The organism is Dongia deserti (assembly GCF_003574735.1).
GTDB lineage: Bacteria > Pseudomonadota > Alphaproteobacteria > Dongiales > Dongiaceae > Dongia_A > Dongia_A deserti.
The window spans coordinates 115344-170882 of sequence record NZ_QORW01000002.1; the positions used below are offsets into that span (position 1 = coordinate 115344).

Consider the following 55539-nt stretch of genomic DNA (forward strand, 5'->3'; position numbering starts at 1 on the left):
GCAGGCCATCGCCGGGGTGGCCCTCACCTTCCAGGCCGACGTGCCGGCGCTGGCGGCCGGAACGGCGCGCGACGGCATGGTGGTGCCGGAATGGGTCAGCCAGCTGCGCCGCGCCGTTGGCTCACCGCATGGCGATCATGTCCATTTCGGCTCGACCAGCCAGGATGTACTGGACACCAGCCTGATCCTGCGTTTGCGGCCCTCTATCGAGATTCTGGCGGCGCGCCTCAAAGCGTTCGATAGCCGGCTGGCCGCCCTAGCGGCGGATCATGGCGCCATCGCAACGATGGCGCGGACCCGCATGCAGCGCGCCGTGCCGATCACCTGGGCGGACCGAATCGCCGCCTGGCGCGCGCCGCTGGCGCGGCACCAGAAGCGGCTGGAGGAACTGACGCCACGCCTGCTGGTGGTTCAGTTCGGCGGTCCGGTCGGCACTTTGGAGAAGTTCGGTGACAAGGCGCCCTCTGTCGCCGCCGCCCTCGCCAGGCGTCTCGACCTCGCGGTGCCTGCGACCGCCTGGCACAGCGCCCGCGACATGGTGGTGAACTTTGCGAATTGGCTGTCGGCGGTGACCGGCTCGCTTGGCAAGATCGGCCAGGACATCGCGCTGCTGGCACAGAACGAGATCGCCGATGTGACGGTGACTGCCGCCGGCCAGTCCTCCGCAATGCACCACAAGCGGAACCCGGTGCTGGCGGAGATCCTGGTGACGCTCGCCCGGTTCAACGCCACGCAGATTTCGGCGATGCACCATGCCTTGGTGCATGAGCAGGAGCGCTCCGGCACCGCCTGGACGCTCGAATGGATGGTGCTGCCCCAGATGGTCGTGGCGACCGGCGCGGCGCTGGCGCGCGGACAGACGTTACTGGATTCCCTGCAGATCCACGACAAGCACTGACCTAGGCCGACCGCAATCCGCCGAACGGCACGACCTTGTTCGCGGCATCGTGGCCGATGTCGGCCCGGCCGAGATAGGGAATGCCCGACTGGACACACCAATGCCGTACGACCTCGAGTTCCGTCTGGCCGAAATCGGGGTCGTTGTCGGGAATGGCGGTGCAGCGGCCGAGCCGGATGCCCGCCACGCGCCGGACGCCCGGACTGCTGGTGATGTGAAACAGCGACCGGTCGATGCGATACATGTATTCCGACACTTCCTCGAGCATCAGCACGTGGCCGGTGAGGTCCGGCTGGAGCGGCGTGCCGATCAGCTGGCTGAAGGTCATGATGTTGAACGCGGCGACCTTGCCGGCGGAAGTGACCGATGGCTCCAACGTGTCCGCCGCATTGGTAGACAGGTAGGACAGCGCCCGTACGACCGCCGCCTCTCCGCCATCACGTGAGACATCGGCCGGCATCGGCCCGTGCACGACAGCCGGGAACCCTTTGGAATAGAGCCCGGCCAGCAGAACACCGGCGTCGCTGTAGCCGAGATAAGTCTTGGCGCGCGCCGTCTCGGTCAGCTTCCCCAAAGCCGCCTCGGCGATCCGGCAAGAGCCGTAGCCGCCCCGCCCGAACCACACCACTTCGAATGCGGGATCGTTCGCGACTTCGACAAAGGCGGCGGCGCGCTCGGCGTCAGTCCCGGCAAAGTGCCCTGCCGAGCGGAAGCACTGGGGATGGAACACCAGCTCGACCGACGGGTAGCTTTCGGCAGCCAGCGCTTTCACCCGCGCCGCCATGGCGGGCTCCAGCCGTGACGATGGCGCGACGATGCCCACTCTGATTCTGCGCGTATTCATGAGCGAACCATTTACCCCTACCCCGGTTTATGCGATCAAAACGCATGATCTCAGGGCCGAATCAGGGGCGACCTTATTTCTTCTGCGGCATCGGCGGTAGCGGAATGTTGCCGCTGGCGTTGATCCTGCGCGCCAAGGGCTGCCAGGTGGAAGGGTCCGACCGGTCGCTGGACCAGGGCCGGCTGGCGCAGAAGTTCCAGTTCCTGCGCGACCACGGCATCGCCCTGCACCCGCAGGATGGCAGCGGCCTCACGCGCCCCGACCAGATCCTGGTAACTTCCGCCGCGGTCGAGGAGACGGTGCCGGACGTGCAGGCCGCACGGCGGCTGACATTGCCGGTGATGCGCCGGGCGGAGCTGCTGGCCCAGCTGTTCAATGCTGCGCCCCAGAGCATCGCCGTGGGCGGCACCAGCGGCAAGTCGACCACCACCGGCATGATCGGCTGGATCCTGCATCACGCCGGCCGCGACCCGACGATCATGAACGGCGCGATCATGAAGAACTTCATCACCCCGCAGATTCCCTTTGCCGGGGCGGTGGTGGGTGGCGGCGACGTCTTCATCAGCGAGGTGGACGAGAGCGATGGTTCGATCGCCTTGTTCAATCCGAAAATCGCGGTGCTCAACAACATCTCCCTCGATCACAAGACGATGGATGAGCTGCGGTCGCTGTTCCGCGATTTCGTGAGCAAGGCGCAGGTTGCGGTGCTCAATCTCGACAATGTGGAGTCTCTGGCGCTCGCGGCTGCGCTCTCGCCGCGCTCCGTCTCGACTTACAGTCTGGTCGACCCGAATGCGCATTTGTTCGCGCACGATCTCCGGCCGTCCCTCGAGGGCATCGACTTCGTAGTCACGGAGCGGGAAACCGGCGACGAAGCAAATGTGTACCTGCAGATGCCGGGCGTGCACAATGTCTCGAACGCGCTCGCGGCGCTATGCGCGGCGCGGGGTTGCGGAGTGTCCCTGCGCGAGGCGGCGGAAGCGCTCAGCGGATTTACCGGCATCAAGCGCCGGTTCGAGCGGGTCGGCAGCGCCAAGGGCGTGACGATCATCGACGATTTCGCGCACAATCCGGACAAGATCGCCGCGACCCTCGCGACTTTGCACGCCTTTCCAGGCCGGTTGCTGGTCCTGTTCCAGCCGCACGGCTTTCGGCCGCTGACCCACATGCGGAAAGAACTCGTCACCTGCTTCGCCGAGAACCTGAGCGAGGGCGACGTTCTGGTGATGCCGGAGCCGGTCTATTATGGCGGCACGACGGAACGGCTGACGACCAGCGCCGACATTGTGCGCGAGGTCAAGGCAGGAGGCCGCGACGCTTTCGCTTTTGCCGATCGCCCGGCCTGCGGCGACAAACTCGTCTCGCTCGCGCAGCCGGGCGACCGCATTGTCATCATGGGCGCGCGCGACGACACCCTGCCCGAATTCGCCGCCGATCTTCTGAAGCGGCTCGGTTAGCGCCCTACCAGCAGGTGAAGCCGCCGTCGGCCAGCACCGTCGCGCCGGTCATCAGGCTCGCGGCGTCGCTGGCCAGGAAATGCACCACCGAGGCGATCTCGTGCGGCTGCCCCAGCCGGCCCATCGGCGTGTCGCGCAGCCACTCCTTCATCATGGCTTGGACGCCGGGCACGCTGTGGACCATGGGCGTTTCGATGTAGGTGGGCGCGACGGCGTTCACGCGCACGCCGCGATCCGCCCATTCCGCCGCCAGCGATGCGGTCAGATGATGCACCGCCGCCTTGGAGGCGTTGTAGTAGGCCTGCTTCTGCGGGCGGTTCACGATGTAGCCGGACATCGAGCCGATATTGACGATCGCACCCTTGCGCGCCTTCAGCATGTGCTTGCCGAAGGCGCGGCAGCACCAGAATACGCCGTTGTAGTTGACGTCATTGACGTTGAGCCAGAGCTCGTCGCTCACTTCTTCCCCCGCCGTGCCGCTGCGCGCGATACCGGCATTATTGACTAGGATGTCGACGCGGCCATGCTTGGCCACCAGATCGTCGGCGACTTCGGTCACCTGCTTGGAATTGATGACGTCCATCTGCACCGTCTCGGCATCGAGGCCAAGCTTGCGTAACTCCGCCTGCCCGCTAGCCGCCACCGCCGGATCGACGTCCGCGATCAGCACTTTGGCGCCTGCTTCGGCAAGCGCGGTGGTGCAGGCAAGGCCGATCGCACGGCCGCCGCCGGTCACCACCGCGACCCTGCCATCCAGTTTCAGTTTTTCCAGATACATGAAAATTCACTCCCCTCTGCTTAGCTTGGCATCTCGATCTGGACCTTGACCGAGCCGGTTGGCGGCTTGGTGGCGAATTCGAAGGCGCGGATGCTGTCCTCGAACCCGAAGGTTCTGGTGATGAGCGGCGTCACGTCGATGTCGCCCGACGCCAGCATGGCGACGCAGCGCGGAAACACATGCGCATAGCGGAAGATGTGCTCCACCCGCGCCTCCTTGATCGCCGCGTGCGTGACGTCATAGGAGATCGGCGCCACCGGCATGCCGATGAAGACGACGCGCCCGCCCGGGCAGATCGCGTCGAACAGGGTCGGCGCGACCTTCTGGTTGCCCGAGCACTCGAACGCCACGTCCACGCCCCAGCCGTCGGTCTCGCGCTTCACGACATCAACCAGGTTTTGCACGCGGGCATCGACCGTGACCGCCGCGCCTAGCTGCTTGGCGAGTTCGAGCTTCGCCTCGTCCACGTCGCTGACGATCACGCGCGCGCAACCGGCGGCGCGGGCGGCGAGCAGCGTCACCAGGCCGATCGGACCGGCGCCGGTCACCACGGCGATATCGCCCGGCTTGATCCCAGCCTTGGTTGCGCCATGCACGCCTGTCGCCAGCGGCTCCACCATCGCCGCGGCCTTGAGCGAGACATTGTCCGGCAGCTTGAACGTGAAATCCGCTGGATGCACTACGGTCGGCCGCAGCACGCCATGCACGGGCGGCGTCGCCCAGAACCGCACGGCGGGATCGAGGTTGTAGATCCCGAGGCGGCTGGCCTTGCTGGTCGGGTCCGGAACTCCCGGTTCCATGCAAACGCGGTCGCCTTCCTTGAGGTCCGTCACGTCAGTGCCGACCTCCACGATGACACCGGAGGCCTCATGCCCCAGGATCATCGGCGCGCGCACCTCGAATGGCCCGATCTTGCCGTGCGTGTAGTAGTGCACGTCGCTGCCGCAGATGCCGACATTGCGCAAAGCAATGCGCACGTCGCGCCGGCCTAGCTTCTCCTCCACCGGAATATCGCGCAGGGACAGCTTGTCCTTTTGCTCGAGAACAACTGCTTTGACCATGATTCTCTCCTTCATCCACGCGCGACGATGACAGCCCCGATCAAGAGGGACAGCAAAGTCGCGACATATAACGGAATATGAGCCTCCAGAAACCGCATCCACAACAGATGCAGCGCCACAAATATCACCGTGCCGATGAACACCCGGTCGAACGCATTGGTATGGATCGGCAGGAACCCGGTTCGGCCCTTGTTGGCCTTGTCATTTCCGTTTTCGGTTTCTGCCATTGCCCTACTCCTTCACCGCGCCGAAGGTGAGGCCGGCGACGATATGGCGCTGCACGAGGCCCAGGAACAAGAGCGCCGGCAGCAGAGTCAAGGTGGCGGTCGCCGCCATCTGGCCCCAGTTGGTGCCGGTCACGGTCACGAACTCCGCCAGGCCCGTCGTGATGGTGCGGGCGTGCACGCTGGTGAGCGTCGCCGCGAACAGATACTCGTTCCACGCAAACACCCAGGTGAGGATGGCGGTGACGGCGAGACCCGGCCGCGCGAGGGGCAGGATGACCTTGGTCAGGATCTGCCAAGTATTCGCCCCGTCGATCATGGCGGCCTCATCCAGCTCCTTCGGGATGCCGTCGATCACGCTGCGTAGAGTCCAGATCGCGAATGGCAGGTTGAACACGCAGTAGAGCAGGATGAGTCCGGTACGCGTGTCATAGAGCTTCCAGTCGCCGATGGTGAAGGCCTGGGTGAACAGCAGGAACAGCGGCAGCAGGAATACCGCCGGCGGCGCCATTCGGTTCGTGATGGTCCAGAAAAAGATGTTCTCCTTTCCCACCAGCTTGTAGCGCGACAGGGCATAAGTCGCGAACAAGGCCAAGGTGGTCACCAGCAGCGCGTTGCAGCTCGCGACGATGATCGAGTTGATCAGGTATCTCTGGAAGCTCGGGTCGGCGAGCGTGTTGGTGTAGTTCTCAGTGAAAAAGCTGCGGATGATGAAGTTCGGCCGGCCGAACAGCTCCACGCGGCTCTTGGCCGAGACCACGAACATCCAATAGATCGGAAACAGCGTGACGAAGCTCGCCACGGTCCAGAAGACCAGGGACAGCCACGTGCCGCGTCGTTGCTTCTTCTTCGTCATCATTCCGCCTTCGGCAGCTCGCGGCGCGTCACCAAGGCCGCGTAGAGCAGCCAGCACATGACGATGGTGAGATATAGCGTGAGCAAGGACATCGCCGCGCCATATCCGTAATCCGTCTTCGGGAACACCACGCGCCAGATATGCAGGCCGACATAGCGCGTCGCGGCGCCGGGGCCGCCGCCGGTCAGCATCCATACCTCGTCTACGGTGCGCAGCGCATCCATCAGGCGGATGAAGACCGTAGCCAGGATGGTCGGCTTCAGCATCGGCAGGGTGATGTGCCAAAAGATCTGAAGCTTGTTGGCGCCGTCGATCTGCGCCTGCTCGAACGGCTCCTTGGGCATGGTGGCAAGACCGGCAAGCAGCGTCAGCGTCACCAAAGGCGTCCAATGCCAGACGTCCATGATGATGGTGGTGACGAACGCCTGGTCGGCATAGGTGCCGAGGCGGAATTCAATTCCGAACCAGCGTTCGAGGTAATAAGGCAGCGGCCCGAGGCCCGGCACGGTCAGCAACCGCCAAGTGGCGCCGACGGCGATTGGCGCCACCATCAGCGGCAAGGTGTGGATGGTGCGGAAGAAACCCTTGAACGGCACGTCCTTCATCAAGAGCTGAGCCAGGAAGTAGCCGAGCACCACTTCGCTCGCCACCGCGAAGAAACCGAACCCAAGTGTCTTCCACAGCGCGCTCAGGAATTGATCGTCGAATACCAGCCGGCGGTAGTTCTCGACGCCGGTGAAATGAGGGGTCGGATCGGCAGCGAAGGCGTTCCAATCGGCGAAGCCGACCACCAGCACATAGACGAACGGCACGACGCCGAACACCGTCAAGATCAGCAGCGTCGGCGCCAGCAGCAGCCAGCCGATGGTGTTGGACCGCATTCACCCACTCAGACGCGCAAAATGAACCGGGGCGGCAAGGCGCCGCCCCGGCAGGGACAGGACTACTTGCGATAACCCAGCTTCTTGAGTTCGGCCTCGGCCGCCGCCGCCATCTTATCGAGGGCTTCGGACGGGCTGAGCTCTCCGGTGATCGCCTCATAGAAGAACGGCGCCGTCGCCTCGCGCACCTGGGCGTGGAACGGATACGGCGGCGCGCCTGCAAACAGCTTGCCGTCGTTCTTCATCAGCGAGAAATAGCCGTCGGTCTTGGCATCCATATCCTTGACCTTTGGATCGTCGTAGGTCGCCTGGTGCGTGATGCGCGAACCTGCCACCGCCCAATCCGCCTGTACCGACGGCTGGCCGATATACTGCAGGAACAGCAGAGCCGCCTGCTGATTCTTGGACGAATACGGGATGCCAAAGGCGCCGCCGTCGTAATAGCCGATATAGCCCTTGCCGGACTCGGCCTCCTGCAGGACGCCCTCCTCCAGCGGTGGTAGCGCCACGCCCACCTTTCCGACCACGTTCGACTTGTCGGCATTGGTCGCGATCCAGGCGGCGTTCTCGCCATAGACCAGGCCCTGGGCGGCGCGGCCGGCGGCGAAGCTCGCCGCCACCTCGTCCCAGGTGCTGGAGGTGGATTCGGGCGGCGCAAACTTCAGAAGGCCGAGCCAGTATTCCAGCGCCGCCTTGGCCTTCGGGCCGTTCATGGAGCCGCCATTGGCGACGGTGGCACCCCAGCCATCCTGGTTGATGCCCCAGTTATAGACGCCGAAAGTCGGCCCCCAGCTCTCGAAGAACTCGTACCAGGAGGCTGGATGGCCAGTGTGGGCCTGGACCGTGGAGCCCCAGAGTTCCTGGTCATTGTCCTTGCCCCACTGGGTGAAGAACTCCGCGATGTCGCGGTACTGGGCGTGGGTCTTGGCTGGCGCCAGGTCGTAGCCGTATTTGGCCTTGAATGCCTGCTGGTTGGCGGGATCCTCGAACAGATCCTTGCGATAGAGGTAGACCTTGACGAAGGCTTCCATCGGAACGCCGAACACGTCGCCATCGGCGTTCTTGAAGTAGTTGATGAAGGTCGTGAAGTTGTCGACCTTGAAGTCGGGCGCGGCCAGCTTCGGATCGTCCTTCAACGCCTTGCTGATGTTCACCAGGAAGTCGCGGGCCAGGTACGAATAGATGATGTCCTGCTCGATATAGACGAAGTCATAGATGCCGGTCTTGGCCTCCATGTCCTTGATCGCCTTGTCGTACATCTGGTCCCAGGACGTTGCCTCGAACTCGACGTTGATGCCGGTCGCCTTGGTGAAGGCGGGGCCAAGCACCTCCTTGACGTAGTTCGAGGGCGGCGTGCTTTCGGAGACGCCACGGATCGTGACGCCTTTGTAGGGCGCGGCCGCGTCCGACCAGAAATCGGCATGGGCAGTGGAGATCGCCGCCAGCATCGAAGCTGCGGCGATCGCGGCTCTTGTTCCAGCTCTCGAGCGCATCGGATTCTCCCAGATTTGATTGTAGTTTTGATTGTTCGAAGGCGCCGGAACCGGTGGATCTCGAGATGATTCTTGTGCTGGCCGGCAACGGCGCGCTTCTCGTGCGGAATTATCTGCCGACTTCCCGTGTGTGCTACACGCTTTTGGCAGCCCGACTGTGCATTTTTTTCGCTGTTTAAGATTTTGCGGTGCAGCAACTCCGGTCAAGTTGATTGACACAATCCGCCGACTTCCTGAGCATGCTGAAACAAATGGGAGGATGGCTGGATGAAGCGATCGAGGATCGTGCCGGATTTCGAAGTCATCGTCGGCGGACCGCAGGAGTCCTTCCGCTGGAACGTGCACGGCTACCCCCACGACCTTGCCAAGTGGCACTACCACCCGGAATACGAGCTGCATCTGATCCAGCACACGTGCGGCAAGATGTTCATCGGCGATTATGTCGGAAGTTTCGCGCCCGGCTCGCTGGTGCTGACCGGCCCCAATCTGCCCCACAATTGGGTGAGTGACATCTTGCCCGGCGACTATGTGCGCAACCGCGACATGCTGGTTCAGTTCAAGGACAGCTTTGTGCGCGAAGCCATCGAGATGTGGCCGGAGTTCAAGGAGGTCGAGCCGCTGCTGAATGATGCGCGCTACGGCATTGAGTTCCACGGCGATGCGGCGATGGTCGGCGCCAACGTGTTACGCCAGATCGGCCAAGTCACGGCGATGCGCCGCCTGTTGCTGCTGTTCGAGTTGCTTTATGAACTGGCGATCTCCACGGAGCGCAGAGTCCTGTCCAGCCGCGACTACGCGGACGCGCCGGACAGCGCCGCTGCCGACACCATCAAGCAGGTGATCGACTTCCTGATGAAGAACATCGCGCGGGATGTGCATCTGTCGGACGCTGCGCGCTACTTCGGCATGTCGGAGCCGGTCTTTTCCCGTTTCTTCAAGCGCAACACCGGCCACGGCTTTGTGCACTACCTGAACCGGATGCGCGTCAACCGTGCTTGCGACCTGCTGACCGGCACGGATAAGCCGGTGACCGATGTGTGCTTCGAGACCGGCTTCAACAACCTGTCCAATTTCAACCGGCAATTCCGGAAATTGTGTGGTCTGCCGCCATCGGAGTATCGTCGGCAGGTCAAGCGCAATCTGCGCAAGTCGACAGACCTCTATCGGTTCGAAGAAGAACCGGTGAATGCGCCCTTGGCTCGCACGCAGACGATCCACGAGCTTCTGGGCGCAAGTGTGCGGAGCTAGGTTGTAGCGAAGAGCGTGATGCTCGGCCGCGCGATCATCAGCCACAGGATTCCGGCGACCGACGCGAAGGCGGGCAATCCGAAGGCGAACCAGGTCCAGAACAGCTTATGATAGGCGGGTGGCAGCGGTTTATTGTGCGCCGCCGCTGTCTCCGCGAGCGCGCGCATGCGCATCTGCATCCACACGACGGGTAGCCAGAAGGCACCAGTCACGAGATAGAGGATGATCGAAAGCACGATCCATCCTTCGGCCAGCGAATAACCGACGTTCCAGACCAAGGCCATGCCCGTTATAGGCTGCAGCACCACCGCCGTGGCGGTGAACAGGAGATCGGCAATCACGACGATGCGCGCGACACCGGCAATGACCGCGGCTTTGCCCGTGAAATGCGCCATCAGCATAAAGAACGCGATCCCGGCCCCAGTGCCGAACAGGATTGCCGCGCCGATCACATGGACGTACTTCAGCAGCAGGTAGAGCATCACCGGTCCCTGAGAATGGCGAGCGCTGTCAGGTTCAACATCAGGATGGGCCAGATCTTGGCCAGCGGCCCAAGCGGCTCCAGCCAAAGGCGCGGCAGCAGGATCGTGCCCGCGACGACGTAAAACAGTGAAATGGCCAGCGCGGCGTAGAGCGCCGGCCGTGCGAAACGACGGATCGCGATGCCCACGCCGATCAAGAAGTCGGCAAGCCCGCCCGCGACCACGGACGGCCCGCTCAACGGCCCTGCTCCGCCCTCCAGCATCAGCGCCACGCCGAGTTCGTAGCTGGGACCCACCGACAGGATTCCGGTGACGATCCAGAAGCCGGCAAAGATCACGAAGATGAGCGGCTTCAGGAGGTACATGGGTGCGAACCAGCGTTCCTGTACCGAGACCGGCTCCGCACTTAGTGCCGCGGAGAGGGTACATGGGACGATGCCGGTCATGTGCGACCACGGCTCCGGATCGCCCACGGCGCCCCGCGTGATCTCGCGGCGCGCCGTCGAACGCACCGGCGGGCGCCAACCAAGAAAGCCCGAGAGATCGCCGAAGAAATAGATCAGCCGTGCGATCCACTCCGGCAGATGGAGGATTCGCGGCGGCGCATCGCCGCGCCATCGGCGATAGCGCAGCACGACATCCGCGAAGGACAGCCGCTCCGGACCCGCGACATCCAGCGCGATGCGGCTCGGCGCATCCGGCTTGAGGAAGAACAGAACCGTCTCAACCACCTGTTCCAACTGCACCACTTGCAATGGCCCGGTGTTTGGCATGACAGGCAAGACCGGCAGGGCAGCGAGGGCGCGCATCAAGGCGCTGGCACCATAAGCGGCGCGGCCAAGCACGACAGATGGGCGCAGGATGACCCAGTCGAGATTGCGCACCATCAGGGCACGATCGCCCTCAAGCTTGGTGCGAGAGAATTCCGTCGGCGTTTCGCGATCCACGCCGATGGCGGAAAAGTGCACAATGCGGCGGACGCCAAGCATCTCGCAAGCCGCAAACAGAGCCGCAATGCCGACGGTATGCACGCCTTTGAGATTGTCCGACGGGCTGTCCTGCAGCGCGCCGGCGCAGTTCACCACGACTTCGACGTCGTGCAGATGCGGAATCCAGTGTTCCGGCGTGACTTGGCGGCCGATATCGAGCGCCAGCCATTTCGCCTCAGGCTGACGCCGTTTGGCCGCGCCAACGCTGCGCGATACGCCGACCACCTCGTGCCCAGCCTCTATGAGGCGAGCCACCACCGCAGATCCGATCAGGCCGGTTGCACCGGTGACGAGGACGCGCAATCAGGCCTCCGCCGGTTTGAGGCTTCTGAAGGTGATGGAATAACGCAAGCTGTCTGCCGAAGGAATACTGTGTTCCCACTCTTCCCGCACCAGACCGCGCAGCAGATAAGCCGAGCGTGGCTCGAGCAGAAGAGCCTCGCGCTGCCAGCCTTCCCCCTTTCTGCGCCGCAACCGAAACCGACATGACGACAGCAGTGAGATGCCGATCACATCCTGGAAGACCGGCCGGTCCCTATGCCACCCGATCCCGGCGCCCGGCTGATATTCCGTGACCAGCACATGCTTCAGCGCCGAGGCATCTAGCCGCGCGAACTCGGCCGCCTGCTGGCGCAGCGGTAGCAAGAACGGAGGAATCTCCGGCGCTGCGTGCACCGCGCTGTCAGTGAAGTCATAGCGAAAGCCGAACGAGACAACCCGGCGATTACCCAGGTAGCCGCGGAACTCGAAATTCTTAAAATCCAGCTCGGAGAAGCGCGCGACCAGCGCGCCCTCCTGTTCCCGCGATATGAGGTCCGGCTGATACTCGAATCCCTCGATGGCCCGCGGCTCGAACAGGCTGAGCTGTGTCGGGCGGAGATTGCCTATTGCGAAGCTGAGCGCTTCGCCTTCTTGGCGGTCTCTTCTAGGCATTCCGCATCGGTCGACGCGTTTTCCTCGGCGCAAGGATGCGCCTTCACTTCGATCCATCCCGGCGGATCGCTCGCCGGGAACGAATCGATGGAGGCGACCTCGACATGATCGTAACCCTCTACGACGACCTTGGGCTTGCGCCGTTGCATGGGAACTTGCGGCATCGTTCATGCCCTCATGGTGGTAGCATGTAAACTCTTGAGAGGTTGGGCAGGTTCCGCCCACCTACGAAACCGTCAGCGCCGCTGATATTTCAGGTCCAGCTCCCGGATCGCCTTCTCGCCGGCCTGCGGATTGAGCTGGCGCAGGATGGCGTCGATTTTGGCCTCCTTGCGGTCATCGCTTTCCTTGGATTGGGGGGACCCGACATAGAGAAACATCGCCAAGCCGCCGACCTGCCACAGCAGCTGCAGGAATTCGGACTGCCAGTTCTCGAACGTGTCCCTCCCCATCAGAATGAGATAGTCCGAGACCATGATGGGCACCTGATGCTGCTCTTGCTCGCTTACGTAAGAGAACCAGCCCAACAGCCAATGCCCGATCATCGAAAACGCCATGAACCCCAGAGTGATCCAGGCATACCCATGAGCTTTCCATCGCATGCCGACCTCCTCCGTTCTACGTGTGAAATGACAAATCGTGCGGGACGCAACAAAGTTCCCAGTCCGACTGACCGGCTCGCCAGGGACATTTTCTGACTGACGGCGATTTTACGAGGCGAGGCAGCGTTTGCCCGTCATCGATGTTTGTGGTGGGCAAATTCTTACCATGCCTTGGGAGTCTCACCGTGTCTTTCAATCCACTCGAAGAAAGCGGCCTGCCGCTAGAAAAGCAGTTTCGCAACTGGCGCGACCTCAACGTGACGCCCTACGACAAAGAGGCCGTCCATCCGTTCGGCCGATGCCGCGGCATCGTGGCCAATGGGATCGAAATCGAATCGATCATGTTTTCCCACATGTTGGCGCGCAATACCCTGGACCCGGAGGTGAAGCGGCAGCTCGCTCTCGTGCGCCGCATCGAGGCCCAGCAGCAGAAGGCCGTGAACTGGCTCATCCCGGGCGATGAGACCACGCTGGAGGTGACGCTGGGCTATGAGCAGGTGGCCGTCGACCTGACCGCCTGGGTCGCGCAGCACGAGCCCGATGCCTATCTGCGCCAGGTCTACGAATTCGGCTTGCTTGAGGACTTCGACCACCTGTACCGCTACGCCAATCTCTACGACCTGCTCGACAGTAAGAAAGCGGAGAAGATCGTCGGCGCGCTGACCGAGATTACGCCTGGTCGGCCGACCATCTTCGAGCATCGCGATCCGCGCGACGAGATTCGGCGACCCATGACGGCGCCGGCGGCGGATCCCCAATCCATACTCAACGCACTGACGGTCATGTCGGCCGAGCAGCAGACCATGAATTTCTACAACACGATTGGAAATCGCTTCGTCGAGCCGCTCGCCCGCGGTCTCTACCTGGAGATCGCTCAGATCGAGGAGCAGCATGTCAGTCACTATGAATCCATCCTCGACCCAGGCTGCACCATGCTCGAGAACCTGGTAATGCACGAATACAATGAGTGCTGGATCTACTATTCTTTCATGCAGGAAGAGACCGACGCGAAGGTCAAGGCGCTCTACGAGCAGCACTTGGCCATGGAGATCGAGCATCTGCGCATCGCGTGCGAGCTGATCAAGAAGATCGAACGGCGGGATCCGGCGGAGTTCCTGCCCAAATCGATCGAGCGACCGCTGCAGTTCAGGGAGAACAAGGCCTTTGTCCGCGAGGTTCTCGCGAAGCAGGCCGACCTGACGGCGAAGGAAACAGAGTTCGTTCCGGTCGCCAGCCTGCAGGAGGACGATCGCTACTTCGCGTACAACGGCACTGTGAATGCCGCCTGGGTGCCGACCGAGGACGTCATCGCGAAGACCATCGAGAATCGCGGCGACGAATATCGGCTTGAGACCGAAGGACCTCATCCGGTTCCGGGCCTCCGGCGGGCAGATCAGCGAAAGGCTGCCAGCACGGACTACGCCAAGCGGATCGCCGCAGAATGACGGAGGCGAAGATGGCGATGACGATCCAAGACGTAGCAACCATGAGCTTCAGTGCCCAGGACCCGGCGACTTTGAGAGAACTGTTGACTGCGGGCAAGAAGCTTCCGCCGGATTCCACCGCGCTGCTGATGCAGGACCACGCGGAAGTCAAGGCGATGTTCCGCCAGTTCGAGTCTGAGAAGCAGATGAAGCCGATCCTAGCCCGCAAGATCTGCATTGCTCTCACCGTGCATGCTGAGATCGAGGAGGAGATTTTTTACCCCCAAGCCGGCACAGCACTCGAGGACGACGAGCTCATCACCGAGGCGATCGAGGAACATGCCGAGATGAAAGAACTGATCGCCAAGATCATCGAGGATGTGGCAGCCGAGAAGGCGATCAACAGAAACATAAAGGCTCTGAAGGGCAGCGTCGAGCATCACGTCGCGGAAGAGGAATCCGAAATGTTCCCCGACATGAGGCAGACCGACACGGACTTCTACGAGATCGGCAAGGCGCTCGCTGCGCGAAGGGTGGAGATTTTGCTGGCCTTGAAGCGCCAGGAGAAAGGAATCGAAGCGCCGTCATAGCCGGCACGAGATGCAGCTTGACGTCCGAGGTGCTCCTCCGCCGCTGTTCTTCTTCTAGAGCAGTAGCGCCTTCTCTCGCTCGATCTTGGACGCAAGCTCTCTCGAGCTGGCATCGTCCAAGGCGGCACGCAGCTTCGGAAAGTCCACCTTTTCTTCCTGGCGGACGTGGCGTTCGATGAGCGTGCGCAGCTCAGTGGCATGAAGGTGCCATTGCTCGTCAGTTTTGGGCGTCTGCTCGAGCTTGTAGAGCAATACCTTCATCTCCGCATGTTCCTCATAGAGCTGGGTTGCATCCTCGGCGGTCTTCAAGTTATCGCGCAAGGCAGGATAGACGATATCCTCCTCAGCCATGGCGTGCGCGGCCAGGCGCCGCTTCAGGCGCAATAGGTGTTGCGCCCGGCTGAAGGCCTGAGCGTCGGCGGACTCAACCATGGCATCGAGGTGAGACATGATCGCGCGATGATCCGCGAGCAAGCTCGCAACCGGATCGCCGCCGGCCCTGGTTCTTGCCATGCCGCGCGCTTGGGCGACGACCGGCGGCAACAAGCGCGCCCCGATCAGCGCAATGAGAGCACCGCCTGCGAAAGAGGCGGCGGCCCGGATGGGGGATATACGGAAGGCTCTTGGCATGGCGGGACCTATGGCTGGCGTGGTGCCATTGAAAACAAGCCGATCCTCAGTCTGTTGCGTCGACTTCACCGTCGGAGCGTGCGCCTGCAGGCCGGCTAGGCGACGATGCGGCCGCCGTTCAACAGCGAGAAGGCCTTCGAAGCGAAGCGGGTCAGCACGAGGCCGAGTCCGATGCCGATCGTGACCGTGACGATGACGCTCGCGACGTAATGAGCGAGCATCCATGGCTGCGTCTCAGCCGGCAGGACATCCCAAAGGATCAACTTGACTCCGGCGATCAGCGGATAATGTGCCGCATGCAGGAAGAAAGCCAGGCCGCCGAAGCGCGCGACCAGGCCGCCCATGGGCGTGAGTGCCATACGCTGGAACAGGCCCCAGCAGGCCAGCACGCCCACTAGGCGCATGCCGCGGGTCACCACCTGCAGTTCGAAGGGATTGCCGTCACCCACCACGTAGGGCGCCAGCGTCCGCGCCGCGCACAGTGCAATATAGGCCAAGAGGAAGATCGTCGTTGCCCGCACGCCGATCTCGACCGGCACGCCGCGCAGCCTGATCCAGCCGCCGAGATAGAAGAAGAACACGACGTCGGCGCGGAAGAAGATCCACAGATCGTGCCCGATCAGCCAGGACGCCCCCAAAAACACGGCGCCAAACAGTGGCGCACGCGTCAGCAGAATCCACAGGAGCGGGCTGACCAGTACCGTCACGAAGAGATCGCGGACGAACCAGAACTGGAACCCGATCGGGTGAGCGCTGATCCCCAATACCGCGTTCACGTAGTCCATGGCGCCGGCTCGGTTGAAGTCGATGTTCATCTCCGACAGCAGCGGGTGGCCGGGCGCGGCAACAAAGAGGACCAGCAGGATTGCCAGGAACAGCGTGTTCCAGAATACGAGCGGCAGATAGAGCGAGGCGAAGCGGCGCCGCATGCGGCTGATCAGGGCAGATGCGGGATCGGAAGTGAACGAAAGGAACAGCCACCCCGAGATCATGCTGAGCAATGGCACGACACTGAAGAAGAAGAACAGCACGAAGCTCTGCACGAATGTTGCGACGTGATTCTGGGTCGGATCGAAGCCGCGGAAGGGTGAGATGCGCGCGTTTGGAAACCACTCATAGTGTATGAACACCAGCCCGACGATCAGAGTGATGCGCGCGAAACTGATCGTCCGGGACAACTCTTCCTTGGTCAACGCTGCGCGATCGCCGCGGACCATGGCATGGAGTGCGCGCCCGGTGCTGATCAGTGCTGCGACCATTACTCTCCCGTTCACGCCCGCTCTAGCAGAGGCCATTGCAACGTTTCACGCCGTCACGGCTATGTTTCAGCGATGTTTTGGAAGTGCTGGCAGGAAACAATGTTAAGCCGGTGCCGACAGTTCCCCAACCTTCTACTTTGAGAGTCATGCCACGATCATGCCTTTTTTTATTGCCAACGTCTTGGAACCGCCGCGATCATCCCGCGTTTTGAACGCGGCCTCAACCTCAGGCGCTCAAAAAGTGAGGGCCTAAATCCTTTCGTGTGGCAGCCGAGGGCTATCGTGCGACTGGTGCGGTTCATCGGGGTAGGGCAACAGGTTGCAAGTACTCGTGGCGCATCAAAAGCAGTTCGTGGTCGGCCCGCTGGCAGTGCGGGTCGGGCCTGAATGGGAAATCCTGCAACTCGCGAACGGCCTTGTACTGTCCTTCTGCCCCAAACTGCGCGTGAGCAGGTTGCGGTCCCGAGATGGATTGGAGTACGTTCTGCTCGGCTTGGCGGTCCTGGCAGACATGCCCCATTCCACCGTCGAGCAGACCTTTGCATCGCGGCATTCATCGGAAATCGAAGAGTGGACGGGCTTCTGGGCCGGCAAATGGGCCCTGATCTCCGCCGAGCGATGCTGGCAGGACGCAGCCGGCCTGCTCGGTTTGTACTACCGTCGGACTGCCGATGCGGTCTGGATCTCCAGCAGCCCTGCGATCGTCGGCGACTATTTGCCGAATGTGGCACCGGCGCCACGGCTGCCATGGAAAATCGCTCACGAGAAGGGCATGGACTGGATTCCAGCACCGCTCACCACCCGGGAGAATGTTTTCAAGCTCCTCGCCTTGCGGACGATCGCGCCACGCTCCGGCGAAATTCGACCCGTTCGGTTTTCGGCGACCCGCAACAAGATTAGGGACGTCCGCGTCCTCCCGTCGACACTCCAGACTCTGATGGGCAATTGGGGCAGCATGGGGTTCCGCCAGTGCGCAGTGGGGCTGACAGCCGGATTCGACACGCGCACCGTCCTCGCCGCCGCCAAGGCCGCCGACGTAAGGTTCGAGGCCTTCACCGATGTTTATCCACGCCTCGCGCGTGCAGATCGGGAACTGCCGCCGCGTTTGGCCGGCAGCGTTGGAGTTGTCCACAGATTCCACGACGAGCCCGAGTTGTGCGCCGACGAAGCGCGGGCGCGGCAGGCGACGATCATGGCCCACATGGATCGCGCCGTCTTTCACCCGACGGCCACGATGTGCGCCAGCGGCAGGGCCGACCATATGCACGACGCCGGTCTGACGATCGCGTCCGGGCATGGTTTCGAGATCGGCCGGTGTGCGCACTGGGCCAGATTCTTCCGATCGGGCTTGAGCGAGCGGATGCCGACACCGGGTCACCTGCTGCGCTCGTTCTTTCATGCGCGGCCGAACCCGCCATCCCTGTGGATAGAGGCCATGACAGCGTGGCAGCACTCGTTGTCGGATCCCATTCCACTGGATCTCGATTGGCGGGACCGGTTCTATCTCGAGCAGCGCTTCGGCGCGTGGGCGTCGACGGTGCAGCGGACGTTGGACGTGCTGGACGGCAACTTCTTCTATCCCGCGAACTGCCTGTGGATCGGCCACCTCCTGCTGCAGTACAGCCCGCGCGAGCGGCGGCACGGATTCGCCCAGCGTTCGGCGATTCAGGTATTGGCTCCACCTCTCACAGGCCTGCCATTCAATCCGGAGCCCGTGAGGACGCGCCTCAGGAAGAGGCTGCGGATGGCCTACGTCGTCACCAAGCACACGCTGCTGATGATGCCGAACCAGAACCCGTTCAAACCCCCCTCCGGCAACGAAACCGCGTCGACTGAGCTGACTGCAACTTTCCTTCAGCGGCCGAAGGCATAACCTTGCATGAATCGAGGATTGGCCGCTGCCTTCAGCAAAGGGCCTTGTTTTGCCGCCGCAGTGACGCGTCCGAGCATCCAGTTATCGACAACTTCGACATCGTGGCCGCGCCGACGCAGGGAGTCGACAGTCTCAGCCGGAGCGCGCCCCTCGATCACCATCTGGCCGGGGCGCGCTTCTCGCGGGTAGAACGAGCTTGGGAAATGGGTGGTGTGGAACTCCGGCGAATCGATCGCTGCCTGCAGATTCAGCCCGAAATGGATGTGGCGCAGGAACACGTTGAGCGACCATTGATCCTGCTGGTCTCCACCTGGCGTCCCGAACACCATGTAGGGCCGACCTTCGCGCAGCGCCAACGATGGTGTCAGCGTGGTGCGCGGGCGCTTGCGCGGCGCGAGGCTGGCGGGCATCCCATCCTGCAGCCAGAACATCTGCGCGCGGGTCGACAGCGCAAATCCCAGCTCCGGGATCGCAGGCGAGCTTTGCAGCCAGCCGCCACTCGGCGTCGCGGATACCATGTTGCCCCATCGATCGATCACGTCCAGGTGGCAGGTGTCGCCGCGCGCCGCCCCTTGGCGGTCCGTCGGTAGGTCGCGCAGATGCAGCGTAGGCTCGCCCTGGCCGTGCGCTCCCGCATGTGCGATGTCTGCATCCGGGCCGCCAGCGACCCGCACGATCGGCGCGGCGCCATAGCCGTCAACATGACCCGGCCGCAGCTCGCGCGAGGCCTGTTCGCCGACCAGCCGCCTGCGCGCTTCATTGTAGTCCTCTGACAACAGCCGATCGATCGGCACGCGGACGAAATTAGGATCGCCATAAAACGCCTCGCGGTCGGCAAAGGCCAACTTGGCGCACTCAACGACGAGGTGAATGAAATCGGGATCCTGAGGAGACAAGGGCTCAAGACCGAAGCCCTTCAGCAAAGCGAGCTGCTGCAGCGCCACCGGCCCCTGCCCCCATGGTCCGGTCTTGCACAGGGTGTAGCCATGATAGTCATAAGTGCATGGGGACTCGGTTGTCGCCGACCAGCGGGCCATATCGTCGGCGGTCAGCAAGCCGCGATGCCGCATGCCGCTGGTATCCATGGCGTCGGTCTCGCGGCAGAACCGGTCGATTGCCTCGGCGACGAAGCCGCGATACCAGGCGTTGCGTGCCGCCTCGATGCGCGCCTCGCGATTGCGCGCGCCTTGCGCTTCCCGCAGCAGCCGCTTGTAGGTCTCGGCAAGGATCGGACTGCGGAACAGGCTGCCGGCCTCCGGCACCCCGCCTTTGAGCCACAAAGCGGCCGAGCTTGGCCATTCAGATTCGAACAGCTGCCGCACTTCGCCGAGGGCAATGCAGATATTGGGCACGAGGGCAAATCCACCCTCGGCATAGCCGATCGCCGGCGCCAGCACATCCGCCAGTTCCATCGTGCCGTGATCGCGCAGCATCAGCATCCAGGCATCGAATGCACCCGGCACCACGGCTGCCAGCAAACCTGTGCCGGGAACGAGATCAAGGCCGAGGGACCGGTAGGCGTCGATCGTGGCGGCGTCAGGCGCAACGCCCTGGCCACAGATCACGTCGACGCGGCCGGTCTTCGCGTTGTGAAGGATGATCGGCACCTCGCCTGCCGGGCCGTTGAGGTGCGGCTCCACGACTTGCAAGGCGAAGCCGGTGGCGACCGCCGCGTCGAAGGCATTGCCGCCCCTTTCCAGGATGCTCATCCCTGCGGCGGTGGCCAGCCAATGCGTCGAAGCGACGACGCCGAACGTACCAAGGATCTCGGGGCGCGTGGTGAAATTGGACATGGGAAATCCGTGATGTTGCCAAATTGAGTTGGTCAGGCCGATTCCTTGGTCTCGCGCACGTCGAGGAAGTCGCGCAGTGCGTCGCCGATGAAGTTGATGGACAGCACGGTCAGCATGATCGCGATACCCGGGAAGATGCCGAGTCCCCAAGCGCGCGTGATGAAGCTGCGCGCTTCGGCGAGGATGAGACCCCAGGTCGGTGTCGTCGCCTCGACCCCGAGGCCGAGAAACGACAGGCTTGCTTCGGCCAGGATGGCATACGACACGCTGACCGTCGCCTGCACGATGATGGGCGCCATTGCGTTCGGCAGTATGTGGCGCCACATGATCCGGAGATGTGAGACGCCGACGGTCCGCGCCGCCGCGATATACTGCTCCTCCTTAATCGACAGCACCATGCCGCGGGCAATCCTGGCGAAATCGTCAAAGAAAGCGAGCGAGATGGCGATGATAAGGTTGAGGAGCCCGGTTCCGAACACCGCGACCAGATAGACTGCGATAATGATGTTCGGGAACGCCCATTGCAGGTCGATGTAGCGCATGATGATGTGGTCGAGCCAGCCGCCGAAATAGCCCGCCAGCACGCCGAGCGTGACGCCGACGACCAGCGCGATGGCCACCGTGGCGACCCCCACGAACATCGACACCTGGGTGCCGACGATGATGCGGCTCAGCAAATCGCGGCCCAGGTCATCTGTGCCCAGCGGATGCGACCAGCTTGGCGACAGCATCATGTCGAAGGACATGGCGTTGGGATCATAGGGCGCGATCCAAGGGCCGAAGATCGCCGCGATCGTGAACAGGCTGAGGATCACCAGGCCGAATAGCGCCTTTCGGTCGCTCAATAGAACGCCGCGCAGCTTTGCCCAACCGCGCTGCCGCCGCGGCGGGGCCTCGAACGTGTCGATGAGCGCCTGCTCGGTCATTTGTCGTACCGAATCCGCGGGTCGATCATCGTGTAGAGGACATCGACCACCAAATTGCTGAGCACAAAGATCGCGGAGACCACCAGCACCGCGCCCTGGACCGTGGGATAATCCCTGTTCAGGATGCTGTTGATCAGCAGCCTGCCGAGCCCCTTGATCGAGAACACGTTCTCCACGACCACCGCATTTGCCATCAGCAAAGCGAATGCGATGCCCGCCACCGTGATCACCGGGATCAGCGCGTTGGGGAAGGCGTGCCGCAGGATCACTGCGGACGTCGTCAGTCCCTTGGCTCGGGCTACACGGATATAGTCCGTCTTCAGCACCTCCAGCATGCCCGAGCGGATGTTACGCGCGATGATCGCGGAGAACGTCGTGCCGACCGCGATCGCGGGAAGGATGAGGTGAGATACCCACGGCCAGAAACCGTCCGACAGCGGCACATAGCCGATCGCCGGCAGCCACTTGAGGCCGGCCGCAAAGACAATGATGAGCAGAATGCCGAACCAGAATTCCGGCATGCTGAGACCCAGAAAAGCCCAGAACGAGACGACGTTGTCGAGCATGGTGTTGCGGCGCGTGGCGGCAATAAGTCCGGCCGGCACCGCGATCACCAAGGCGATGATGAAGCCGAGGCCTGCCAGCGACAGCGTGCGCGGCAAGGCTTCGATGATCGCCTTCGATACCGGCATGTTGCTGCCGTAGATGGAATTGCCGAGGTCGCCCTGGAACACCAGCCAGAACCACTTCACGTACTGCACGTAGATCGGGGCGTCGAGACCCAGCTTGTGCCGCAGGGCTTCGACGGCTGCGGCATCACCGGCATCGAACAACATCGCGCCGATCGGATCGCCCGGTACGATGCGCAGCATGAAGAAGACCAAGGTCGCCACTGCCCACATCACGATGACGGCGCCGATGGCCCTGCGAATAAGATAACGGGTCATGCGCTCCTCTCGGATCGCCGCGGATGGCGGCGGGCAACGGTGCCCGCCGCGGCCTTCGTCCTCAAGCCAAGGTCACGCGGTCGAGATCGACGAGACCTGGAATTCGGCTCTCCTTCGGGAACGCCACGGTCTTGTGGTGCACCAGGATGTCCGGCTGGTGGAACAAGAAGGCGCTTGCGACCTTGTCCGAGGTGATCTTGTTGGCCTTCGTCACCATCTGGCGCCGCTTGTCGATGTCGGCGGTCGCGCTCTGATCTGAAATAAGCTGATCGACCTCCTTGTCTGAGAAGAAGCCGAACGCGTACTTTGCCTTGTCGCGCCTCCGCCCGTTGAATTTGGAGTTCGTCTGCATCCAGTCGACCAGGGCATCGTCCGGATCGTAGTCGCCGCCGCTGCCGAGGCGCACGAGATCCCAGTTCATGGTATCGAAATCCTCGATCAGAACCGGGAAGTCCTTGGTCTCGATCTCGACGTTGATGTTGAGATGCTGCTTGAGCTGATTGCCGACCACCTGGGTCTCGCGACGGTTGGACGGCGTCGTCAGCAGGCGCAGCTTCGGGAAGCCCTGGCCGTCCGGATAGCCCGCATCGGCCATCAGTTGCTTGGCTTTCGCAAGATCGAAGGTCTGCGTACTGGCCTTGGCGAGATCCGGATCGAAGTAACGTCCCATTGCCGGATTGACGGTGCCGAACGCGGGCATTCCGCGGCCGAACTGCCCCTGCTTGATGTAAGCTTCGCGATCCAGTGCCTTGGCGATCGCCAGGCGCACCATGAATCCCTTCTCCTTCATCAGCTCTTCGACCGGCTTGTTGAAGTCGGTGACCTTCATGTGCTCGTGCCACGGGTTGATCCACACGGCCTGGAAGGTGGGACCAGGCGTTTCGTCCACCACCAGATCGGGATTTGCGACGAAGCGGTCGACGAGCTCAGGCGCAATCGGGTTGCCTCCGATGAGCTGGATGTCGCCGGCCTCGATCGCGGCGGCCAGCGGCTCGGCATCAATAATCGGCTGGATGATGACCTTGTCGAGCTTCGGACGGTCCTTGTCATAATAGTCAGGATTGCGCTCCAGCACCACGGTCTGGCCGAGCTGGTGCTCGGTCACCTTGAATGGCCCGGTTCCCACAGGCTTCAGTCCGTATTCCGATTCTCCCATTTTCTCGAGCGCGCCACGACTCACGATGGTCATGGCGCGGCCGCTCGCTCGCTCCAGCACCTTCGGCAGGAACGAAGCCTGCGGCGCCTTCAGCTTGAAGTGCACTGTGTGGTCCTCGACCTTCTCGACGCTCGCGACATTGGCGAGAACCGCGGAATGGATCGACTTCGCCGGATCGCTCGACCGCTGGTATGTGAAAAGCACATCATCGGCAGTAAAGGGATCGCCGTTATGGAAGACGACGCCCTCCCGCAGCTTGAAAGTATATTCGGTGCCGTCGTCGGAAACCTCCCAGCTTTCCGCCAGATCCCCTTCCGCAACCAGTTCGGCATTGATGTGTGTAAGGCCAGACAGCACGTTGGAGGCAATCTGGAACTGCAGGACCTGATTGATCTGCGCCGGATCCAGCGTGGCGATTTCGCCCACGGCCGCCCAGCCGCACTTGAGTGTGCCGCCGGCCTTGCCTTGCGCCACCGCAGGACGCGGCACGCCGATCAGGTGGCCGGCCGTCAGCAATCCGCTCGCAGCCAGCAAGCGTAGTACGGTGCGTCGCTCCAGCCGGGAGCCGGATAGTGCCTGCCGGTTCAATCCGAACAGCGGATCGCGCGGGTCGAAGTCATATGCGTCGGCAAGCTCCGAACGGATGCGGGCCTGCTCTGCTTCGCTCAGCATCACCTGCTTCGTCGTCATTTGGACCTCCCTTAGCTTCTCCCTGGACCTCCCGGCACGGCATCGGCCTTCGCCTTGTCGGTGAGCCATGCCGGGCTTATGTCGGCTGGCCCGACCTTCGGGCAGGCGACATCATGCTCTTCACCGGCTTTGCGCAATTCAGGCACGGATCGGCGGCAGCTTTCATCGGCGAGCGGGCAGCGCGGATGGAATACGCAGCCGCTCGGCGGATTCATCGGGCTCGGAATTTCGCCACGGATCATCTGGTGCGCTCGGCGATGCTCGATCTCGGGATCCGGAACCGGTACCGACGCGAGCAGTGCCTGCGTGTAGGGATGGCAGCCCTCGTCGAACAGGATATCGCTGTCCGCGATCTCGGCGATGCGACCGAGATACATGACGGCGACGCGCCGGCAGATGTGGCGCACCACGCTGAGATCGTGGCCGATAAAGAGATAGGTGAGGCCGAATTCGCTCCGCAGCTCCTGCAGCAGCCGGACGATCTGCGCCTGGATCGAGACGTCGAGGGCGGATACGGCCTCGTCGCACACGATGAAGTCGGGCCGCAGCGCAAGTGCGCGCGCAATGCCGACCCGCTGGCGCTGCCCGCCGCTCATCTCGTGCGGATAGCTGTCCACCGACCGTGCCGGCAGGCCGCAAACGGACAGCAATTGCCGGACGCGCTGCAATCTTCCGGCACGGCTCGCCTCTATGCTGTGCACAAGCAGCGGCTCGCCCACGATCTCCTCCACGGTCATGCGTGGATTGAGCGAGCTGTACGGGTCCTGGAACACCGCCTGGACACGCCGGCGGAAAGCAAGCGTTTCGGCCGCATCGAAGCCGGCGATGTCGCGGCCCGCGAACCGGATTTGTCCCGATGTCGGTTCGTCGAGCTTCAGCAGCAGGCGGCCGATGGTGGATTTCCCGCAGCCCGATTCGCCGACCAGCCCGAAGGTCTCACCACGGCGGATCGAAAAGCTCACGCCGTCAACCGCCCTCACCTGCCCGATGACGCGATCGAACACGATCCCGCGCTTGACCGGAAAGTATTTGCGCACATCGCGCAGTTCGACCAGGACGTCTTCCGCGCTCATGCCGGCACCATTGCCTGCAGCCGGTGCAACTCGAAGCAGGCGCTTTCGTGCGCGGTGGCGACCGACCGCAATGGCGGCGCGGCTTCAGCGCAGTGCGACATGGCAAGCTTGCAGCGTGGCCGGAAAGCGCAGCCTGAAGGCAGGGCCAGCGGATCGGGCGGGCTTCCCGGGATGGGCTCCATCGGAATATCGCGCGGTCGGTCCAGCCGCGGCACCGAGTTGAGCAGGCCTATCGTGTAGGGATGGCTCGGAGCGCGATAAAGATCGCTCGCCGATCCACGTTCGACGATGCGCCCCGCATACATCACGTTGACGCGGTCCGCGTAGCGCGCCACCACGCCCAGATTGTGGGTGATGATGATGAGCGCCACGTCGAGACGTCGACAGAGATCCTGCATCAGGTGCAGGATCTGCGCCTGGATCGTAACGTCCAGAGCGGTGGTCGGTTCGTCGGCGATGATGAGCTCGGGCTTGCAGCTGAGCGCCATCGCGATCATGGCACGCTGCCGCATCCCGCCGCTGAGATGGTGAGGATATTGCTTCAGACGGCGTTCCGGTTCGGCGATTCCGACGAGTTGAAGCAGTTCGACGGCGCGTGCGTGAGCGGCGCCCGGCGACAGCCCCAGATGAGTCTGCATTGCTTCGGTCAATTGGCGGCCGATCGACAAGACCGGATTGAGCGATGTCATCGGCTCCTGGAACACCATGCCGATCCGATGACCGCGGACGCGACGCATCGCTTCATGATCCAGCCGCAATAGATCCTGCCCATCGAGGCGAACTGCTCCGGCAATGATGCGGCCGAGCGGCTCCGAAACCAGGCGCAGGATCGCGAGTGCCGTGACGGACTTTCCGCTTCCCGATTCACCGACGATCGCCACGACCTCGCCGCGCTCCACATGGAAAGAGACATCGTTGACCGCGCGGATGACCCCGTCAGGCATCCTGAACTCGACTGAAAGACCGTCGACTTCAAGCAGCGGCGGCACGTCGGTCGCGCTCTGCCAACGCAGGACGCCTCGATGTCTTCGATGAGACATTCAGAGCAGCCATGTGCTTGACCTTCTGGGCAGCCTCTCGCACCGGCTGCGCCCATTGCTTCAGAAGCAAATTATCATTATCAATATCGTTAGTGTGTCGGTAAACCTGCCGACTGTCAACACGGGGTCAGCAGCGCACATATGACGTATCTCGCCAAGATCCTCAGTGCGGAGAACTCGCTGCCGCCGAAGCAGCGCAAGAGCAACGCGGTCTATCACTCGCTGAAACGCGCCATCCTTCTGCGCCGCATCGAGCCAGGCCAGGCGCTCTTGGAACAACAGATCGCGGGCGCCATGAGCTGCAGCCAAGGAACGGTGCGCGAAGCGCTCCTGCGCCTGGAGCAGGACGGGCTGGTGACGCGCCGCGGCTATCACGGGACGGTCGTTTCCACCACGTCGCTGGAAGAAGCTGCGCAGATGGCGCGCATCCGCATCTCACTCGAGACGGAGAGCGCGCGCCGGGCCGCGCAATCCTGCACGGAGGCCGACTTCGCGCATTTCGACACCATCATCGAGCGCATTGGAGAGGCCGAAGCAAGGCACGACGGCTACAGCCTCAGCGAGCTCGATCGCGAATTCCATCTGAGCATATTTCAGCGGGCGCGACTGACGACTCTCGAGCCGATCCTGACCCGCTGCGCGCTGCATGTGCATCGCTACACCTTCGGCAACGGACCGGTCGGCGTCACACCCGACCACCGCATCGGCTTACCCTCAAGCATGGAGCAGCACCAGACCGTGCGCGATGCCCTGGTGACCCGCGACCCGGAGGTCGCTGCCCGAGCTATGCGCGATCACATCGAAACGATCATCGGCTACTGGTCTGCAGACCTGCTCGCTGCCGTGCGGGCCGAGCCGACCTCGCGATAGCCCGCTGAGCGGACCACGGGGGCTGCGTCTCCACCGCTGGCTGTTCGCCTCGCTGCCCGTCAAAGAAGCGCGGCACGGCGATGCCGCCGGATCAACGATTCCGAATTAGATCTAGGAATCGCCAACAGTTTGCGTGTGATCTCAACTGCAGTACTGGCATCTATCGCACTTTAAGGCGAAAGACTTGCCGGCAGGCTGCCAGTCCTTTATGGCCGCACTGAACACGTTCGCGCTTGGCTGGCGGTTGAGTGCGCTGCGTGCTTTGCGGCGGATCGGGGGCAGATGGAATGGGGAGCCAGGAGTTGCGAGACGTTCGCTCGACGAAGAGTCGGAGCTCGAAGCATCTTCCGCCGAATCGAGGGATGTTGAGGGCATGAGACACATAATTAAGAACCTAATCCGGCCGATCCCCGTCGTTTATATCACGCGCTTCAACATCGCCGTTCGCTTCGGACAGCAGCCGCAAAGGTCGGTACATCTTGATCCCGTGTGGCTGGAGGAGCGCATAGCGTTGTTTGAGCGCTACTGCTTGCCGAAAATGGCCGCGCAGTCAGACCCCCGCTTCAGGTGGCTGATCCTTGTAAGCCCTGAAACCGACAACACCATCGTGGAGCGTCTCTTGCGCGCGCCGAACTCAGAGGTAATTCCAGTTGCTCCCAATACCGCGCTTGGACCGTTGGTAGCTTCCCGCGTGGCGAAGATGGGAGACTCCATCATCACCAGCCGAATCGACAGTGACGATCAGCTTTCGGCTACGTTCACGCAAGCTCTGCGCGAGATCAGATGGAATGGCCGGCGCCGTTTTGCCACCTATTTCACAAGAGGCCTGTACCTCGACGCACATTCCGGTATCTATCGCGCGTTTAGATTCCCGCTTAACCAATACCCAGCAGTTTTTGAGCATAGTCCGGCCCGGGAATTCGTCACCGTCCACGCCCACAGTCACAATCGGTTGCACAAGCTGATGGACGCCGATCTGCTGAAGACCAAGCGCCCGATGTGGTGCACAGTCGTTCATGGCGGCAATGTCCTGAACCAAATGCGGGGCCGACCAACGAAAGCGCCGCCAGAAGACTGGTAAGCCGCGCTTTACCAGGCATCGCAACATTCATTCAGCTTCAGTGTTTCGACCACTGCAGATCGCCGCACGGGGCGGCCGTTTGGCCATACCGGCGTGCCTGACCTGATTTCGCTTTTCAAAACCTCAACGCGATTCATTCTGCTGGTTCACTTTGGCGCGTGGTTCTACGCCGATATCGCGGCGGCGAAACGAACGCTGAAGCAAATCGGCCGCGAAAACGATGTGAAGGTCATCGTTGGCTACGACGGCTTGACGCTCGATCTGGAGATGCTGAAAGAATCGCGAGGCTAGGTAGGAGTAAGGGACACAGCGCCTTCCGGTGCGTTTAGGAGGCCAATAGAGCTTTTGCCCCTGAGATCTCCGCGAGGGTCGCAGCCGACGCCCCAATCCTCGCGGTGCCTGTCTTTGTCCAGACGACCGCGTCTTAACGCATCGAAACAACTATTTTGAAAAATGGTGGGCGCACCAGGACTCGAACCTGGGACCCGCTGATTAAGAGTCAGCTGCTCTACCAACTGAGCTATGCGCCCGCCCCATGCGAGGCGCGCGGTATAGCAAAAGCGCCACAGCTTTGTCGATAGCCAAATTGGCCCATATTTTCCGAGGGCTGCCAATGGCTTAGGGGAATCAATCCTCGCCGGAGGTGCGCCGGCCGACCCGATAGTCGCGATGGACATAGACCGACATCAGGAGACCGAATCCCACCATGACCGTCATCAAGGCGGTGCCGCCGTAGGAGATCAGCGGCAGCGGGATGCCGACGACCGGGATCAGGCCCATCACCATCGCGGTGTTGATGAAAAAATACAGAAATATGTTCATGGTCACGCCGAACGCCAGAAGGCGCCCGAAGTGGCTGCGCGTCCTGAGTGCGATGGCGAGCCCATAGACTACCAGCAGCGAATAGAGTGCCAACACCAGCAGCCCACCCACCATGCCCAGTTCTTCGCCCAGCATGGTGAAGATGAAGTCCGTGTGGCGTTCGGGCAGGAAGTTCAGCTGCGCCTGCGACCCCTGCATCAATCCCTTGCCCCAGACGCCGCCCGAACCCAGCGCGATCTTGGATTGCGTGATGTGATAGCCGGTGCCCAGCGCGTCCCGCGACGGGTCTAGGAAGGTCAGAAGCCGTGCCTTCTGATAATCATGCAGGAAGCCGGAATTCCATGCCCCGACCGCCCCGACGATGCCGAGGGCGAACACGATCGCGAACTTCCACCAGCGGACGCCCGCCACGAAAAAGATGGCACCGCCCGCCATCAGCAGCATACCGGCCGTGCCGAGGTCCGGTTGCTTCAGCACCAGGCCTGCCGGCAGCACCACCAGCAAAGTGGGCATGATCAGCACCCATGGCCGGCCGATCTCTTCATAGCTGAGGCTGTGGAAATAGCGCGCCAGGACCAGGCACAGGGAGATCTTCATCAGCTCCGAGGGCTGCAGCTGGAAGAACTTGAGATCGATCCAACGTTGCGCCCCCATGCCGACCTCGCCGGCGAACTCGACATACACCAGCAGGATGAAGGCGACGCCATAGAGCGGATAGGCGATCTTCGCGAGCCGCTGCAGATCGACCATGCCGATGGTGATCATGACGCAGATGCCGACTGCGAAGCGGATGACCTGCTTGTTCATCCAGCGGTCCGCGTCTCCGCCGGCGGCGGAATAGAGCATCGCGAAGCCGATCGACGCCACCATGGTGATGAGAATGATCAGGCTCCACGGAACCTGCCGGATGCGCTGCGTCAGCCGGAGGCCCGGCGGCGATCCCACGCTATGGAGTTCGACGCTCATTCCAGTCCTTCCTCACGGCATCTCGCGCCGGCCGCCTTCGGCATTGGGATTGCGCCGTGACGGGTCGCGCCGCTGGCATTCAATCAGGATGTCGCGCGCGATTGGCGCAGCGACCGCCGAACCGCCGCCGCCATGCTCCACCACCACGGCGCAGGCGTAGCGCGGCGCATGGACCGGCGCGAACGCGACGAACAACGCATGGTCGCGCTGGTTCCAGGGCAGTTGGTCGTTCTTGAGCACGCCACGCGCGCGCTCCGCCATGGTGATGCGCCGCACCTGCGCAGTCCCGGTCTTACCCGCCAGCTCCATTCCCGGAATATCGATGCGCGAGCGGAAAGCGGTGCCGCGTTCGGTGTTGCTCACCATGTCCATGCCGACGCGCAGCACATTCAGGTAGTTCTGCGGCAACTCGAGGCTCGGGAATGTCGGGTTTCCTTCGTCGTTCGGCGATTCCTCGGAGATCCGTCGCACCAGACGCGGCCTGACCGCATAGCCGCCATTGGCGATGCGCGCCGTCATGACGCAAAGCTGCAGCGGCGTCGTGGTAATGAAACCTTGTCCGATACCGGCCACCAGCGTTTCGCCCGGATGCCAGATGTCGCTGAAAGTGGCTTTCTTCCATTGCGAGTCGGGGATCAGGCCCGGCTTCTCCCCCGGCAGATCGAGACCCTGCATGGCGCCCAGGCCGAACATCCGCGCGGTCTCCGCGAGCCTATCGATGCCAGCCCGCCGGGCGATCTCATAGAAATAGACGTCGCACGAATGCTTGAGCGCGTTGGTCATGTCCATCGAGCCATGACCTTCGCGCTTCCAGCAATGGAAGCGCGCAGAGCCAAGGGTGGTGACGCCGCTGCAATAGACGCGATCGTTGGGGCTGACGCCGGCCCTCAAGCCGGCCAGCGCTGTCATCATCTTGAAGGTCGAACCGGGCGCGTACTGGCCGGCAACCGCCTTGTTGGTGAGCGGGCCGTAGATATCGTTGCTCAGCTCCTGCCATTCATCGGTGGTCAGGCCGCGATAGAACGCCGTCGGATCGAAGGATGGCGTCGAGACCAAGGCGAGCAGGTCGCCGGTATAGACGTCCATGACCGCGGCCGCGCCGGCCATTTCGCTCGACAGGCGTTGATGCGCGAACTGATGCAATCCGATGTCGAGCGTGGTCACGAGATCGCTGCCGGCATCGCCCTCGCGCCGGGCGAGCTCCCGGATCACGCGGCCGTAGGAATTGACTTCGAGCTGGCTCTCGCCGGCGCCACCACGCAATGGCCCGTCATATTGCCGCTCCAGCCCGTTCTTGCCGATGCGGAAACCGGGCTGCTTCAGCAGTGGATCGGGGTCGTTCTCGACATCCCGTTCACTCGGCACCTGGACATAACCCAGGATGTGCGAGGTGATGCCGCCGAACGGATAAACCCGCTTCTGGTCGATCTCGATGGAGATACCCGGCAAGTCGGGCAGGTTGAGCTCGACTGCATTCACCTCTTCCCAGGTGAGATCGTCCTTCACCGTGATCGGCTTGAAGGCCTGGGTACGCTGCTTCTCGCGCATGGTGCGCGCGATGTCCCGTTCGCTCAACGGCACGATCCGGGAAAAGGCTTCGAGCGTCGCCTGCAGGTTCGGCGTCTGCTCTGCCACCAGGATGGCGCGGTAGCTTGGCGAATTGGTGGCCAGCGGGATGCCGAAGCGGTCGAGGATGAGGCCGCGCGGCGGGAACAGAATGCGGTGACTGATGCGGTTCTCGTCCGACAGCAGCTTGTATTTCTCGCCCTCTACTACCTGCAGGTAATAGAGCCGGCTGGCCAGGGCGCTGACCATGCCAAGCTGCAGCCCGCCCAACAGCGCCACGCGGCGCGTGAACACCTTCTGCTGGCTTTGTTGTTGCTGCTGCTTGATCCGGCCCATACTAGCGGCCCTCACTGATCGAACAGCGCGCGCTGCAATCGTCCGAACAGGAGGGTCAGGACCGGATAGAGCGCGACATTCACGATGCTTTGCAGCGCAATCGGCCAAGGATCTGGCCATCGCTCCAGGATCAGCGCCGCCAACGCCCAGGAGAAGAAGAACACGGCAACCGAGGTCGCCGCGAAGGCCAGCCACACCAGGAAGAAGGAGGCATCGGCCAAATGTTGCCGCCAGAACTGCGCGCTGCCGCACACGATAAGCGCCACGAGCATGCTGAGGCCGAAGGGCGAGAGGCCGAGCAGATCGCTTGCCAGACCGACCAGGGCCGCCACCCAGGGCGTCATCGCCTCCGGCTGGTAGATGGTCCAGTAGAAGATCGAAGCCGCGACCAAGGATCCTCCCAGGGGCGCGTCGAACGGTCGCCAAGGCGCAATGCTGATCAACAACAGCAGCAAGGAAACCAGCGCCGGCGTCGCGAGACGCAGCCACTCCGTGATCTGATGCCGGATGCTGAGTCCGATCACCGGTTGGATCCTTCTGCCGGTTTCAGCTTCGGTTGCGTGGCTGCGGGCTTAGCAGGCTTCGGCAGCTGCACCGGTGCGGCCCTCGGCTTGGCGAATTGCTGACTCAACGAGTCGATGCCGAGATCTTCGCGCAACACGCCCGGGAGCCCATAATCCACCATGCGGATGAATTCCAAGCGGCCCAGATCCGCAAAAGGCTGAACGTAGGTCTTGCCGTCCACGATCTCGGCCACTTCGCCGACCGGCAAGCCGGGCGGGAAAGCGCCGCCGATGCCTGATGTTACCACATGATCGCCCACTTTGACGTCGGCATCGCGCGGCAGGTAGTTGATGTCCGGCTGATCCGAGTTGTTGCCGGCGAGGACCGCCTGGTCGCGCGTACGTTCGATCAGGATGGGCAGGCGGCTGTTGATGTCCGTCAGGAGCATGATGCGCGAGACGCGATCGCCGACATCCTGGACCCGCCCGACCATGCCGTTGCCGACCATGGCGGCCTGCCCCTTCACCACGCCATGCTGGCGTCCCGCGAGCGCAATGACGCCGCGCACGAAACCGGAGGACGCATCGGCAATGACCGGCGCGCTGATGAAGCTGACACGGGGGCTCGGCGCCATCTTCAGCAGCGCGCGCAGCGATTCGTTCTCCGCCTGCAGATTGCGCGCCTGCTGCTCCCAGTCCTTGAGGGCCTGGTTCTCGCGCAGCAGCACTTCGACCTGCTGCTTCAACGAGAAGTAGGATTGCACGTCGCTGGCGGTCTCGCGGGCGGTCTCGACCGGCGCCGAGACGACGTGGATCACCGGGCCGATGCTGTCGGCAACCCAGATGCGCAGCCGCGACAGCATGACGGTATCCGCCTTGCCGATCAGCAGCACCCCGAAAGCGGCGATCGTCAGCAGGACAAAAGAAAACCGCTGGAACCAGACCTTCAGGGAGGAAGTCGCGCCGATGGCGCTAGAACGCTGTCTCACGTCCCGCCCTCCGGGAATTCTTGCCGGCGCTCAAAGCCTTGGAATCCCGTCCCTTATCTAATTTTTCCACAGGCGAACCACGGCCGCAAAGGAAAACTGCGGCTATGCTACCGCAAACATGGTTAATACATGCTGATCAAGACGTGGCGATGCGCCTTGATATCTTCGAGGCAACGGCCGGTTCCGAGGGCCACGCAGGACAGGGCGTCGTCGGCCACCGAGACCGGCAGCCCGGTCGCGTGGCGGAGCACATAATCGAGATTGGCCAGCAGGGCGCCGCCGCCCGTCAGGACGATGCCTTTGTCGACGATATCCCCCGCCAGCTCGGGGGCGGTATGTTCCAGCGCGACCTTCACGGCCTCGATGATGGCGCCGACCGGCTCGGCCAAAGCCTCGGCCACCTGCCGCTCGGTAATCACCAGCTCCTTAGGCACGCCGTTCATCAGGTCGCGGCCCTTGATTTCCATGACCTTGCCTTCGCCGTCTTCCGGCGGGCAGGCGGAGCCGATCTCCTTCTTGATGCGCTCGGCGGACCCTTCGCCGACCAGGAGATTATGATTGCGGCGGATGTAGCCGATGATGGCTTCGTCCATCTTGTCGCCGCCGACGCGGACCGATCGCGAATAGACGATGCCGCCGAGCGAGAGGACGGCCACCTCGGTCGTGCCGCCGCCGATATCGACCACCATGGAGCCAGTCGGCTCCGTCACCGGCAGGCCCGCGCCGATCGCGGCGGCCATTGGCTCTTCGATCAGCCACACCTTGCTGGCGCCGGCGGATTCCGCGGATTCCTGGATGGCGCGGCGTTCCACCGCGGTCGAGCCGGACGGGACGCAGACGATGATCTGCGGCCGAGCGAACGACCTGCGGTTGTTATGAACCTTGCGGATGAAATGCTTGATCATCTCCTCCGCCACCTCGAAATCGGCGATGACGCCGTCGCGTAAGGGGCGGATTGCCTGGATATTTCCCGGAGTTCGGCCCAGCATCAGCTTGGCCTCGTCGCCGACAGCTAAAACGTGCTTTTTACCACGGGTATCGGCGATGGCGACGACGGATGGTTCGTTGAGGACAATTCCTCGGCCTTTCACATACACAAGGGTATTCGCGGTCCCCAGGTCAATCGCCATATCGGACGAGAACATGCCCACCAGCTTAGAAAACATCCAATTTCACCCGTCTCACTCGGACCCTAGGGCTCAACCTACCCGCGACTTTCCTGATAAGAGGTTACCGGACGACGCTGGGCAACCGAGCCCTTCTGCAAAGCCGCGCTGCTTTCGGGGGCGGCAGGCTGATGCGCCACGGCACAGGAGACCGCGTCAGATATGCCGAAGAGGCCCGCCTGTTCGCGACTCAGCAGGTCGTTCCCCGGCTGGCCGGGTATGCTTTTACCCCTCGCTTGCAAGTCAAGACAAGAGCCAAATTGGCACACGAATCCAAGCGAGGACCAACGGAGTCATTGGCCCTCGCACATGCATCGAATGATATAGACGGCGATCAGTTCTTGCTCTTGTCGACCAGACGATTGCTGGAGATCCACGGCATCATCGCGCGCAGCTTGCCGCCGACTTCCTCGATCGGATGCTCCGCCGCGCGGCGCCGCATCGCCTTGAAGCTCGGCTGGCCGGCATTGCATTCCTGCACCCAGTCGCGCGCGAAACGGCCCGACTGGATATCGTCCAGGATGCGTTTCATTTCGCGCTTGGTCTCTTCGGTCACGATGCGCGGGCCGCGGGTGTAGTCGCCGTACTCCGCGGTGTTGGAGATCGAGTAGCGCATGTTCGCGATGCCGCCCTCATAGATCAGGTCGACGATCAGCTTCACTTCGTGCAGGCACTCGAAATACGCCATCTCCGGCGCGTAGCCCGCCTCGACCAGGGTCTCGTAGCCGGCCTGGATGAGGGCGGTCAGGCCGCCGCACAGCACGACCTGCTCGCCGAACAGGTCGGTCTCGCATTCCTCGCGGAAGTTGGTCTCGATGATACCCGAGCGGCCGCCGCCGATCGCGCTGGCATAGGAGAGCGCGAGCTCCAACGCGTTGCCCGACGCGTTCTGCGCGACCGCGACCAGGCACGGTACGCCGCCGCCCTTCAGATACTCGCCGCGCACGGTATGGCCCGGGCCCTTCGGCGCCACCATCAGCACGTCGAGATCGGCGCGCGGCTCGATCAGCTTGAAATGGATGTTGAGGCCGTGTGCGAAAGCGAGCGCAGCACCCTGCTTCATGTTGGGTGCAAGGTCGTCGGCATAGAGCTTCGCCTGCAGCTCATCGGGCGTCAGGATCATGACGAGGTCGGCCCACTTCGCGGCCTCGGCCGGTGTCATGACCTTGAGGCCGGCATTCTCCGCCTTCTTGGCCGAGGCGGAACCGGGGCGCAGCGCGACCCGCACTTCCTTTACCCCGCTGTCCTTCAGGTTCAGCGCGTGGGCGTGGCCCTGGCTGCCATAGCCGACAACGGCGACGTTCTTTCCCTTGATCAGGTTCACGTCGGCATCGCGATCGTAATAGACTCTCATCTCCGTCTCCTTGACTCCAAGCTCACCGCGACAGCGCCAGCTTCACGCCGAGCGCCGTCAGAAACCCGCCGAACAGCGCGTCCAAGCCGCGCTTCGCGTTGCTGTAGATCCGCCGCGCCCGCGGTGCGGACAGCACCAGGGCGACCAGCGCGTACCAGCCGAACTCGTTCATCGCCAAGATCGCCAGCGCCGCGCCCTTCAGCCACAGCGGTGCATCGACCGGCAGAAGGGTCACGAAGATCGAGCCGAAGAACACGGCCGCCTTCGGATTGGAGAGCTGCACCGCAAGGCAGCGCAGGAAGGTCGCACGCCTGGCTACCGCGAGCTGAACGGATTCGGCCGACATGTCGCCGCCGCGCCACGCCTCGCGCAGCATGCCGACGCCCAGATAGATGAGATAGGCCGCGCCGCCCAGGCGCATGGCATCGTAGAGCCACGGCGCTTGCGCGAACAGCAGGTGCAGCCCGAAGAAGGTCGCCACCGCCCAGATCAGGGCACCGGTTGCCATCGCCGCGGCTGCGATCACGCCCGCCGAACGCGAGTTGCTGATCGCTGTGCGGGAAACCGCGAGGAAAGCCGGCCCCGGGCTCGCCGCGACCAGCAGATGGACTGCAGCGAAGGCAGTCAGCACCGAAACACCCTGCGACAGGCTGAAGTCCGTCATCGCGCTTCCCTCAGATCGCTTCCGGACCGCGCGAGATCGCGACCACGCCGGTGCGCGACACTTCAATAAGCCCCAGCGGCTGCATCAGGTTGATGAAGGCGTTCAGTTTCTCGGTCGAGCCCGTCATCTCGAAGACGAAGGATTCGATCGTCGAATCCACGACGCGGGCGCGGAAGATGTCGGCGATGCGCAGGGATTCGACGCGCTTCTCACCCGCCCCCTTCACCTTCACGAGCACGAGTTCGCGCTCGAGCGACGGCGCTTCGATCGTGAGATCGGTGACGCGATGGACCGGCACCAGGCGGCGCAGCTGGTTCTTGATCTGCTCGATGATCATCGGCGTGCCGCTGGTGACGATGGTGATGCGCGAGAAGTGGCGCTGCGCATCGACTTCGGCGACGGTCAGGCTTTCGATGTTGTAGCCGCGGCCGGAGAACAGGCCGATGACGCGCGCCAGGACGCCGGCCTCGTTGTCCACCATCACCGAGATCGTGTGACGCTCAATCTGTTGCTGCTGCACTCCTTCAGCCCCCTTCTTGGCTGGATCGCGACGACGCAAAGGAACGGCGGTCGTCACACCAGCACCATTCCTTCTTCGGAGACCGGGCTCGCCTTCTGATCCTCCGGTCCCAGCAGCATCTCGTTGTGGGCCGATCCCGACGGAATCATCGGGAAGCAATTCTCCTTCTCATCGACCGCGACGTCGACGATCACCGGGCCCGGGGTCTCGATCATCTTTTTGATGATATCGTCCATCTCCACCGGCTTGGTCGCGCGCAATCCGGTCCAGCCGAAAGCCTCCGCCAGCTTCACGAAATCCGGCAGCGCGTCGCTGTAGCTCTCCGAATAGCGGCCGCCATGCAGCAGCTCCTGCCACTGGCGCACCATGCCCATCCAGCGGTTGTTCAGGATGAACACCTTCACCGGCGTGCGGTACTGCGCCGCGGTCGACATCTCCTGGATGTTCATCATGATCGAGGCTTCGCCGGCCACGTCGATCACCAGTGCCTCGGGATGCGCGACCTGCACGCCGATCGCGGCCGGCAGGCCGTAGCCCATGGTGCCGAGACCGCCAGACGTCAGCCAGTGGTACGGCTTCTCGAACTTGATGAACTGCGCGGCCCACATCTGATGCTGGCCGACCTCGGTCGTGATGTAGAAGTCGCGATTCTTCACCGCGTCATAGAGCCGTTGCAGCGCATATTGCGGCTTGATCACCTCCTTGGAGGGGCGATAGCGCAGACAATCGCGCGCGCGCCAGGTGTTGATCTGGTCCCACCAGGCCGCCAGCGCCTTGCCGTTGGGCTTCACTTGCCGCGCCTTCCACACCCGCAGCATGTCCTCGACCACGTGGCCGACGTCGCCGACAATGGCGAGGTCGACATGAATGTTCTTGTTGATCGACGATGGATCGATATCGACGTGGATCTTCTTGGAGCCCGGCGAGAAGGCCGCGAGCTTACCCGTCACGCGATCATCAAACCGCGAGCCGATCGCGATCATCAAGTCGCAATCATGCATCGCATGATTGGATTCGTACATGCCGTGCATGCCGACCATGCCGAGCGAGAGCGGGTCCGACGCCGGGAACGCGCCGAGGCCCATCAGGGTCTGCGTGCAGGGGAAGCCCGTCAGGCGCACGAACTCGGTCAGCAGCTGCGAGGCTGCTACCCCGGAATTCACCACGCCGCCGCCGATATAGAACAGCGGCCGTTCGGCATTCGCCATCAACTCGACGGCGCGCTCTATCAGCGCGCGGTCAGGCTTCATCTGCGGATTGTAGGAGCGGTGCCGCTGGTTGGCGTGATTGACGTATTCGTATTTCGCCTGCTGGATGTCCTTGGGCAGGTCGACCACCACCGGTCCCGGACGGCCGCTGCGCGCGACATGGAACGCCTCGTGGATCACGCGTGACAGGTCGTTGATCGACTTGACCAGGTAGTTGTGCTTGGTGACGGGGCGGGTGATGCCGGTCGTGTCCGCTTCCTGGAACGCGTCATTGCCGATCAGGTGCGTCGGCACCTGGCCCGTCAGGCACACGACCGGGACGGAGTCCATGAGCGCGTCGGTCAGGCCGGTTACTGCGTTGGTCGCGCCGGGGCCTGACGTCACCAGCACCACGCCGACCTTGCCGGTCGAGCGCGCATAGCCCTCGGCGGCATGAACCGCCGCCTGCTCGTGCCGCACCAGGATGTGGCGGATCTGGTTCTGCTTGAAGAGGGCGTCATAAAGCGGAAGGACGGCCCCGCCGGGATATCCGAAAATGACCTCAACACCCTGATCCACCAGGGCTTTGATGACGATATCCGCGCCAGTGATCGGTTCCGTCGCCATGGCAAGCGCTCCTTCCCCGCCCGCTCTACGATGCAAAAATAGCTGCCGCGGGGCTGTTTCCGCCACTGGGCCGGCGGAACCTAGTGTCTGATCACCCCTCGGTCAACAGGAAACCGCGAATTTTCTGGCTGATTCCTGCATAGTTACTTTCTGAAAATTGCATATCGGGCGGCTCTGGAGTTATAAAATTCTCATTCGGGATTTGGTTGCGGAACCAGGTCCCCTGCCGCTTGGCATAATTCCGGGTCTGCTGTTGTGCCACCGCAATCGTCTCCGCCGAAACCTCCGATCCGTCCCGGGCGTGCCGGGCCAAGCCCCAGAAGCCGAGTGCCTTGGCCCCGCCCTCAGGCGGCGCCCGCTCGGGCTGGTAAAGGTCCGGATGGAGTTCGAGCACCCGCCGCACCTCCGCCATCGCACCACGTTCCAGCATCATGAGAAAGCGCTGATCGCAGGCCCGATAAAGCGCATCGCGTTCGGGCAGTAGCACAAAGGTGAGAAACTTGAGATCGACCGAAAACGCCGGCGGCAGCTTCTGCCATTCGGAGAGTGGCTTGCCGGTCGCCTGGAGCACTTCCCAAGCACGCACGATGCGTTGCCGGTCATTCGCATGCAGCCGCGCTGCGCTTGCTGGATCGCCGATTGCCAACCGCTCGCGCAGCGCCGCCGATCCGATCTCTTCCAGCAGGTTGCGCGCCGCTTGGCGAACATCGGCCGGCACATCCGGGATGGGCGAGAACCCCTGCATCAGCGCGCGTAGGTAGAGTCCGGTTCCGCCGCACAGGATCGGCAGCTTGCCGGATGCATGCGCCGCATCCACTTCCGTGCGCGCGAGCGTGGCCCAGCGTTCGGCCGAGCACACGTCATTGAGCGCAAGAAAACCGTAGAGCCGATGCGGCACTTCCGCCTGCTCGGCAGTGCTTGGCTGCGCGGTCAGGATCGGCAGATCGCGATAGACCTGCATGGAATCGGCATTGATGACGATGCCATCGAATGCCTGCGCCAGGCGCGCCGCCAGCGCCGATTTGCCGCTGGCGGTCGGACCGGCAATGACCAGGACCGGCTTGTGCCCCTGCCGCACCTCGCTTATACCCGCGCTCGCCATGTCCTTTGTGCTGTCGCTCATTTGCGCTCCCGACGCGGCGGAGCTTACACCGGCCCTGACCGAGCGGGTCAATCACGGCTTACAGGCTGCCGATGCGCGTGCCGGGCCGATCACCTGGCTCGATCCCGAGCGCGCGGCCGAAGTCCCCTTTGAAGGCGACGACGCGGCGGTGCTCGCGGAACTGCGCCGCCGCTTGATCGACGTGCCGGTCGACGTTAACGTGCTGCGCGCGGCCGGTCGCCGCAAGAAGCTGCTGCTGTCCGACATGGACGCGACCGCCATCATCGGCGAGACACTGGATGAGCTTTCCACCTTCACGCTGCACAAGGCGGAGATCGACAATCTTACGCGCCAGTCGGTCAATGGCTTGATGGGCTTCACGGAAACCCTGGTCGCGCGCATGGAGCTGATGCGCGGACTGCCGATCGACGCGCTCGCACAGACCTGGCGCAAGGTCGAGCCGACGCCCGGCATGAAAGTCGCCATTGCCACCATGCGCGCTCACGGCGCCTATACAGCCCTGGTCTCCGGCGGTTTCACCTATTTCACCACCCGCGTGCGCGACCTCATCGGCTTCGACTGCGATATTGCCAACGACCTCGAACTGGTGGATGGCCGCCTCACCGGCCGCATTCCGCTGCCTATCATCGACCCCGCCGGGAAGGTCGCAGCGCTGCGGCGCCTCACGCTCGAACGCGGCTTGGCGCAGCCCGAGACGCTGGCGATCGGCGACGGCTCCAACGACATCCCGATGCTGCAGGAAGCCGGCCTCGGCATCGCCTTCTGCGGCAAGCCGAAGGTCAAGCAGGCGATCCCGATCTGGCTGGACTATGCCGGCGCGACCGGGCTGCTCTATCTGCAGGGCTATCGGCGCGTGGAGTTTGTCGGGGAAGTTTGACCCGTCCAATCGGCCGAAACATGCCTCGGCAGCGTACTTGAGCCTGGCGCTCAGGCCAGCTAGCGCGAGCTCTTCGCCTTGTCGGACTTCAGCCTGAGCCAACCCTTCAGGCGGCGCTTGATCTTCCGCAGACTCGTATCGGGACGCGGCGCCCGCATGTTTGACAGAATCAGCCTCGCGCCGGCGTTGCTCGCCGCCAACGCAAAGGCATCTTCCTCGCCAAGATGCTTGATCAGCAGCTTTGCAACGTATCTCGGCGAGAGAGTCGCGCGCAGCACCTCGGCCATGTCGCACAAGCATCGGACGAACTCGTCGTTGGATGCGGCGACGATGTCCTGCGACGGCCTGCCAAGAGCGATTCTGCTGCCCAGCAGCTTGTTGCGCGAGAACCCGTTGCCGTCATGCAGCCTGTAGCAGCCCAGGCTCCGCTCGATCCGAACGGTACCGCCGAGCATATGGGCGCCAACGACGAGATAGCGGTCCGCGCAGATGCGCAGGCGTTCCGGGCGAGCCGGCCGGAGGACTTCGAGGACGGTACGCCTGAACACTATTCCGGAGGTCGCGGACCAGATCCATCTGGAGGAAGTTCCGGGAGCAACGAAAAGGCGCGCTTCGGTGTCAAGCACCTCCTCCGTGACTTCAGCCTGGCCCTGCGGCTGCCGCGGATCGGTGCCGATGAAGTTAGGCTTCCCGCCAGAGAGCTGAGTTCCCGTCGCGTCGATCACAGCGAGGTTCGAGCACGACACGGCGGCTATTCCCCGCGTGGACATATGGGCCAGGATGTGTCTCTCCAGGAACGCAGGGTGCCACAGGTCATCGCCGTCGAGAAAAGCAACGAAGGGACCAGACGTGGCATCCAGCCCTTCCAACATCGTTATCATTTGCCCGCCATTCTCGCGACGCGGAATGGCCCGGAAGCGAGCATCGCCAAGCGATTGAATTACTTCCTGGATACGGTCGACACTGCCGTCAGCGGAGGCGTCGTCGAGCACGACGCACTCGAAGTGCTCGTAGCTCTGAGCTGCAACCGAACGGATCGCCGCCTCGATGTAGGCTGCCTGATTGTGGCAGCCGATCACGACTGCAGCTCGCGGCAGCTGGACGCCGGCGAACTCCGTCGCCACGTCGGAACCGGCTCTCCCAGCTTCAGCGACGGCTCCTGGCACTCGCGCATCCATCTCAGTGTCATCCCTCGTCGCAGGGCACCCTAAACCGACGCAGCGAGCGTGGAGAAAGCCGCGATCTACCTGCCGTTGCATTTCTCACATAACATAACTAAGGCTTACCGGCAATTCCAGTAACCTTGCGAGCCGCGACACAGTCATTCTGTGCCGAAGCCGGAGGGATTTTGGCAGCGAACTCTCCAGCTCAGGCGTGCCACTGTAAGCGTTTTGGTAGTGGTGAATGCTCCGAGTCTGAGATCACCTCGATGGACACCATCCAAGGACGGTCCGCTTGCGCCTCAAGAATCTGATATCTCGCGCCATTAAAAGACGCGTGAAACGTATGCTCGGGCACGCCGCTCCGCCGAAGCAGCCGCGAGGCCGCAAGCCCGCGACAATAGATTGGCCAACCGATGTCGGGCCAGTACGGCTGCTGTCGGTGGCGCCGCCGATATTCCTCTCAGGGATTCCCTACAAGCAGTATCTGGGGATCGCCGAGCCGTTCGCTCGGCGCCATGGAAAGGCGAGAGCCGGGTTCATCATCTTTCCAACCTGGTCCATAGAGCGCCGGGGCGTTCCGGAGGCCATCAAGCGCAACTTCGCCCAGCACTCCGAACGCTATCCGAATCACCGGCTTCGCTTCATCTGCAACACATCCGAGGAGACGAAGTTGCTGGTGGATCTCGGCTTACCCGCCGTGTTCCTCAACAAGAACTTCATGGTTTCCGACCGGATGTTCCGACCTCTCCCTGAGATCAAGGTGGAGTTCGATGCCATCTACAATGCCCGCTTCATACCGGAGAAGCGTCATGAGCTCGCCGCGGCAATTCCGCGAGTTGGTTACATCGCCTATATCGACGTAGAAGATCGGCGGCGGGAACAGTTCCGGCGCCTGCACCAACTGCTGCTGGCGCACAACCCCGATCACGTGCTTCTGAACGCACTGGCGGACGATCTGCCGGCCACCATGTCGCATGACCAAGTGAACGCCGCGCTCGGCCGTGGCGCCGTCGGGCTCATCCTCTCCGAGGTGGAAGGGTCCAGCTACGCCTCAATGGAATACTTGCTCGCCGGATTGCCGGTGGTCAGCACGCCCTCCAAGGGTGGGCGCGACGTCTTCTTCGATCCCGAATATTGCATCGTCTGCGAGCCCGATCCCGCCGCGGTACGCGATGCGGTCGCTGAGCTTCGGGCGCGAAATATTCCCCGTGAGGTCGTCCGGGCGCGAACGCTCGCCAAGATTCAGCCGGAGCGCGAGCGCTTTCTGGTCATGGTCGACGATCTAATCGAAGAGCTAGGCGGCGAACGCCGGTTCAGCGGCGCCACCTGGCCCTTTGGCGATGTGAGTGGCGTCCCATGGCGCTTGCTCGAGACGCATCTCGCCGAGTTCGCAGAGCGGCTTCGCGCTAGCGATGGAGCGTAAGCGGACTAGGTCATGGAACCCGCCATCCCGCTGAAGCTGGAGGACGCGCTGTCTAAGTCCGCTCGTTCCAGCTACTGCGTGATCTTCAGCGCGATCCACTGGAATTCGCCGCCGCGGTTGACCAGCAGCGTGACGACCCGATAGCCGTTGTCCTGCGCAGCCTTGACACGCTGGGCGACGTCTTCCGGCGAGGTCACCGCCTTCTGATCCACTTCGGCGATCACGTCGCCGGGGCGCATGTCCTTCTCTGCCGCCGGCCCGGTCTGCGCCACTTCCACCACCACGACCCCTTCGGCATCGCCTGGGATCTGGTGCTTCTTGCGCAGCTCGTCGGTGATGGCGGATAGCTTGAGGCCCAGCAGGTCGACGGTGGCCGCGGCACTCGGCGGCGTCTCGATGCTGGCCAGAGTCTTCTGTTCCGCTTCTTCGGTCAGCTCGCCGACCGTGACCCTCAGGGTCACTTCTGAACCTTTCCGCCAGATCACCACGTCAGTGGTCTTGCCGGTCTCGGTCTCCGCCACGATGCGGGGCAGGCCGCGCATCTGCGTGATCTCCTTCCCGTCGAACTTCAGCACCACGTCGCCCTGCTTGATGCCGGCCTTGTCCGCCGGACCGTCCTTGGTGACGCTGGCAACCAGCGCGCCCTTCGGCTCCTTGAGGCGCAGTCCTTCCGCCAGCTCCGGGCTGACGGTCTGAATCCGCACACCCAGCCAGCCGCGCTTCGGCTTACCGAACTCCTTAATCTGCGAGATGATCGGCCTGGCGAGGTTCGCTGGAATCGCGAAGCCGATGCCGACAGATCCGCCCGAGGGCGAGAAGATCGCGGTGTTGATGCCCACCACTTCGCCATCCATGTTGAACATCGGGCCGCCGGAATTGCCGCGATTGATGGATGCGTCGGTCTGGATGTAATCGTCGTAGGGGCCGGAATTGATATCGCGCTGGCGTGCCGACACGATGCCCGCCGTCACCGAACCACCGAGGCCGAACGGGTTGCCGATCGCCATAACCCAGTCGCCGATCCGTAGCGCTTCGGAATCGCCCCATTTCAGTGCCGGCAGCGGCTTCTTGGCATCAACCTTCAGCAGCGCAAGGTCGGTCTTCTCGTCGCGTCCGACAATGGTGGCCTTCAGCTCTTCATTGTCGTGCGTGAGCACCATGATCTCTTCGGCGTCTTCGATCACATGGTTGTTGGTGACGATGTAGCCCGCGGGATCGATGATGAAGCCCGAGCCGAGCGAACTTCCACCGCGCGGCGGCCGCTGCGGGGGCTGACCTTCGCGCCGATCCAGGAAGTCGCGGAACATCTCGTCCAGGTCCTGCATCTGCTGGCTCTGCGGCACCTTCTGGGTGCTAGAGACATTCACCACGGCAGGAATCACCCGATCGACCAGGTCCGCGAAGCTCTCGGGCGCCGATCGCGCAAAGGCCTGCTGCGCCCAGACCAGTGCCAGAACTGACAGCGCCACCGCCATGGCAGCCCGCAGCCAGGTTCCCGTACTCGCCGCCGCATCCGCCGCTGCCGCTACTGCGCACGCGCGGCCTTTGCTGCGAACGTATGTCATGTTCTGCACGTCCAAAACCTCCTCTGCGAACACCGGCAGCCTGCAGCGCGGGAAGCCACGCGTTCCGCGCCACTACTGGATCATAGACTCAAACCACGGCGGACCGACAGTCTTGGATCACAAACCCGTCATCGGTCTCATTGTTGTTTATCGGTTCTGAGCGCCGGGAGTTGCCCCTGGGCGCCTCTGTTCTGCTCGAAAAAGCGGAAGAAATCGCCCTTCGGCTCGCCCACGAAGGTGGTAGTGTTGCCGTTGAGGCCGGTTCGCATCGCCTGCAGCGACCGATAAAAGTCGAAGAACTCGGGATCCCGGCCGAATGCCTCGTTGTAGATGCGGGTCGCTTCCGCGTCGCCCTCGCCGCGCAGAATCTCCGACTGCCGCCGGGCATCCGCCAGGACCTCGATGCGCTGCTTGTCCGCGTCGGCGCGCTTGGCGCGCGCTTCGGCCTCGCCTTCGGCCCGGAATTGCGCCGCTTCCTGGGCACGCTGCGTGCGCATGCGGTTGTAGATCGCCTCGCTGTTCGCCGTCGGCAGGTCGACACGCTTGAATCGGACGTCGAACACGTCGACGCCGAATTGCTTACCGGTCGGCACCAGCCGCTGGGTCACCGTGGTCATCAAGGCGGCGCGCTTCTCGGTCAGCACATCCTGCATGGGCACGGAGCCAAACACGTCGCGCATCACCTGATTCAAGACGGCGACCAATCGCCGCTCGGCGTTCTGCTCGATGCGCGCGACACGATAGAACGTCTCCGGGTCGACGATCCTGTATCGGAGGTAGGCGGAAATCACCACGCGCTTCTGGTCCTGCGTGGTCAGCTCGACGGACGGCGCATCGATGTTGATGATACGGCGGTCGATATAGGTCACGTTGTCGATGAAGGGGACGCGCCAGTGCAGGCCCGGATCGCTCTCCACCGTTTCGATCAGCTGGCCGAAGCGCACGACAACCGCATTTTGCGATTGCTGCACGAAGAAGGTCGCCGAATACAACACGATGACGGCGACAACCGCACTGATGAGGAGAGCAAGTACAGCGTTGCGTCGCATCAGTTTCCTCCGCTCGTGACGGTCGTGGGCGACGGCGCCTGCGCGCTCGGTTCAAGCTCTCCGCCCGTGGCCGGCGGCGGAGCCTTGCGATTCTTCAGAAGCTGGTCCAGCGGCAGATAAGGAACGGCGCCGCTGCCTTGTCCGCCGGTATCGATGAGGATCTTGTCCATGTTGCCCATGATCGATTCCAGGGTCTCGAGATAGAGCCGCCTGGACGTGACATCGGGATTCTGCCGGTACTGCTCATAGACGGAGAGGAAGCGCTGCGCGTCGCCGGTCGAGATGGCGATCTTCTCGGTGCGATAAGCCTCCGCTTCCCTCACCATCTGGATCGCCCGGCCGGCAGCGTCCTGGGTGACCCTGTTGAAGTAGGCCTGCGCCTCGTTCACGGAGCTTTCCTTGTCCGCGCGCGCCTTCTGCACATCGCGGAAGGCCTCGATCGCCTCCTGGGGAGCGTCGACCCGTTGCAGCGACAGATTGTCGATGGAGATGCCGGAATTGTAGCTGTCGAGAATCCGCTGCGCCAAGCTCTGCGCGCGGGAACCGATTGTCTCGCGGCCCTGGGTGTAGACAAAGCTAAAGTCGTTCTGCCCGATGATCTCGCGGATCGCGGCCTCCACCGCGTTCTTGACTGTGTCGTTCTTGACCGCGTCGGGCGACAGCGATTCGATCGGGTCGCGAATTTCAAACAGGTACTTCTCGACGTCGGCGATGTGCCATTGCACGACCGTCTCGACCTGCACGATGTTTTCATCGCCGGTGAGGATCAGGCCCTCTTCCTCGATCGCGCTGCCGCCGGCCGAGGTGGTCGAACCGGTCGAACCCCCGCGAAAGCCGATCTCGACCGTGTTGCGCTGGTTGACGTTGGGCGTGAGTACGCTGCCGATCGGCGATGGCCAGTTCCAATGCAGGCCGTCCGGCGTAGTCTCGCCTCTATATTTGCCGAAGACCAGGGGAACGCCGACCTCGCCGGGCTGCACCTGGTACAGGCCGCTCGCCAGCCACAGCAGCACCGCGATGCCGGCGATCAAGGCGCCCACCTTGCCGGGGCCCATGCCGCCGGGGACCAGGTTCTTCATGCGGTCCTGGCCGCGCCGGAGCATTTCCTCGAAGTCGGGCGGCTGACCGCCGCCACCCGGGCCACGCGACCACGGGCTTCCCCCGCCCCCCTGACCACCACCGCCGCCCCACGGGCCGCCCTGATTGTTCCAAGCCATGATAACTCCAGCTAATTCCTGGAAAATTTATGTTCATTGCGGCGGAAACCTGAGTACCCGCCAGGAGCCTCCGGACCGGCCGCAATCTATGAATTGCATCGCCGACCCGGGGCCTTATATGACAGGGGCGCGCCGGTCGCGCAATGTGGGTAAGCCGCGCTGGTTGCCCTCCCTGGCGGCCGGATAGAACGGATATCGTCCGCCACCAAAGGTGTTTCAAGCATGGCCGTCACCGAAACCCAGGTTATTGAGGCCCTTCGGGCCATTCGAATGCCGCAAGGTGGCGATATCGTGGCAGCCGGGATGGTGAGCGGCCTGGCGCTGAGGGACGGCCATATCAGCTTCGCCATCGAGGTGAACCCCGCCCAGGCGCCGGTGATGGAGCCGGTCCGCAAGGCCGCCGAGAAGGCGGTCACGGATCTGCCCGGGGTGCTGAGCGCCACAGTGGTGCTGACCGCCCATCGCGCCGCGCCGCAGACGGCGCAGCGGGCAAGCGGCCCGCAACGCCCGCACGGGCACGGTCATGCCCAGCCGGGGGGCAATCGCCTCAATCTGCCCGGTATCAAGCACATCATTGCGGTGGCGAGCGGCAAGGGCGGCGTCGGCAAGTCGACCACCGCCGCCAATCTCGCGCTCGCGCTGCATGTCAACGGCCTCAAGGTCGGGCTGCTGGATGCGGACGTCTATGGCCCGTCGCAGCCGCGCATGATGGGTGTCAAAGGCCGGCCGACCAGCAAGGACGGCAAGGTGATGGAGCCGATGGAGAACCACGGCATCAAGGTCATGTCGATGGGCTTCCTGATCGACGAAGAGACGCCGATGATCTGGCGCGGCCCGATGGTGATGAGCGCGATCACGCAGTTGCTGCGCGACGTCGCCTGGGGCGATCTCGACATTCTCGTCTGCGATCTGCCGCCGGGCACCGGCGATACGCAGCTCACCATGTCGCAGAACGTGCCGCTCTCCGGTGCCGTCATCGTCTCGACGCCGCAGGACATCGCGCTGCTCGACGCGAAGAAGGGGCTCAACATGTTCCGCAAGGTCGATGTGCCGGTGCTCGGCATCATCGAGAACATGAGCTACTTCGCCTGCCCGAACTGCGGCCACCGCAGCGACATCTTCGCCCACGGCGGCGCCAGGCGCGAAGCGGAGCGCTTCGGTGTCGATTTCCTGGGCGAGATCCCGCTCGACATTACGATCCGCGAAACCTCCGACGGCGGCCATCCGATCGTGGTCAGTGACCCGAAATCGCCGCACGCCGCCGCCTATCGCGAGATCGCGCAGCGGATCTGGGCCAAGCTCGCCGGCGCCCAAGCGCGCCAGGGCCCGCGCATCGTCATCCAGTAGGCCAACATCAGTCGAAGCTGGACGGCGTGCCGGTCTGCGCCTTGCGAATGACGGCGATGTCGTCGCACAGCGCAAGAAACCGCAGCAGAAGGGCGTAACCGACTGCTGTCGCGATTAACAGGATTGCTAATCCGAACAACTCTCCTAGCACTAGAGCTATGCCCAGGCGCTCCAGGGAGCCGAGGATCGCGATGAGGCTGAGCAGGGCCCCGCCGAGCACGACCAGCACCAGCAGAAACGCCAGCAGCGAAATATTCCGCACTACCCAATCCATCGATTGTTCCCCCAGCGAGATCCGGACGCTGAACTAAGCACGCGATCACGACTGGATCAACGCCGCCAGGCAGGCAAGCCGACATCTTTGAGCGCGCCGACTTCGCGCGCGGCGAGCCAGCGGAACAGGCGATCGCCGGTCAATCGGCCGAGGAACAGGGCCGAATAGCACAGCTTCACTGTGTGCTCGTCTTCTTCCGCCACCGCGCTGCCAAGCAGGTCGAGCCAGGCTGGCGTCTCGGCCGCACGCCGGGCTTCGACAATGTCGGTTTCCGGAATCGCGGGCCGGCCGATGGCAATATACGCGGCGGCCAATCCTTGCCACAGCCACGGCAGCATCACCTTTGGCTCCTGCACATAGGGCAGCAGCACTGCAACGGCTTGCGTGCCGGTGACCGTGTGCAGCGCGGTGAAGTCGCCGGTGGCCGCGTAAAGAACGCCGGCAGCACGCGCGACGTCCGCGATGCTGGCGGCTGGATCGAGCCAGTGAATCGCCTCGTCGAACCCGCTCAACCCGCCGACCGTGAGCAAGGCGTCGTCAATCAAATCCGGCGCCTGTTTCGGATCAAAGGCAAAGCGCGCATCGTCATGCAGCCGCTCGAGCAAAGCCAGTGGATCAGCAGATCGCTCGCTCTCTGCGGGCGCATCGAGCACGACGCCGAGGCGCTGCCAGTGCGCCGCCCAATAGGCCAAGCCCGCCGCAATCTCGCCGTCATGCTTTGCGACGACACCCATCGCTGTGCGGATCAGCGCATGGAATGCGGCTGCTGATAGACCGGGCGCCAGCTCGGGCAAAGAAGCGCGCAGCACGGGTTCCCAGCCCTCGCGCGCGATGCGCTGCCGGAAATCGGCCCGCAGATCACGAAAGGCAGCGCGATCGGCTTTGCGGAACGGCCACGCCCCAATGCCGACCCGCTCGCCGTCCGGCAGCTTCTCCAGCCAGGACACGTGGGTGCGACGATAATCGTCGAGGCGCGCAGGGGTTGCCCCCATCTGCTCCAGAGCCACCAGTGCCATCGGCAGGTGGTTGCACAGCCCGCCGCCATATTCCGGGTCATAGACCTCCGCCTCGGTCAGCAGCTTCGCTAGGATAGGCATTGGCGAATGCTACCAGCGTCCATGCCACTTGTTCCAGGCGAACCGTCGTCGGCGAAGCGATCGCAGCACCAACGCGGGACTGGCCGATGCCGGACGTCCTTAAATTCAGGTCGGCGCTTGATAACGCGGGCTCACGGCAGCGGTTGCTTGGGACATCTCGCGATCATCGACGCCGCATCGCCGCTTTGTTATGAAAGCGATCGGAACTTTTGATCCGCTCTCCCGTTCGAATTTTTTGCTTGCCCTTGCAGCTCTGACAATCCTGGCACAATGGCCAAGGAACCGGCAGCCATGCGCGCCTGGCCCTATCGGTTATTTCTCGCCGGCCCCGTGCTGGCAGTCCTTCTGGGGTCGATCCCTGCTCGGGCTGCGGAGAACCCATCCGAATTCGTTGCCGCATTCCTTGACGAAGCCTTCGGCCTGTTTCGCGCGGAAGCGATCACGGTGGAAGAGCGCCGCGCGGCTCTCCTTGATCTGTTCGCAACGAAAATGGATATTCAGGGCATGGCACGCTTCATGACGATGGACCAGCTAACCAAGGCCAACCCCGAACGCCAGCAGCGCTTCGAAGGCCTGCTTGCTGGATACCTCGTCGATGCCTTCTATACGAAGATCGCGGAGGGTGCATCCGCTTCGGTTGACATCGCCATGTCCAGCTGGTCCTCGATCCCGGACAAACCGGCTGTCGACAGCATCATCAGAAAGATGGACTCGCGTCCTGAGCCAATCACTTGGCGTCTCCGTCCGGTGGACGGCAGCTACAAGGTCGTCGACGTCATGAGCGAGGGCATCAGCCTTGCCACCACGTACCGGGCCGCGTTCGGCGCCGTCATGCTTTCCGGTGGGCTCGAGCGTCTGGAGGAATTGCTGGCAGCCAGGCAATAGCGACAGAGACAGTTCAAGGATTGTCGCTGGGAATGCGCGAAGATTGACGCCGCGGAATCCTACCAGCGCCCGTGCCCCTTGTTCCAGGCGAACAGGCGGTCGGCGAAGCGATTGTAGCCCCAGCGCGCGAGCTGGCGGATTCCCGGCAGGCCGACGAGTTGTCCCAGCCAACGCCGTCCTGGTGTCATCTGCCACACGGCGATCGCCACATCCGCGCCAACCAGCAGGCGACCGTTCTCATCGACGAGGTGCAAGCTGTGACGGATCTGATCGACGCTGCGGTCGATCTCCTTGGCGGCTTCAGGCGTCGCCGCGATGTCGCACCAAGCGATGCTGTCGCTGCCCTCCGGCAGGGTGGCGTCCATCTTCGCACGCTGCTGCTCGATCCCCGTGCGGCAGACCGGGCAGGCGGAGTTGTAGTAGAGCTTCGGCTTTGCCGGCAAACCTACTCCTTGAGGAGCGCCTGCAGCTCGTTCCATTCGCGCTTGCCGAGGCCGCTCGCTTCCTGGGTGACGCTTTCGCCCTTCAGCATACGCTTGATCGTGGCCCAAGCGGACTTGGACAAAGTGACGCCATGCAGCCGGTGCTCGACGAACGCCTCGGCCGTCAGCGGCACCCAGCGCTTGAGCAGGTCGACCATCACGTCGGCATAGACGCGGATCTCGTACTGTGCATGGGCGTCGGCGCGCAAGCTGAGGAAATGCATGAGGTTATGCAGATCCACCTTCCAGTACCACTGGGTATAGAAGTTGAGCCCGAGACTCATGCGCGCGAGCTCGCGCGCCAAGCCCTGGCGGGCTTCGTCGATTTTCTGCCCGTCCTCGCTCTCGTTGAGCATGGTGAGATAATGGTCGTAGACCTGGGTCGCATCGCTGCGCAGCAGGTCCAGGACCTGCGCCGCCTCCGATCCCGTCAGCACGTCGCCCCGGCCCTGCCGGTTGGCCACCGACTGCGCGGCTAGGTTCTCCTCCGAAGGCACGTAGAATTCGCGGTCGAGAATTGAGTAGCGCGCGGAATATTCATTCACATTGGCCGTGCGGTGGCGGATCCACTGTCGCGCCACGAAGATCGGCAGTTTCACGTGGAACTTGATCTCGCACATCTCGAACGGCGTCGAGTGGCGGTGGCGCATCAAATAGTGGATGAGCCCGCGATCCTCGCTCACCTTCTTGGTGCCGCGGCCATAGGAGACACGTGCCGACTGCACCACCGCCGCATCGTCGCCCATGTAATCGATGACCCGGATGAAGCCGTGATCCAGCACCGGGAAGGCCTGGTAGAGCACCTCCTCAAGCCCCGGGCAGACGGCACGGCGGGTGGCGGCGGTTTCCGCACGCTGGCGGTCGATTTCGGCTTGCTGGTCTTTGGTTAAGGACATGAGATTCGGTGCTTGATTCGACGGTTGCGACAGGCTCGCCTTATGCCCCCTTTCGGCCGGCCACACAACGCATAGCCGCGACGCATACCCACAATGCATACCCCCTCTGTTAACCCTTTTGATTCCCCTACAAAGTCCCTATATTTAGACCTGTCGGGAAACCGACTATGGCGATAAACGCCTTATGGAATAAGCGTTGCGGACCCGGGGGCGGTACCCGGCGCCTCCACCAAATTCCGAACCGGCTTCCAGCCGGCGCGGCTTATGGGGGCGAAATAGGATCGACGCGCGTGGTAAAGGTAAGGTTTTCGCCCGGCATGGTATCCGCCGTTATCGGGCCAACCTAGAAGTGCCAACGACAATAGCCGTTTGGCTCTCGCTGCCTAATAGGTAAGCGCGGTCCGGGGGGCGCCGGGCAACAGAATGCCCCCCACTGATTTTAGTATTGGAGCGAAGAGTTCAGGGTTTGCTGGCGTGCCCACGGGTGAGAATGGGCTGGGGAGAATGCCGGGCGTATGAGCAAGGACTGGTTACGCTATGACCGGATGGTCGAGGATGCCCTGCGCGGCGTCGTCCGTCGTGCGTTGAGCGACGTATCGGCGACCGGGCTGCCCGGCGACCATCATTTCTACCTCACGTTCCGGACCGGCGAGCCTGGCGTGCAGATGGCGCCGGCCCTGAAGTCGCAATACCCCAAGGAAATGACCATCGTGCTCCAACATCAGTTCTGGGGCCTGGAGGTCGGCGACGACGGCTTCGCCGTCACCCTGAGCTTTGGTGGCAAGCATGAGCGTCTGGTCGTTCCATATCGTTCCATTGTCAGCTTCGCTGACCCTTCGGTGAAGTTCGGCCTTCAGTTCGAATCTACGGCGCACGGCGAAGGCGAGGTCGCGGAGCCCGACATCGCGACCGGCAAGACCGTCATGCCCAAGGACCTCAACGACCTGCCACGCCTCATCGAGGACAAGGCAGGCGACGCCAAGTCTGGCGCGCAGGTCGTCGCCCTCGACGCCTTCCGCAAGAAGTAGCAATCCAACGTTCAAATGTGCCAACGCGTGCCCACGCCGGGTACGATGAGTCACGAGGAGCATTTTCATGACCGAGCAAACGAATCGGGAGCCGGCACGCGATCCGCAGGATCTGGAGCGCCTGTTGATTGACAGGCAGCATGCAGGCGATGTCGAAGGCATGGTTGCGTTGTTCGAACCGCAAGCTGTGGTCGATTGCGGCGAGGGCCGGATGCTGCGCGGTCACCAGGAGATTCACCAGTATTTCGCGGAAGTCGTGGCGAGCGGACGCAAGTTTGCCCGCGGAGAGCAGCAAGCGCCGTTGGTCTGCGGTGACCTGGCGCTCACCTCGACCCGTTTGCCGGATGGCAGCGTGACGGCCGAAGTCGCGCGCCGGCAACGCGACGGCACGTGGCTGTGGGCGATCGATCGCTACACCATCGCAACAGAACAGCCGCGATGAGTAAGCAGACGCTCTTCCGATCTGCGCTCGTTCAGCCCAATTGTACTGCTTCAATGCCTGTGAGGTGAGCGCGTTCACTGATGCATCCTCGCCACAGACGCACGCATTTACTATGCATCGCATCCTTCGTAATTGACCCGTCGCGTATCCATCAGCTACAAAGAACACACTTCTCAAGTGAGGAGGGTGCGCATGATGTATCAAACCATCGTAGGGCTTAGCGCCTGCTAGCTGTCATCGACGCTGGTCGATTCCGGCTCCGCACCTTCTGCGTTTCCAGAATAACTGATTTGAACTGACGGCCGCCCAGGCGGCGTCGCTATATCGAGTCACCGCATTTTGCGGCCTTCGTGGACACCTCGGCTTCCGTCTTTTCCGGAGAGCCGCAGGCGTCGGTTCTCTTCAGGGTGTGGCTCCGTTCATCGCCGGCCTCTCGGCAGCGCGGTTTGATCACGCGCGCATGTCACGCAACCCCAAGCAGATGGAGCATACCATGCCGATCCATTCGACTCTCCTGTCCTGGCTGTTCGGTCATCCGCAGGTCGCCGACCACGACATCCGTTTGACCACCGCCGACAGACAGTTCGGGCGCGATCCCGACTACAAGTCGCTGCGGTGGCTGAACGGACAGTCGCCACCCGACCTGCCGGACGGACTGAACCGCAAGCTGTTGCAGGATATCGGTCTGGACCGCAGCCGGACATAATGCCGGCTGGATGAGCGATGGGCTCTCACGCGTGAGCCCATCGTTTTCACGCCAAGTCTGAAGTGTGAAGGCCGTGTGCTCTGAAGAGCGCGCGGGGTGTTGGCGCGCGCCATACTGTTTCGGGGATTGAACGAGTGAATCGAAAAGACCGCGAAGTACGCTTCCTTAGGCGAGCGCGTGAGCTCGCAGGTAGCGGAAAATATACAAGTTGGTCCGAGATAGATGCCGAGATGCGATTCCAGTTGGGCGAATCGCTGACATCGGGCAGTTTGGCCACTCTGCAGGTGAGAGCACAGCTTGAGGTGGCCTGCATGGCGGCCAGTGAGCTTCGCGGAGACATTCTGGTCAGCCAGCGGGTAAGGGCCGACCTTCACCGGATCTGCATAGAAACCAGAAATCTGTTGAAGGCTCGACCGACGCCCCGCTTCAGGAAGGCATCCACCACCACGAGCGTGCAGAACGGCCCAAGACGTCGCCGGTTCAATCGCGATCAAAAGCAGGCCTTGAGGGCCGCAGACATGGCACTCTTCGTTAGACGATACGCCAGGAAGTGGACAAGATCGTGGCCGAACGACCGCTGCTACGATGCGGAGTTCCAGTACGCTCTCAGACGAATGAAGCCGGAAATGGTCGATATCTTACTGCGCCACGATGAGGTCTAGGTCCTAGTGGAAAACAGCGGGCAGTCCATGCCGGCCTGGCGCCTCACTCTGCTGCTCTGTCTCGCTGAAGCGCTGAACATGGCAGGCTACAGTGCGGTCGCGGCGCTGTTGCCGGAGCTGCGCTTTGCCTGGTCGCTGGGCAACGCGGAGATCGGCATCGTCGAAGGCGCGTTCAATGTCGGCTATGTCGTGGCCGTGCCGATCCTCGTCACCGGGACTGACCGGCGTGATCCGCGCACCATCTATCTGTTTGCCACAGCGCTCGGTATCGGGGCCAGCCTCGGCCTCGCCTTCCTCGCGCGCGACCTGTGGTCCGCTGCCTTGTTCCGCGGCTTGGCGGGCATCGCGCTGGCCGGCACCTATATGCCCGGGCTCAAGATCCTCACTGACTCCATCGAGGGCCCGAAGCAGAGCCGCTGCCTCGCTTTCTACACAGCGAGCTTCAGCCTGGGTGCGAGCGCCTCGACAGCGGCCACAGGCGCGATCGGCCATGCGATCGAGCCGG

General features: G+C 63.0%; 56 protein-coding genes, 1 tRNA gene and 1 other RNA gene (2 of these 58 running past the window's edge). 19 read left to right on the plus strand and 39 right to left on the minus strand.

Features of this window, described 5'->3' with window-relative positions:
- Positions 1-898, plus strand: the 3' portion of a protein-coding gene (locus DTX69_RS03555; RefSeq protein ID WP_119300134.1) for a 3-carboxy-cis,cis-muconate cycloisomerase. 164 nt of this gene lie to the left of the window's left edge; only the last 898 of its 1062 coding nucleotides appear in the window; its start codon lies beyond the left edge, outside the window; its stop codon occupies positions 896-898.
- Position 899: 1 nt separating this feature from the next.
- On the opposite strand, the gene DTX69_RS03560 is transcribed toward DTX69_RS03555, so the two are convergent.
- Positions 900-1742, minus strand: coding sequence for an LD-carboxypeptidase (locus tag DTX69_RS03560; RefSeq protein ID WP_284735526.1), 843 nt, complete (start codon positions 1740-1742; stop codon positions 900-902).
- 44 nt (positions 1743-1786) lie between these two features.
- Between DTX69_RS03560 and DTX69_RS03565 the strand changes: the two genes are divergently transcribed.
- Positions 1787-3199 (plus strand): UDP-N-acetylmuramate--L-alanine ligase, encoded by a 1413-nt coding sequence (locus DTX69_RS03565; RefSeq protein WP_119300135.1) that lies wholly within the window; start codon positions 1787-1789, stop codon positions 3197-3199.
- A gap of 4 nt (positions 3200-3203) precedes the next feature.
- Here DTX69_RS03565 and DTX69_RS03570 read toward each other — a convergent pair whose 3' ends face one another.
- The 6 genes from DTX69_RS03570 to DTX69_RS03595 all read right to left on the minus strand — a co-directional run bounded on the left by DTX69_RS03570 (position 3204) and on the right by DTX69_RS03595 (position 8492).
- On the minus strand, positions 3204-3977 hold the full coding sequence (locus DTX69_RS03570) for an SDR family NAD(P)-dependent oxidoreductase (RefSeq protein ID WP_119300136.1): 774 nt from the start codon (positions 3975-3977) through the stop codon (positions 3204-3206).
- A gap of 20 nt (positions 3978-3997) precedes the next feature.
- Positions 3998-5038: an NAD(P)-dependent alcohol dehydrogenase gene (locus DTX69_RS03575; RefSeq protein ID WP_119300428.1), complete on the minus strand. Its 1041-nt coding sequence runs from the start codon at positions 5036-5038 to the stop codon at positions 3998-4000.
- Positions 5039-5049: 11 nt separating this feature from the next.
- Positions 5050-5265: a DUF2160 family membrane protein gene (locus DTX69_RS03580; protein WP_119300137.1), complete on the minus strand. Its 216-nt coding sequence runs from the start codon at positions 5263-5265 to the stop codon at positions 5050-5052.
- A gap of 4 nt (positions 5266-5269) precedes the next feature.
- A complete protein-coding gene (locus DTX69_RS03585) occupies positions 5270-6121 on the minus strand; it encodes a carbohydrate ABC transporter permease (protein WP_284735527.1) in 852 nt (283 codons plus the stop codon).
- Positions 6118-6999 (minus strand): carbohydrate ABC transporter permease, encoded by an 882-nt coding sequence (locus DTX69_RS03590; RefSeq protein ID WP_119300139.1) that lies wholly within the window; start codon positions 6997-6999, stop codon positions 6118-6120. Before DTX69_RS03590 ends, DTX69_RS03585 begins: the two co-directional genes overlap by 4 nt.
- A 62-nt stretch (positions 7000-7061) precedes the next feature.
- Entirely contained in the window at positions 7062-8492 is a 1431-nt protein-coding gene (locus DTX69_RS03595; protein WP_119300140.1) for an ABC transporter substrate-binding protein, read from the minus strand.
- A 267-nt stretch (positions 8493-8759) separates the two neighbouring features.
- On the opposite strand from DTX69_RS03595, the gene DTX69_RS03600 reads away from it, so the two are divergent.
- Positions 8760-9740 (plus strand): helix-turn-helix domain-containing protein, encoded by a 981-nt coding sequence (locus DTX69_RS03600; RefSeq protein ID WP_119300141.1) that lies wholly within the window; start codon positions 8760-8762, stop codon positions 9738-9740.
- Here DTX69_RS03600 and DTX69_RS03605 read toward each other — a convergent pair.
- The 5 genes from DTX69_RS03605 to DTX69_RS03625 form a co-directional block, all read right to left on the minus strand.
- On the minus strand, positions 9737-10222 hold the full coding sequence (locus DTX69_RS03605) for a DUF2269 family protein (protein ID WP_119300142.1): 486 nt from the start codon (positions 10220-10222) through the stop codon (positions 9737-9739). The genes DTX69_RS03600 and DTX69_RS03605 overlap by 4 nt on opposite strands.
- On the minus strand, positions 10222-11514 hold the full coding sequence (locus DTX69_RS03610) for an SDR family oxidoreductase (RefSeq protein ID WP_119300143.1): 1293 nt from the start codon (positions 11512-11514) through the stop codon (positions 10222-10224). Before DTX69_RS03610 ends, DTX69_RS03605 begins: the two co-directional genes overlap by 1 nt.
- The gene (locus DTX69_RS03615) at positions 11515-12144 is read right to left on the minus strand and encodes an alpha-ketoglutarate-dependent dioxygenase AlkB (protein WP_119300144.1); all 630 of its coding nucleotides are present in this window, start codon (positions 12142-12144) and stop codon (positions 11515-11517) included.
- Positions 12096-12308, minus strand: coding sequence for a hypothetical protein (locus DTX69_RS03620; protein WP_119300145.1), 213 nt, complete (start codon positions 12306-12308; stop codon positions 12096-12098). Before DTX69_RS03620 ends, DTX69_RS03615 begins: the two co-directional genes overlap by 49 nt.
- Before the next feature lie 72 nt (positions 12309-12380).
- On the minus strand, positions 12381-12746 hold the full coding sequence (locus DTX69_RS03625; RefSeq protein ID WP_119300146.1) for a DUF6766 family protein: 366 nt from the start codon (positions 12744-12746) through the stop codon (positions 12381-12383).
- 185 nt (positions 12747-12931) lie between these two features.
- Between DTX69_RS03625 and DTX69_RS03630 the strand changes: the two genes are divergently transcribed.
- Positions 12932-14191 carry a ferritin family protein gene (locus DTX69_RS03630; RefSeq protein WP_119300147.1) on the plus strand — a complete coding sequence of 420 codons (1260 nt, stop codon included), beginning with the start codon at positions 12932-12934 and terminating at the stop codon, positions 14189-14191.
- On the plus strand, positions 14188-14760 hold the full coding sequence (locus DTX69_RS03635) for a hemerythrin domain-containing protein (protein ID WP_119300148.1): 573 nt from the start codon (positions 14188-14190) through the stop codon (positions 14758-14760). The genes DTX69_RS03630 and DTX69_RS03635 overlap by 4 nt, the downstream gene beginning before the upstream one ends.
- Positions 14761-14814: 54 nt before the next feature.
- On the opposite strand, the gene DTX69_RS03640 is transcribed toward DTX69_RS03635, so the two are convergent.
- Both DTX69_RS03640 and DTX69_RS03645 read right to left on the minus strand, forming a co-directional pair.
- Positions 14815-15273 carry a hemerythrin domain-containing protein gene (locus tag DTX69_RS03640; RefSeq protein ID WP_162916611.1) on the minus strand — a complete coding sequence of 153 codons (459 nt, stop codon included), beginning with the start codon at positions 15271-15273 and terminating at the stop codon, positions 14815-14817.
- A gap of 212 nt (positions 15274-15485) precedes the next feature.
- The gene (locus tag DTX69_RS03645) at positions 15486-16649 is read right to left on the minus strand and encodes an acyltransferase family protein (RefSeq protein ID WP_119300150.1); all 1164 of its coding nucleotides are present in this window, start codon (positions 16647-16649) and stop codon (positions 15486-15488) included.
- 331 nt (positions 16650-16980) lie between these two features.
- Between DTX69_RS03645 and DTX69_RS03650 the strand changes: the two genes are divergently transcribed.
- Positions 16981-18522, plus strand: a complete 1542-nt coding sequence (locus DTX69_RS03650; RefSeq protein WP_162916613.1) for a hypothetical protein — start codon at positions 16981-16983, stop codon at positions 18520-18522.
- Here the strand turns inward: DTX69_RS03650 and DTX69_RS03655 are convergent.
- The 6 genes from DTX69_RS03655 to DTX69_RS03680 form a co-directional block, all read right to left on the minus strand.
- Positions 18504-20315 carry a gamma-glutamyltransferase family protein gene (locus DTX69_RS03655; protein ID WP_119300152.1) on the minus strand — a complete coding sequence of 604 codons (1812 nt, stop codon included), beginning with the start codon at positions 20313-20315 and terminating at the stop codon, positions 18504-18506. The two genes, DTX69_RS03650 and DTX69_RS03655, sit on opposite strands and share 19 nt — an antisense overlap.
- Before the next feature lie 32 nt (positions 20316-20347).
- Positions 20348-21241, minus strand: coding sequence for an ABC transporter permease (locus DTX69_RS03660; RefSeq protein ID WP_119300153.1), 894 nt, complete (start codon positions 21239-21241; stop codon positions 20348-20350).
- A complete protein-coding gene (locus tag DTX69_RS03665; RefSeq protein ID WP_119300154.1) occupies positions 21238-22188 on the minus strand; it encodes an ABC transporter permease in 951 nt (316 codons plus the stop codon). The genes DTX69_RS03660 and DTX69_RS03665 overlap by 4 nt, the downstream gene beginning before the upstream one ends.
- Positions 22189-22249: 61 nt before the next feature.
- Positions 22250-24034, minus strand: coding sequence for an ABC transporter substrate-binding protein (locus tag DTX69_RS03670; protein ID WP_162916615.1), 1785 nt, complete (start codon positions 24032-24034; stop codon positions 22250-22252).
- Between the two features lie 11 nt (positions 24035-24045).
- Positions 24046-25107, minus strand: a complete 1062-nt coding sequence (locus DTX69_RS03675) for an ABC transporter ATP-binding protein (RefSeq protein ID WP_119300156.1) — start codon at positions 25105-25107, stop codon at positions 24046-24048.
- The gene (locus DTX69_RS03680; protein ID WP_119300157.1) at positions 25104-26147 is read right to left on the minus strand and encodes an ABC transporter ATP-binding protein; all 1044 of its coding nucleotides are present in this window, start codon (positions 26145-26147) and stop codon (positions 25104-25106) included. Before DTX69_RS03680 ends, DTX69_RS03675 begins: the two co-directional genes overlap by 4 nt.
- A gap of 141 nt (positions 26148-26288) precedes the next feature.
- Here DTX69_RS03680 and DTX69_RS03685 point away from each other — a divergent pair, with 141 nt between their 5' ends.
- The 3 genes from DTX69_RS03685 to DTX69_RS03695 all read left to right on the plus strand — a co-directional run bounded on the left by DTX69_RS03685 (position 26289) and on the right by DTX69_RS03695 (position 28389).
- Positions 26289-27017 carry a GntR family transcriptional regulator gene (locus DTX69_RS03685; RefSeq protein ID WP_119300158.1) on the plus strand — a complete coding sequence of 243 codons (729 nt, stop codon included), beginning with the start codon at positions 26289-26291 and terminating at the stop codon, positions 27015-27017.
- 208 nt (positions 27018-27225) lie between these two features.
- Positions 27226-28098 carry a glycosyltransferase gene (locus tag DTX69_RS03690; RefSeq protein WP_119300159.1) on the plus strand — a complete coding sequence of 291 codons (873 nt, stop codon included), beginning with the start codon at positions 27226-27228 and terminating at the stop codon, positions 28096-28098.
- 93 nt (positions 28099-28191) lie between these two features.
- Positions 28192-28389, plus strand: coding sequence for a hypothetical protein (locus DTX69_RS03695; protein WP_119300160.1), 198 nt, complete (start codon positions 28192-28194; stop codon positions 28387-28389).
- A 163-nt stretch (positions 28390-28552) separates the two neighbouring features.
- On the opposite strand, the gene DTX69_RS03700 is transcribed toward DTX69_RS03695, so the two are convergent.
- The 11 genes from DTX69_RS03700 to miaA form a co-directional block, all read right to left on the minus strand.
- A tRNA-Lys gene (locus tag DTX69_RS03700) sits at positions 28553-28628 on the minus strand.
- A 97-nt stretch (positions 28629-28725) separates the two neighbouring features.
- Positions 28726-29886 carry a rod shape-determining protein RodA gene (gene rodA, locus DTX69_RS03705; RefSeq protein ID WP_119300161.1) on the minus strand — a complete coding sequence of 387 codons (1161 nt, stop codon included), beginning with the start codon at positions 29884-29886 and terminating at the stop codon, positions 28726-28728.
- A 12-nt stretch (positions 29887-29898) separates the two neighbouring features.
- Positions 29899-31788, minus strand: coding sequence for a penicillin-binding protein 2 (gene mrdA, locus DTX69_RS03710; RefSeq protein WP_119300162.1), 1890 nt, complete (start codon positions 31786-31788; stop codon positions 29899-29901).
- A gap of 11 nt (positions 31789-31799) precedes the next feature.
- Positions 31800-32312, minus strand: coding sequence for a rod shape-determining protein MreD (gene mreD, locus DTX69_RS03715; RefSeq protein WP_162916617.1), 513 nt, complete (start codon positions 32310-32312; stop codon positions 31800-31802).
- Positions 32309-33280: a rod shape-determining protein MreC gene (gene mreC, locus DTX69_RS03720; protein WP_119300164.1), complete on the minus strand. Its 972-nt coding sequence runs from the start codon at positions 33278-33280 to the stop codon at positions 32309-32311. Before mreC ends, mreD begins: the two co-directional genes overlap by 4 nt.
- A gap of 122 nt (positions 33281-33402) precedes the next feature.
- Positions 33403-34446 (minus strand): rod shape-determining protein, encoded by a 1044-nt coding sequence (locus DTX69_RS03725; protein ID WP_119277125.1) that lies wholly within the window; start codon positions 34444-34446, stop codon positions 33403-33405.
- A gap of 334 nt (positions 34447-34780) precedes the next feature.
- Positions 34781-35800: a ketol-acid reductoisomerase gene (gene ilvC, locus DTX69_RS03730; protein ID WP_119300165.1), complete on the minus strand. Its 1020-nt coding sequence runs from the start codon at positions 35798-35800 to the stop codon at positions 34781-34783.
- A gap of 22 nt (positions 35801-35822) precedes the next feature.
- Positions 35823-36464, minus strand: coding sequence for a LysE family transporter (locus DTX69_RS03735; RefSeq protein WP_119300166.1), 642 nt, complete (start codon positions 36462-36464; stop codon positions 35823-35825).
- Positions 36465-36474: 10 nt separating this feature from the next.
- Positions 36475-36984, minus strand: coding sequence for an acetolactate synthase small subunit (gene ilvN / locus DTX69_RS03740; RefSeq protein ID WP_119300167.1), 510 nt, complete (start codon positions 36982-36984; stop codon positions 36475-36477).
- A gap of 53 nt (positions 36985-37037) precedes the next feature.
- Positions 37038-38798: an acetolactate synthase 3 large subunit gene (locus DTX69_RS03745; protein ID WP_119300168.1), complete on the minus strand. Its 1761-nt coding sequence runs from the start codon at positions 38796-38798 to the stop codon at positions 37038-37040.
- Positions 38799-38889: 91 nt separating this feature from the next.
- Positions 38890-39921 (minus strand): tRNA (adenosine(37)-N6)-dimethylallyltransferase MiaA, encoded by a 1032-nt coding sequence (gene miaA / locus DTX69_RS03750; protein ID WP_284735528.1) that lies wholly within the window; start codon positions 39919-39921, stop codon positions 38890-38892.
- Here miaA and serB point away from each other — a divergent pair.
- Positions 39899-40798 carry a phosphoserine phosphatase SerB gene (serB, locus tag DTX69_RS03755; RefSeq protein WP_162916619.1) on the plus strand — a complete coding sequence of 300 codons (900 nt, stop codon included), beginning with the start codon at positions 39899-39901 and terminating at the stop codon, positions 40796-40798. The genes miaA and serB overlap by 23 nt on opposite strands.
- A gap of 59 nt (positions 40799-40857) precedes the next feature.
- Here the strand turns inward: serB and DTX69_RS03760 are convergent, their stop codons facing one another.
- Positions 40858-41976: a glycosyltransferase family 2 protein gene (locus DTX69_RS03760; protein ID WP_162916621.1), complete on the minus strand. Its 1119-nt coding sequence runs from the start codon at positions 41974-41976 to the stop codon at positions 40858-40860.
- A gap of 319 nt (positions 41977-42295) precedes the next feature.
- Here DTX69_RS03760 and DTX69_RS03765 point away from each other — a divergent pair, with 319 nt between their 5' ends.
- Positions 42296-43384: a glycosyltransferase gene (locus DTX69_RS03765; protein WP_162916623.1), complete on the plus strand. Its 1089-nt coding sequence runs from the start codon at positions 42296-42298 to the stop codon at positions 43382-43384.
- Positions 43385-43455: 71 nt separating this feature from the next.
- On the opposite strand, the gene DTX69_RS03770 is transcribed toward DTX69_RS03765, so the two are convergent.
- From DTX69_RS03770 to hflK, 3 genes are all read right to left on the minus strand, one after another.
- Positions 43456-44949, minus strand: coding sequence for a DegQ family serine endoprotease (locus DTX69_RS03770; protein WP_119300430.1), 1494 nt, complete (start codon positions 44947-44949; stop codon positions 43456-43458).
- Positions 44950-45086: 137 nt separating this feature from the next.
- A complete protein-coding gene (gene hflC, locus DTX69_RS03775) occupies positions 45087-45998 on the minus strand; it encodes a protease modulator HflC (RefSeq protein ID WP_119300172.1) in 912 nt (303 codons plus the stop codon).
- Entirely contained in the window at positions 45998-47215 is a 1218-nt protein-coding gene (gene hflK, locus DTX69_RS03780) for an FtsH protease activity modulator HflK (protein ID WP_119300173.1), read from the minus strand. Before hflK ends, hflC begins: the two co-directional genes overlap by 1 nt.
- 222 nt (positions 47216-47437) lie before the next feature.
- Between hflK and apbC the strand changes: the two genes are divergently transcribed.
- Positions 47438-48562, plus strand: coding sequence for an iron-sulfur cluster carrier protein ApbC (apbC, locus tag DTX69_RS03785; RefSeq protein ID WP_119300174.1), 1125 nt, complete (start codon positions 47438-47440; stop codon positions 48560-48562).
- Positions 48563-48569: 7 nt separating this feature from the next.
- On the opposite strand, the gene DTX69_RS03790 is transcribed toward apbC, so the two are convergent.
- Both DTX69_RS03790 and DTX69_RS03795 read right to left on the minus strand, forming a co-directional pair.
- Entirely contained in the window at positions 48570-48824 is a 255-nt protein-coding gene (locus tag DTX69_RS03790; protein ID WP_162916625.1) for a hypothetical protein, read from the minus strand.
- Between the two features lie 68 nt (positions 48825-48892).
- Positions 48893-49933: a questin oxidase family protein gene (locus DTX69_RS03795; RefSeq protein ID WP_119300176.1), complete on the minus strand. Its 1041-nt coding sequence runs from the start codon at positions 49931-49933 to the stop codon at positions 48893-48895.
- Positions 49934-50203: 270 nt separating this feature from the next.
- Between DTX69_RS03795 and DTX69_RS03800 the strand changes: the two genes are divergently transcribed.
- Complete coding sequence (locus DTX69_RS03800; RefSeq protein ID WP_119300177.1) at positions 50204-50818, plus strand: MlaC/ttg2D family ABC transporter substrate-binding protein; 615 nt, start codon at positions 50204-50206, stop codon at positions 50816-50818.
- 59 nt (positions 50819-50877) lie between these two features.
- Here DTX69_RS03800 and DTX69_RS03805 read toward each other — a convergent pair whose 3' ends face one another.
- Together DTX69_RS03805 and thyX are read right to left on the minus strand one after the other, a co-directional pair.
- Positions 50878-51261 carry a thiol-disulfide oxidoreductase DCC family protein gene (locus DTX69_RS03805; protein WP_284735529.1) on the minus strand — a complete coding sequence of 128 codons (384 nt, stop codon included), beginning with the start codon at positions 51259-51261 and terminating at the stop codon, positions 50878-50880.
- Positions 51262-51263: 2 nt separating this feature from the next.
- Complete coding sequence (gene thyX / locus DTX69_RS03810; protein ID WP_119300179.1) at positions 51264-52196, minus strand: FAD-dependent thymidylate synthase; 933 nt, start codon at positions 52194-52196, stop codon at positions 51264-51266.
- Between the two features lie 112 nt (positions 52197-52308).
- On the opposite strand from thyX, the gene ssrA reads away from it, so the two are divergent.
- The 6 genes from ssrA to DTX69_RS03840 form a co-directional block, all read left to right on the plus strand.
- Positions 52309-52631: a transfer-messenger RNA gene (ssrA, locus tag DTX69_RS03815) on the plus strand.
- A gap of 80 nt (positions 52632-52711) precedes the next feature.
- Entirely contained in the window at positions 52712-53224 is a 513-nt protein-coding gene (locus tag DTX69_RS03820; protein ID WP_119300180.1) for an SspB family protein, read from the plus strand.
- 67 nt (positions 53225-53291) lie between these two features.
- Positions 53292-53666, plus strand: coding sequence for a YybH family protein (locus tag DTX69_RS03825; RefSeq protein ID WP_119300181.1), 375 nt, complete (start codon positions 53292-53294; stop codon positions 53664-53666).
- Positions 53667-54126: 460 nt separating this feature from the next.
- Positions 54127-54372, plus strand: a complete 246-nt coding sequence (locus tag DTX69_RS03830; RefSeq protein ID WP_162916627.1) for a hypothetical protein — start codon at positions 54127-54129, stop codon at positions 54370-54372.
- Between the two features lie 230 nt (positions 54373-54602).
- Positions 54603-55034, plus strand: a complete 432-nt coding sequence (locus DTX69_RS03835; RefSeq protein ID WP_119300183.1) for a hypothetical protein — start codon at positions 54603-54605, stop codon at positions 55032-55034.
- 27 nt (positions 55035-55061) lie between these two features.
- Positions 55062-55539, plus strand: partial view of an MFS transporter gene (locus DTX69_RS03840; protein ID WP_162916629.1) — the beginning only. 752 nt of this gene lie beyond the right edge of the window; only the first 478 of its 1230 coding nucleotides appear in the window; its start codon is at positions 55062-55064; the stop codon falls past the right edge of the window.

What these genes read in the sequence shown, in the direction of transcription:
- DTX69_RS03560 (WP_284735526.1), bottom strand. Translation starts at nt 1,742, where the DNA reads ATGAATACGCGCAGAATCAGAGTGGGCATCGTCGCGCCATCGTCACGG.
- DTX69_RS03565 (WP_119300135.1), top strand. Translation starts at nt 1,787, where the DNA reads ATGATCTCAGGGCCGAATCAGGGGCGACCTTATTTCTTCTGCGGCATC.
- DTX69_RS03570 (WP_119300136.1), bottom strand. Translation starts at nt 3,977, where the DNA reads ATGTATCTGGAAAAACTGAAACTGGATGGCAGGGTCGCGGTGGTGACC.
- DTX69_RS03575 (WP_119300428.1), bottom strand. Translation starts at nt 5,038, where the DNA reads ATGGTCAAAGCAGTTGTTCTCGAGCAAAAGGACAAGCTGTCCCTGCGC.
- DTX69_RS03580 (WP_119300137.1), bottom strand. Translation starts at nt 5,265, where the DNA reads ATGGCAGAAACCGAAAACGGAAATGACAAGGCCAACAAGGGCCGAACC.
- DTX69_RS03585 (WP_284735527.1), bottom strand. Translation starts at nt 6,121, where the DNA reads ATGATGACGAAGAAGAAGCAACGACGCGGCACGTGGCTGTCCCTGGTC.
- DTX69_RS03590 (WP_119300139.1), bottom strand. Translation starts at nt 6,999, where the DNA reads ATGCGGTCCAACACCATCGGCTGGCTGCTGCTGGCGCCGACGCTGCTG.
- DTX69_RS03595 (WP_119300140.1), bottom strand. Translation starts at nt 8,492, where the DNA reads ATGCGCTCGAGAGCTGGAACAAGAGCCGCGATCGCCGCAGCTTCGATG.
- DTX69_RS03600 (WP_119300141.1), top strand. Translation starts at nt 8,760, where the DNA reads ATGAAGCGATCGAGGATCGTGCCGGATTTCGAAGTCATCGTCGGCGGA.
- DTX69_RS03605 (WP_119300142.1), bottom strand. Translation starts at nt 10,222, where the DNA reads ATGCTCTACCTGCTGCTGAAGTACGTCCATGTGATCGGCGCGGCAATC.
- DTX69_RS03615 (WP_119300144.1), bottom strand. Translation starts at nt 12,144, where the DNA reads ATGCCTAGAAGAGACCGCCAAGAAGGCGAAGCGCTCAGCTTCGCAATA.
- DTX69_RS03620 (WP_119300145.1), bottom strand. Translation starts at nt 12,308, where the DNA reads ATGCCGCAAGTTCCCATGCAACGGCGCAAGCCCAAGGTCGTCGTAGAG.
- DTX69_RS03625 (WP_119300146.1), bottom strand. Translation starts at nt 12,746, where the DNA reads ATGCGATGGAAAGCTCATGGGTATGCCTGGATCACTCTGGGGTTCATG.
- DTX69_RS03635 (WP_119300148.1), top strand. Translation starts at nt 14,188, where the DNA reads ATGACGGAGGCGAAGATGGCGATGACGATCCAAGACGTAGCAACCATG.
- DTX69_RS03640 (WP_162916611.1), bottom strand. Translation starts at nt 15,273, where the DNA reads ATGGCAAGAACCAGGGCCGGCGGCGATCCGGTTGCGAGCTTGCTCGCG.
- DTX69_RS03645 (WP_119300150.1), bottom strand. Translation starts at nt 16,649, where the DNA reads ATGGTCGCAGCACTGATCAGCACCGGGCGCGCACTCCATGCCATGGTC.
- DTX69_RS03655 (WP_119300152.1), bottom strand. Translation starts at nt 20,315, where the DNA reads ATGTCCAATTTCACCACGCGCCCCGAGATCCTTGGTACGTTCGGCGTC.
- DTX69_RS03660 (WP_119300153.1), bottom strand. Translation starts at nt 21,241, where the DNA reads ATGACCGAGCAGGCGCTCATCGACACGTTCGAGGCCCCGCCGCGGCGG.
- DTX69_RS03665 (WP_119300154.1), bottom strand. Translation starts at nt 22,188, where the DNA reads ATGACCCGTTATCTTATTCGCAGGGCCATCGGCGCCGTCATCGTGATG.
- DTX69_RS03670 (WP_162916615.1), bottom strand. Translation starts at nt 24,034, where the DNA reads ATGACGACGAAGCAGGTGATGCTGAGCGAAGCAGAGCAGGCCCGCATC.
- DTX69_RS03675 (WP_119300156.1), bottom strand. Translation starts at nt 25,107, where the DNA reads ATGAGCGCGGAAGACGTCCTGGTCGAACTGCGCGATGTGCGCAAATAC.
- DTX69_RS03680 (WP_119300157.1), bottom strand. Translation starts at nt 26,147, where the DNA reads ATGTCTCATCGAAGACATCGAGGCGTCCTGCGTTGGCAGAGCGCGACC.
- DTX69_RS03685 (WP_119300158.1), top strand. Translation starts at nt 26,289, where the DNA reads ATGACGTATCTCGCCAAGATCCTCAGTGCGGAGAACTCGCTGCCGCCG.
- DTX69_RS03690 (WP_119300159.1), top strand. Translation starts at nt 27,226, where the DNA reads ATGGCCGCACTGAACACGTTCGCGCTTGGCTGGCGGTTGAGTGCGCTG.
- rodA (WP_119300161.1), bottom strand. Translation starts at nt 29,886, where the DNA reads ATGAGCGTCGAACTCCATAGCGTGGGATCGCCGCCGGGCCTCCGGCTG.
- mrdA (WP_119300162.1), bottom strand. Translation starts at nt 31,788, where the DNA reads ATGGGCCGGATCAAGCAGCAGCAACAACAAAGCCAGCAGAAGGTGTTC.
- DTX69_RS03725 (WP_119277125.1), bottom strand. Translation starts at nt 34,446, where the DNA reads ATGTTTTCTAAGCTGGTGGGCATGTTCTCGTCCGATATGGCGATTGAC.
- ilvC (WP_119300165.1), bottom strand. Translation starts at nt 35,800, where the DNA reads ATGAGAGTCTATTACGATCGCGATGCCGACGTGAACCTGATCAAGGGA.
- DTX69_RS03735 (WP_119300166.1), bottom strand. Translation starts at nt 36,464, where the DNA reads ATGACGGACTTCAGCCTGTCGCAGGGTGTTTCGGTGCTGACTGCCTTC.
- DTX69_RS03745 (WP_119300168.1), bottom strand. Translation starts at nt 38,798, where the DNA reads ATGGCGACGGAACCGATCACTGGCGCGGATATCGTCATCAAAGCCCTG.
- serB (WP_162916619.1), top strand. Translation starts at nt 39,899, where the DNA reads ATGTCCTTTGTGCTGTCGCTCATTTGCGCTCCCGACGCGGCGGAGCTT.
- miaA (WP_284735528.1), bottom strand. Translation starts at nt 39,921, where the DNA reads ATGAGCGACAGCACAAAGGACATGGCGAGCGCGGGTATAAGCGAGGTG.
- DTX69_RS03760 (WP_162916621.1), bottom strand. Translation starts at nt 41,976, where the DNA reads ATGGATGCGCGAGTGCCAGGAGCCGTCGCTGAAGCTGGGAGAGCCGGT.
- DTX69_RS03770 (WP_119300430.1), bottom strand. Translation starts at nt 44,949, where the DNA reads ATGACATACGTTCGCAGCAAAGGCCGCGCGTGCGCAGTAGCGGCAGCG.
- hflC (WP_119300172.1), bottom strand. Translation starts at nt 45,998, where the DNA reads ATGCGACGCAACGCTGTACTTGCTCTCCTCATCAGTGCGGTTGTCGCC.
- hflK (WP_119300173.1), bottom strand. Translation starts at nt 47,215, where the DNA reads ATGGCTTGGAACAATCAGGGCGGCCCGTGGGGCGGCGGTGGTGGTCAG.
- apbC (WP_119300174.1), top strand. Translation starts at nt 47,438, where the DNA reads ATGGCCGTCACCGAAACCCAGGTTATTGAGGCCCTTCGGGCCATTCGA.
- DTX69_RS03795 (WP_119300176.1), bottom strand. Translation starts at nt 49,933, where the DNA reads ATGCCTATCCTAGCGAAGCTGCTGACCGAGGCGGAGGTCTATGACCCG.
- DTX69_RS03800 (WP_119300177.1), top strand. Translation starts at nt 50,204, where the DNA reads ATGGCCAAGGAACCGGCAGCCATGCGCGCCTGGCCCTATCGGTTATTT.
- thyX (WP_119300179.1), bottom strand. Translation starts at nt 52,196, where the DNA reads ATGTCCTTAACCAAAGACCAGCAAGCCGAAATCGACCGCCAGCGTGCG.
- DTX69_RS03820 (WP_119300180.1), top strand. Translation starts at nt 52,712, where the DNA reads ATGAGCAAGGACTGGTTACGCTATGACCGGATGGTCGAGGATGCCCTG.
- DTX69_RS03825 (WP_119300181.1), top strand. Translation starts at nt 53,292, where the DNA reads ATGACCGAGCAAACGAATCGGGAGCCGGCACGCGATCCGCAGGATCTG.
- DTX69_RS03830 (WP_162916627.1), top strand. Translation starts at nt 54,127, where the DNA reads ATGTCACGCAACCCCAAGCAGATGGAGCATACCATGCCGATCCATTCG.
- DTX69_RS03835 (WP_119300183.1), top strand. Translation starts at nt 54,603, where the DNA reads ATGCGATTCCAGTTGGGCGAATCGCTGACATCGGGCAGTTTGGCCACT.